The sequence below is a fragment of the Rhodanobacter sp. G1 genome (assembly GCF_055397855.1).
This window is the reverse complement of sequence record NZ_AP039674.1, coordinates 112527-170197: the sequence shown is the minus strand read 5'-3', so window position 1 is coordinate 170197 and position 57671 is coordinate 112527. Positions and strand designations below refer to the sequence as shown.

At 69.3% G+C, this 57671-nt stretch carries 37 protein-coding genes (2 of these 37 cut by a window edge); 23 read left to right on the top strand and 14 right to left on the bottom strand.

Features of this window, described 5'->3' with window-relative positions; all coding sequences use genetic code 11:
• The 5 genes from ACZ5Z2_RS00680 to ACZ5Z2_RS00660 form a co-directional block, all read right to left on the bottom strand.
• On the bottom strand, positions 1-1100 hold the 5' portion of the coding sequence (locus tag ACZ5Z2_RS00680) for a DNA cytosine methyltransferase (protein WP_464760061.1). 316 nt of this gene lie to the left of the window's left edge; 1100 of the gene's 1416 nt are visible here — the first part of the coding sequence; the start codon lies at positions 1098-1100; its stop codon lies beyond the left edge, outside the window.
• 75 nt (positions 1101-1175) lie between these two features.
• Positions 1176-2894: a sulfatase-like hydrolase/transferase gene (locus ACZ5Z2_RS00675; protein ID WP_464760060.1), complete on the bottom strand. Its 1719-nt coding sequence runs from the start codon at positions 2892-2894 to the stop codon at positions 1176-1178.
• 1010 nt (positions 2895-3904) lie between these two features.
• On the bottom strand, positions 3905-7042 hold the full coding sequence (locus ACZ5Z2_RS00670) for an efflux RND transporter permease subunit (protein WP_464760059.1): 3138 nt from the start codon (positions 7040-7042) through the stop codon (positions 3905-3907).
• Between the two features lie 117 nt (positions 7043-7159).
• Positions 7160-10402: an efflux RND transporter permease subunit gene (locus ACZ5Z2_RS00665; RefSeq protein WP_464760058.1), complete on the bottom strand. Its 3243-nt coding sequence runs from the start codon at positions 10400-10402 to the stop codon at positions 7160-7162.
• A gap of 113 nt (positions 10403-10515) precedes the next feature.
• A complete protein-coding gene (locus ACZ5Z2_RS00660) occupies positions 10516-11736 on the bottom strand; it encodes an efflux RND transporter periplasmic adaptor subunit (RefSeq protein ID WP_464760057.1) in 1221 nt (406 codons plus the stop codon).
• A gap of 431 nt (positions 11737-12167) precedes the next feature.
• On the opposite strand from ACZ5Z2_RS00660, the gene ACZ5Z2_RS00655 reads away from it, so the two are divergent.
• The 5 genes from ACZ5Z2_RS00655 (at position 12168) to ACZ5Z2_RS00635 (ending at position 16936) form a co-directional block, all read left to right on the top strand.
• The gene (locus tag ACZ5Z2_RS00655; protein ID WP_464760056.1) at positions 12168-12689 is read left to right on the top strand and encodes a c-type cytochrome; all 522 of its coding nucleotides are present in this window, start codon (positions 12168-12170) and stop codon (positions 12687-12689) included.
• A 143-nt stretch (positions 12690-12832) separates the two neighbouring features.
• The gene (locus ACZ5Z2_RS00650) at positions 12833-13495 is read left to right on the top strand and encodes an alpha/beta hydrolase (protein WP_464760055.1); all 663 of its coding nucleotides are present in this window, start codon (positions 12833-12835) and stop codon (positions 13493-13495) included.
• Positions 13496-13502: 7 nt separating this feature from the next.
• Positions 13503-14621: a cell division protein ZapE gene (zapE, locus tag ACZ5Z2_RS00645; protein ID WP_464760054.1), complete on the top strand. Its 1119-nt coding sequence runs from the start codon at positions 13503-13505 to the stop codon at positions 14619-14621.
• 66 nt (positions 14622-14687) lie between these two features.
• A complete protein-coding gene (locus ACZ5Z2_RS00640; protein ID WP_464760053.1) occupies positions 14688-16481 on the top strand; it encodes a sensor domain-containing phosphodiesterase in 1794 nt (597 codons plus the stop codon).
• 68 nt (positions 16482-16549) lie between these two features.
• Positions 16550-16936, top strand: a complete 387-nt coding sequence (locus tag ACZ5Z2_RS00635) for a peptidase C13 (RefSeq protein WP_464760052.1) — start codon at positions 16550-16552, stop codon at positions 16934-16936.
• Between the two features lie 737 nt (positions 16937-17673).
• Here ACZ5Z2_RS00635 and gpmA read toward each other — a convergent pair.
• Complete coding sequence (gene gpmA / locus ACZ5Z2_RS00630; protein ID WP_464760051.1) at positions 17674-18417, bottom strand: 2,3-diphosphoglycerate-dependent phosphoglycerate mutase; 744 nt, start codon at positions 18415-18417, stop codon at positions 17674-17676.
• Between the two features lie 116 nt (positions 18418-18533).
• On the opposite strand from gpmA, the gene ACZ5Z2_RS00625 reads away from it, so the two are divergent.
• The gene (locus ACZ5Z2_RS00625; protein ID WP_464760050.1) at positions 18534-19184 is read left to right on the top strand and encodes a DUF4097 family beta strand repeat-containing protein; all 651 of its coding nucleotides are present in this window, start codon (positions 18534-18536) and stop codon (positions 19182-19184) included.
• A 21-nt stretch (positions 19185-19205) separates the two neighbouring features.
• Here ACZ5Z2_RS00625 and hemF read toward each other — a convergent pair whose 3' ends face one another.
• Positions 19206-20108 (bottom strand): oxygen-dependent coproporphyrinogen oxidase, encoded by a 903-nt coding sequence (hemF, locus tag ACZ5Z2_RS00620; RefSeq protein ID WP_464760049.1) that lies wholly within the window; start codon positions 20106-20108, stop codon positions 19206-19208.
• Between the two features lie 174 nt (positions 20109-20282).
• On the opposite strand from hemF, the gene ACZ5Z2_RS00615 reads away from it, so the two are divergent.
• The 3 genes from ACZ5Z2_RS00615 to ACZ5Z2_RS00605 are packed head-to-tail and all read left to right on the top strand — an operon-like array spanning position 20283 to position 22998.
• Positions 20283-21467: a beta-ketoacyl-ACP synthase gene (locus ACZ5Z2_RS00615; RefSeq protein WP_464760048.1), complete on the top strand. Its 1185-nt coding sequence runs from the start codon at positions 20283-20285 to the stop codon at positions 21465-21467.
• Complete coding sequence (locus ACZ5Z2_RS00610; protein WP_464760047.1) at positions 21464-22255, top strand: beta-ketoacyl synthase chain length factor; 792 nt, start codon at positions 21464-21466, stop codon at positions 22253-22255. The genes ACZ5Z2_RS00615 and ACZ5Z2_RS00610 overlap by 4 nt, the downstream gene beginning before the upstream one ends.
• Before the next feature lie 5 nt (positions 22256-22260).
• The gene (locus tag ACZ5Z2_RS00605) at positions 22261-22998 is read left to right on the top strand and encodes a glycosyltransferase family 2 protein (RefSeq protein ID WP_464761633.1); all 738 of its coding nucleotides are present in this window, start codon (positions 22261-22263) and stop codon (positions 22996-22998) included.
• A gap of 229 nt (positions 22999-23227) precedes the next feature.
• On the opposite strand, the gene ACZ5Z2_RS00600 is transcribed toward ACZ5Z2_RS00605, so the two are convergent.
• Positions 23228-24844, bottom strand: a complete 1617-nt coding sequence (locus tag ACZ5Z2_RS00600; protein WP_464760046.1) for an alpha-glucosidase family protein — start codon at positions 24842-24844, stop codon at positions 23228-23230.
• A 432-nt stretch (positions 24845-25276) separates the two neighbouring features.
• Between ACZ5Z2_RS00600 and ACZ5Z2_RS00595 the strand changes: the two genes are divergently transcribed.
• From ACZ5Z2_RS00595 to ACZ5Z2_RS00565, 7 genes are all read left to right on the top strand, one after another.
• Complete coding sequence (locus ACZ5Z2_RS00595; protein ID WP_464760045.1) at positions 25277-28177, top strand: TonB-dependent receptor; 2901 nt, start codon at positions 25277-25279, stop codon at positions 28175-28177.
• A gap of 130 nt (positions 28178-28307) precedes the next feature.
• Positions 28308-29849: a tryptophan halogenase family protein gene (locus tag ACZ5Z2_RS00590; protein WP_464760044.1), complete on the top strand. Its 1542-nt coding sequence runs from the start codon at positions 28308-28310 to the stop codon at positions 29847-29849.
• A 41-nt stretch (positions 29850-29890) separates the two neighbouring features.
• Entirely contained in the window at positions 29891-31447 is a 1557-nt protein-coding gene (locus tag ACZ5Z2_RS00585) for an alpha-amylase family glycosyl hydrolase (protein WP_464760043.1), read from the top strand.
• Positions 31448-31715: 268 nt separating this feature from the next.
• Positions 31716-34073 carry a glycoside hydrolase family 31 protein gene (locus ACZ5Z2_RS00580; RefSeq protein ID WP_464760042.1) on the top strand — a complete coding sequence of 786 codons (2358 nt, stop codon included), beginning with the start codon at positions 31716-31718 and terminating at the stop codon, positions 34071-34073.
• Positions 34074-34221: 148 nt separating this feature from the next.
• The gene (locus tag ACZ5Z2_RS00575) at positions 34222-36258 is read left to right on the top strand and encodes a glycoside hydrolase family 13 protein (RefSeq protein ID WP_464760041.1); all 2037 of its coding nucleotides are present in this window, start codon (positions 34222-34224) and stop codon (positions 36256-36258) included.
• 266 nt (positions 36259-36524) lie between these two features.
• Positions 36525-38708 carry an alpha-L-rhamnosidase-related protein gene (locus ACZ5Z2_RS00570; protein WP_464760040.1) on the top strand — a complete coding sequence of 728 codons (2184 nt, stop codon included), beginning with the start codon at positions 36525-36527 and terminating at the stop codon, positions 38706-38708.
• A gap of 229 nt (positions 38709-38937) precedes the next feature.
• A complete protein-coding gene (locus tag ACZ5Z2_RS00565; protein ID WP_464760039.1) occupies positions 38938-40401 on the top strand; it encodes an MFS transporter in 1464 nt (487 codons plus the stop codon).
• A gap of 7 nt (positions 40402-40408) precedes the next feature.
• On the opposite strand, the gene ACZ5Z2_RS00560 is transcribed toward ACZ5Z2_RS00565, so the two are convergent.
• Together ACZ5Z2_RS00560 and ACZ5Z2_RS00555 are read right to left on the bottom strand one after the other, a co-directional pair.
• Positions 40409-43297 carry a sensor domain-containing protein gene (locus ACZ5Z2_RS00560; RefSeq protein WP_464760038.1) on the bottom strand — a complete coding sequence of 963 codons (2889 nt, stop codon included), beginning with the start codon at positions 43295-43297 and terminating at the stop codon, positions 40409-40411.
• Positions 43298-43399: 102 nt separating this feature from the next.
• The gene (locus ACZ5Z2_RS00555) at positions 43400-44431 is read right to left on the bottom strand and encodes a LacI family DNA-binding transcriptional regulator (protein ID WP_464760037.1); all 1032 of its coding nucleotides are present in this window, start codon (positions 44429-44431) and stop codon (positions 43400-43402) included.
• Between the two features lie 230 nt (positions 44432-44661).
• Here ACZ5Z2_RS00555 and ACZ5Z2_RS00550 point away from each other — a divergent pair, with 230 nt between their 5' ends.
• Positions 44662-46335, top strand: coding sequence for a M28 family metallopeptidase (locus ACZ5Z2_RS00550; RefSeq protein ID WP_464760036.1), 1674 nt, complete (start codon positions 44662-44664; stop codon positions 46333-46335).
• A gap of 21 nt (positions 46336-46356) precedes the next feature.
• On the opposite strand, the gene ACZ5Z2_RS00545 is transcribed toward ACZ5Z2_RS00550, so the two are convergent.
• On the bottom strand, positions 46357-46929 hold the full coding sequence (locus ACZ5Z2_RS00545; RefSeq protein ID WP_464760035.1) for a DNA-3-methyladenine glycosylase I: 573 nt from the start codon (positions 46927-46929) through the stop codon (positions 46357-46359).
• 89 nt (positions 46930-47018) lie between these two features.
• Here ACZ5Z2_RS00545 and ACZ5Z2_RS00540 point away from each other — a divergent pair, with 89 nt between their 5' ends.
• Both ACZ5Z2_RS00540 and ACZ5Z2_RS00535 read left to right on the top strand, forming a co-directional pair.
• Positions 47019-47900 (top strand): DMT family transporter, encoded by an 882-nt coding sequence (locus tag ACZ5Z2_RS00540; protein WP_464760034.1) that lies wholly within the window; start codon positions 47019-47021, stop codon positions 47898-47900.
• A gap of 87 nt (positions 47901-47987) precedes the next feature.
• Positions 47988-49112 (top strand): sterol desaturase family protein, encoded by a 1125-nt coding sequence (locus ACZ5Z2_RS00535; RefSeq protein WP_464761632.1) that lies wholly within the window; start codon positions 47988-47990, stop codon positions 49110-49112.
• A 6-nt stretch (positions 49113-49118) separates the two neighbouring features.
• Here ACZ5Z2_RS00535 and ACZ5Z2_RS00530 read toward each other — a convergent pair whose 3' ends face one another.
• Together ACZ5Z2_RS00530 and ACZ5Z2_RS00525 are read right to left on the bottom strand one after the other, a co-directional pair.
• Positions 49119-50066: a pyridoxal-phosphate dependent enzyme gene (locus tag ACZ5Z2_RS00530; RefSeq protein ID WP_464760033.1), complete on the bottom strand. Its 948-nt coding sequence runs from the start codon at positions 50064-50066 to the stop codon at positions 49119-49121.
• Positions 50063-51061 (bottom strand): aldose epimerase family protein, encoded by a 999-nt coding sequence (locus tag ACZ5Z2_RS00525; RefSeq protein WP_464760032.1) that lies wholly within the window; start codon positions 51059-51061, stop codon positions 50063-50065. The genes ACZ5Z2_RS00530 and ACZ5Z2_RS00525 overlap by 4 nt, the downstream gene beginning before the upstream one ends.
• A 75-nt stretch (positions 51062-51136) precedes the next feature.
• Here ACZ5Z2_RS00525 and pepN point away from each other — a divergent pair, with 75 nt between their 5' ends.
• On the top strand, positions 51137-53782 hold the full coding sequence (gene pepN / locus ACZ5Z2_RS00520; protein WP_464760031.1) for an aminopeptidase N: 2646 nt from the start codon (positions 51137-51139) through the stop codon (positions 53780-53782).
• A 142-nt stretch (positions 53783-53924) separates the two neighbouring features.
• Here pepN and ACZ5Z2_RS00515 read toward each other — a convergent pair whose 3' ends face one another.
• Complete coding sequence (locus ACZ5Z2_RS00515; protein ID WP_464760030.1) at positions 53925-54110, bottom strand: hypothetical protein; 186 nt, start codon at positions 54108-54110, stop codon at positions 53925-53927.
• Between the two features lie 599 nt (positions 54111-54709).
• Between ACZ5Z2_RS00515 and mnmG the strand changes: the two genes are divergently transcribed.
• From mnmG to ACZ5Z2_RS00500, 3 genes are all read left to right on the top strand, one after another.
• On the top strand, positions 54710-56584 hold the full coding sequence (gene mnmG / locus ACZ5Z2_RS00510) for a tRNA uridine-5-carboxymethylaminomethyl(34) synthesis enzyme MnmG (protein WP_464760029.1): 1875 nt from the start codon (positions 54710-54712) through the stop codon (positions 56582-56584).
• A 79-nt stretch (positions 56585-56663) separates the two neighbouring features.
• Positions 56664-57446: an RDD family protein gene (locus ACZ5Z2_RS00505; RefSeq protein ID WP_464760028.1), complete on the top strand. Its 783-nt coding sequence runs from the start codon at positions 56664-56666 to the stop codon at positions 57444-57446.
• Positions 57447-57616: 170 nt separating this feature from the next.
• Positions 57617-57671, top strand: partial view of a Tex family protein gene (locus ACZ5Z2_RS00500; RefSeq protein WP_464760027.1) — the start only. 2276 nt of this gene lie beyond the right edge of the window; only the first 55 of its 2331 coding nucleotides appear in the window; the start codon lies at positions 57617-57619; the stop codon falls past the right edge of the window.

The window sequence follows — 57671 nt, the reverse complement described above, 5'->3', positions numbered from 1 at the left end:
GCGGGCATCGCCGGATGGGTCACCAGCGTGGGCGCGGGCTTGTCCCAGGCGATGCGGCGCAGGAAGCCGGTCTTGCCGCCACCGGCGAAGTAGGACTTGCCCAGCGCCTCGCGCTGCAGTTTTTCCGGCAGGTCGCGCCAGTTCTGCCCTTCGTCGAGCATGCGGTAGTAGCGCAGGCGCTTTTCGGGGAACGTCAGGTGGTGGTGCTGCGCCAGGCCTTTCACGGCCTGGCGGAACGTGCGCCACTTCTTCAGGCCATGCTGGCCGCCTTCGGCATGCGTGGGTTCGAGGTAGGGCGGCTTGGCGCCGTCGCGCGCGCACACAATCACCACGCGCTCGCGCACCTGCGGCGTACCGAAATTGGCGGCGTTGTACAGGTTGAAGGCATAGGCGTAGCCAGCCTTCGCGATCACGCTGAGCACGAAGTTCAGGGCGCCGCCCGGCAACTCGTCCATGGCCAGCCCAGGGTAGTCCGCCCCGCGCAGATGATGCGGCCGATGATTCATCGGGCAGGACAGCAGGCCGCGCACGTTCTCGATCACGAGGTACTTCGGGCGCAGGTCGAACGCGATGTCGAGATAGGTGAGGAAGGCGTTGCCGCGGTCGTCGTTGAAGCCGTTGCGCTTGCCGGCGGTGCTGAACGCCTGGCACGGCGGGCCGCCCACGATCAGGTCGATATCGTCCGCGCGGGTGAGGCCGGCGTAGTCGAGGATTTCGTCGGAGCTGTAGGCGTTGATGTCGCCGATCAGCGCCATGTCCGGGCGGTTCAGCGCGATGGTCTGCCGGCAGTACTTGTCGATCTCGCAGGCCAGCCGGATGTCGAAGCCGGCGCGCTCGATGCCGAGGTCGAGGCCCATGGCGCCGGAAAAGAAGCTGAGCGCCACCGGCTTCTTCGGATGGCCACCCGCATGGGCGGGATGATCCTCCGCGACCTGATGCGCGGTGGCGAGCCCGTAGCGCGCCAGGCTGTCCGCCGCGATCAGCCAGGTGGCGCCCACCCTGCGCGCATCCAGCGCGCCCTGTCGGCACAGGCCGCGCACGCGCTGCACGCTGACGCCAAGCTGCGCAGCCGCTTCGGCAATGGTCTTTTCGGTACTCACGGGAGGTTTCCCCGGCGAAACTTTCGGCAAGTACCCTAGCGGCGCGCCGCCACGTCCGCAAGCCGCCGTCGCGCCTCACTCGTACACGTGCAGCCGCCGGAAGATCCATGCGTAGTAGGAGGCCAGCAGTGCCTTGTCCGGGCAATCGTCGAAGCGGCCCTGGCAGCGCTCGCGCAAGACGGTTGCGGCGGAGAAATACGGATCGGCTGGCAAGCCGGCGGCCTGCAGCACCATGGTCGGCAGGAAGGCGATGTCGAGCGCGGGATAGTTCGGCAGCGGCGGCCCGGCGAAGTTGCTCTTGATCATGTAGTAGGTGAGGAAGTCGCGCTCCGGCACCAGCGCGGGCGGCAGCGTGCGCGCCAGCGGACGGATCAGACCGTCGAAGGAGGGCTGGTGGTCGCCGAAGTGCACCAGCACGGTGGGCTGCGCGCGGTCGAGGAAGTCGCGCTCCAGGCCCTGCATCGCCACGTCGGAGTCGTGCAGGCGCCACAGGTAGGTGTCGAAATCCAGCGCGCGCTCGTCCTTGTTGCCCAGTCCCTGCACCATGTTGCGCCAGGGCGGCGGCAGCTTCGCCATCGGGTTGTCGTCGTGCGGGCCGTGCTGGTTGATCGTGAGGATCATCACGAACACCGGCTGGCCCGGCTTCTTCACCTTGTCGTAGACGCGCTTGGCCGCGGCGAACATCTGCGCGTCGGTCTCGTCCCATTCGTCCAGGCCCAGCTCGCCCGCGCCGTAGAGATGGTCGAAGCCGTAGGCGCGGTACGCGTCGCGGCCGTTGAGGAAGGCGCCGTTGGTGGGATAGATCGCGATGGTGAGGTAGCCCAGCCGGCGCAGCAGGCCGGGCAGCGTGTCGCGCACATGCGGCGCCAGCACGAAGGGCGCGTACATGCCGCCGGCGCCGAAGATGTCCTGCGGCAATCCGGTGTGCACGGCGAACTCGCTGACCCAGGTGCCGCCGCCCCAGGTATGCGTGCGCAGCAGGCCGGTGCCGCGCGTGCGCGCGTCGGGCTGGAACATCGCGAACTTGCAGCCCGGCACGTCGCAGGCGGCGTAGATCGAGGGATCGAAGGTGCTTTCCTCCAGCACCTGCACGATGTCCGGATACGGCGCCGGCCGCGCGCCGGGCCTGGCATCCGCGGTGGCGGCCCACTCGTGCTGCGCCGCCGCGTCGTCCGACATCGCCGGCATCGTCACGCCGCCGTCGTTGATGTTGATGAAGAAGTTGGTGAGCTGGGCGTCGTCGGAAAGCTTGTCCCACACGTCGCGGTTGTGCAGCCCGGCGAACGGCCCTTCCGGCAACAGGCACACTCGGAACGCCACCGCGCACAACAGCACGCCGCCGATGCGCCAGGCCGCCCCGCCCCAACCACGACCGCGCGCGGACAGCGGCCAATCCAGCCGCCACGCCAGCACCAGCAGCAGCGGCACCAGCAGCAGCACGCCCGCGGCCAGCAGGTACAGGTGCGGGTAGTGGCGCAGCGTGGCGAGCAGGCTGGAGCGCGCGTAGTAGACGAAGTCCGCCGGCATCAGCGCCGTTTCGAGATACGTCTCCTTGAGGTTGGAGATGAAGCGCAGCGCGAAGAACAGCCCGCCGCCCAGCAACAGCGAAAAGGCGAGGCGCAAGGTGGCACACAGCAGCGCGCCGGTGACGAGCAGCACCAGCGCCAGCACGAACAGCTTCTGCAGCGGCTGCGGCTCCGGCCACACGGTCGCCCAGGCGCACGCCACAAAGGCCAGCGCGGCGCACGCCCGCACCACGCCGCTGCGCGCAAAACGCGACGGAAACCGAACCATGCTGCATGCCCCCTGATGGCAATCCGGCGGACGCCGGATCGTCATCTTACGGGGAGTGGCACGGTTGTGTGCGGGGGCTATCGTCGACCGTTCAGGCGGATATTCGCATTGGCTCCGCGTGGCAGCGGTTTCGCGGGACAAGGTGGGGGTTCGTACTCGCGACGACCACCCTCTTTCGTAGCCTGGCTCGCCTGCGGCGGGCTTTCGGACGCCTGCCGGCGCCCGAGTCACTTCTCTTTGCTGGCCCACGCCACCGCAGGAGCGGTGGCGAACGGCGAAGCCGGCCCGAAGGGCGCAGGGCAGGAAGCCCGGAGTCAAGAGAAGTAACCCAGAGAAATGGCCTAGTTCAATCCGCCGACACTACAAGCAGGCTGTGCCGAGGAGGTTGGACTGACTCCCGCCGACAGGGGCTTCACAGCGGCCACACCGCACCGTATCTGGACACTGAGGGCTGAACTTTGCAGCGCCTCGCGTTGCTTCTTGCTCGTCATCCCGGCGCAGGCCGGGATCCAGTAGCGATCACGCTTGTCCTAGCCATACCGTCACTGGATTCCGGCCTGCGCCGGGATGACGAGCAGAGCTATCGGGCGCCTCGCTTCGCCTGGGTTTGGCTCTGCCCTGGCCGTGGCTTCTGCGCGCTGGGAGCGCGCTGCTCTTCCGGGGCCCCTGTGCGGCGGTGAGGCGTGGACGATCAGGCCGCGCAGCGGGCGTTGCCAGGGAAGGCAACACCTTTTCGACCGGGCAGGAAGCCCGGCCGAAAAGCCCGGCCATGACTCACGGACTTTCCGTCCATGGATGGACGGAAAGCGCCGCATCGGGGTGTCGTTTTCTCTTGGCTACTTCTCTTTTGGACAAGCAAAAGAGAAGTAGCTCGGCCGCCGGCAGGCGGACGAAACCGCTTTGTCACTGGCAACAACGCAAGAGCATAAAGTCAGCCAAAAGAAGGCCATCGCGAGCACCCGCCCCTCACCCCAACCCTCTCCCCGAAGGGGAGAGGGAGAAAGAGCGCGTCAACCCGCCGCGCGCACCGGCAATGCGCGTCGCGCCCGGCGCTTTTCGGCGCGGCGCACGCGCCACGCCTTGAAGCGCGCCCCCAGGCACGAGAACACCACGTACAGCGCCGGCGTGCTGAGCAGGGTGAGGCTCTGCGAGATCAGCAGGCCGCCGATCAGCGCGATGCCCAGCGGGCGGCGCAGCTCGCTGCCTTCGCCCAGGCCGATGGCCAGCGGCAGCGCGGCGAGGATCGCCACCATGGTGGTCATCATGATCGGGCGGAAGCGCACCAGGCAGGCCTCGTGCGCGGCTTCCAGCGGCGTCTTGCCGTGCTCGCGCTCGGCCACGAGGGCGAAGTCGATCATCATGATCGCGTTCTTCTTCACGATGCCGATCAGCAGTACCAGCGCGATCTGTGCCACCACCGACAGCTCGGTGTCGGTGATCCACAGCGCCATCAGCGCGCCCACGCCCGCCGCCGGCAGGGTGGACAGAATGGTCACCGGATGGATCAGATTCTCGTACAGCATGCCGAGCACGATGTAGACGGTGAGGATGGCCGCCAGCACCAGCAGCGACATGCCGCTCTGCACGTCGCGGAAGCGTCGGAAGTCGCCGCCGACGTTGAGCTTGATGTCGCCTGGCATGCGCATGTTGGCGACCGTGGCCTGCACGATCGCCATCGCCTCGCCCATGCTCACGCCCGGCGCGAGGTTGAAGCTGAGATCCATGGTGGTCTGCTGGTTCTCGTGCGTGATCGACGAGGGCGCCAGCCCCGGCACCTGCTTCGCCAGCGCGGTGATCGGCACCATGGCGCCCGAACTGGACTTCACGTAGATCCGGTTGAGCGCGTCCGGCGTGGCGGTCTGGTTGGGCAGCGCATTCACCACCACCTTGTACTGGTTGATGTCCGAGTAGATGGTGGACACCGAGCGCTGGCCGAAGGCGTCGTACAGCGCGCCGTCGATGGTGCCCAGCGACACGCCGAGCCGCGCGGCGGTGGCGCGGTCGACCACGATGTTCTGGCGCAGGCCCTGCTCGTCCACGTCGCTGCCGACGTCCTGCAGCTTGGGGTTCTTCTTCAGTTCGGCCACCAGCTTGGGCAGCCACGTCTGCAGCTCGGCCAGGTCGTCGCCCTGCAGGCCGATCTGGTACTGCGCGCCCTGGCTGGTGCCGCCGCCGCCGGCGCTGGGCAGATCCTGCAGCGGGCGCAGGCGCAGGTTGAGGTCGGGGTATTTGTCGGCCTTGGCGCTGAGCCGCGCCAGCACGGCGAAGGTGTCGTCCTTGCGGCCCTGTGCGCGGGTCTTCAGGTCGATGTTGAACGAGCCGCTGGTGCCCTGCCGGCTGCTGCCGAGGCGGGTGCCCACGCTGGCCACGTCGGGATCGGCCAGCATCATGTCGGTGAGGCGCTGCATGCGGTTCACGCTCTGCGCGAAGGATACGGTGGCGCTGGAGGTGGCGCGGCCCCAGATCAGGCCGGTGTCCTGCGGCGGGAACAGGCCGCTCTTCACCACCCCGAACAGGAAGAAGGTGAGCACGATCAGCACCAGCGGGGTCAGCGAGAACGCCAGTGTGTGGCGCAGCGAGAACGACAGCGCGCGGCTGTAGATGCCCTGCATGCCGGCATGGAAGCGATCCAGCGCATGGCCGATCCGCGACGGCTTTTCCTCGCGGCCATGGCCGTTGAGGAAACGCCCGCACAGCGCCGGCGTGAGCGTGAGCGACACCAGCGCCGACATCACGATGGCCGCCACCAGGGTCACCGCGAAGTCGTGCATGAACATGCCGGTATAGCCGCCGGCGAACAGCAGCGGAATGAACACCGCGATCAGCGAGGCGGTGATCGAGACGATGGTGAAACCGATCTCCTTCGCGCCCGCCAGCGTGGCCTCCATGCGCGTCATGCCGGCGTCGATGTGGCGGATGATGTTCTCGATCACCACGATGGCGTCGTCCACCACGAAGCCGATGGCGATCACCAGCGCGAGCAGGGTGAGGTTGTTGAGCGTGAAGCCGAGGATGTACATCACCGTGAAGCCGCCGGCCAGCGACAGCGGCACAGTGAGCGCGGCGATCAGGGTGGGCGCGAGCCGGCGCAGGAACAGCGCCATGGTGAGTATCACCATCGCCAGCGAGATCAGCAGCGTGACCTGCACCTCGTGCAGCGAGGCGCGGATGGTGGCCGTGTCGTCGAAGAACGGCGTCATCGTGGTGCCCGGCTGCAGGTAGTTGCGCAGCATCGGCAACTGCGCGCGCACCTCGTCCACCGTGGCGATCACGTTGGCGTCGGACTTCTTGAACACGTACATCAGGATCGCCGGCTTGCCCTGGAACGAGGCGGACTGGTAAGCGTCCTGCGTGCCCTGGTAGACGTGTGCCACGTCGGACAGCCGCACCGGCGTGTGGTTCTTCATCGCGATCACCAGGTTCGCGAAGTCATCCGCCGTATGCAGCTGCGCGGTGGAGCTGATCGCCATGGTGGTCTTGCCGTTGGAGAGGAAGCCCTCCGGCGAAGTGACGTTGGCGGCGGTGAGCGCGTTGCGCAGGTCGTCCGGCGACAGGCCCATCGCGTTCAGCGCGTGCAGGTTCACGTCCACCCGGATCGCCGGCGTGGCGGCGCCGGCGATGTCCACTTCGCTGACGCCCTTCAGCTGGCGCAGGCGCTGCGCCAGCAGGGTGTCGGCGACGTTGTAGAGATCGCCGGCCGACTGCGTCTCCGAAGTCAACGCGATGGCGATGATGGGGTCGTCGTTGGGGTTGGCCTTCTCGTAGCTGGGCGTGCCGCTCAGGCCGGTGGGCAGGTCGGGCATCGCCGCGTTGATCGCGGCCTGCACGTCGCGCGCGGCGGAATCCAGGTTCACGCCGGTGTTGAACATCATGAAGACGAAGGTGCCGCCCTCGGAGCTGTGCGAGTTCATCATCTCGATGCCGGGCACCTGGCCGAGATGACGCTCCAGCGGCGCGGCCACGGTGGAGGCCATGGTCGTGGCGTCCGCGCCGGCTTCGCTGGCCTGCACGAAGATCGCCGGGAACTGCATGTCCGGCAGCGCCGACACGCCCAGCAGCAGGTAGCAGATCAGGCCCGTCACGAACACGCCCGCCGCCAGCAGCGAGGTGCCGATGGGACGGCGGATGAAGATGCCGGAGATGTTCATGCCCGGCACCCGTGGCCCGATGTGGAATGGCTGTGGTTCATGTGTTGCACAACGTGCGCGCGGCGAAACGGTGGACGTTTCGCCGCGCGGAATGGCAATGCCGTCGTGCGGCGCCCGTCAATGCGCCGCGCCGCCGGCCTGCGCGTGGGCCAGCGCGCGACGCTCGCGGCGTTCGCGCAGCCAGTCCTGGAAACGCTCCATGTACAGGTAGATCACCGGCGTGGTGTACAGCGTCACCAGCTGCGACAGCAGCAGGCCGCCGACAATGGAGACGCCCAGCGGGCGGCGCAGTTCCGCGCCGATGCCGTTGCCCAGCGCCAGCGGCAGCGCGCCCAGCATGGCGGCGGCGGTGGTCATCATGATCGGGCGGAAGCGCAGCAGGCAGGCGCGGCGGATCGCCTCGCGCGCGCCCATGCCGGTGCGCTGCGCCTCGATCGCGAAGTCGATCATCATGATCGCGTTCTTCTTCACGATGCCGATCAAGAGCACGATGCCCACGATGCCGTCCACCGACAGATCCATGCCGAACAGGATCAGCGCCAGCAGCGCGCCCACACCGGCCGGCGGCAGGGTGGAGATGATTGTCAGCGGGTGGATGTAGCTCTCGTACAGCACGCCCAGCACGATGTAGATCACCACGATCGCGGCGAGCAGCAGCAGCACTTCGTCGCCCAGGCTGTTGGAGAACTCCGCCGCCTTGCCGATGAACTCGCCGCGCAGCGTGGGCGGGAATTTCAGCTGCGCCTCGACCGCATGGATCGCCGTCACCGCGTCGGACAGCGAGTAGCCCGGCGCCACGTTGAACGACAGCGTCACCGCCGGCAACTGCTGCTGGTGGCTGATCACCAGCGGCGCGCTGGTGGTCTGGGCGCTGACCAGCGAGGACAGCGGGATGCTGCCGCCCGCGCCGATGGTGAAGCCCACGTTGCCGCCGTTGCCGATGCCGGACGGCGTGGCCGAGTTGCTCGACGTGAGCTGGCCGAAGCTGGTGGCGTTGCTGCCGGTGAGCGCGCCGTTGCCGTTGCCGCGCACGGTGAGCTGATCGAGCAACCCGGTGGTGGTGCGGAACCTCGGCGCCACCTCCAGCACCACGCGGTACTGGTTGAGCTGGGTGAAGATGGTGGAGATCTGGCGCTGGCCGAACGCGTCGTACAGCGTGTCGTCGATGGTCTGCACCGGCACGCCGAGGCGGCTGGCCTTGTCGCGGTCGATGGTGAGCTTGAGCGAGTTGCCCTGGTCGGCGAGGTTGCTGCTCACCTCGGACAGCTCCGGCCGCTGGCGCAGCGCCTGGGTCATCGCGGTGGCGTACTTCGCCAGCTCCGACGATTCGGTGTCGGACAGCGCGTACTGGTACTCGGTGGCGGACACCGTGCTGTCCAGCGTCACGTCCTGCACCGGCTTGAGGTACAGCGCCACGCCGGGGATGCCGGCCACCGCGTTCTGCAGGCGCGGCAGGATCTTGTCCAGCCCGTCGCGCTGGCCGCGATCCTTCAGCACGATGGAGAGCTGGCCCTGGTTGAGCGTGGGGTTGATGGTGCCGGCGCCGATGAAGGCGGCCACGCCGGCCACGGCGGGATCCTTGCGCAGCGCGTTGGCCACCGCCTGGGTGCGCTGCTCCATCGCGGGGAACGCCACGTTCTGGTCGGCCTCCACCACGCCGGTGATCATGCCGGTGTCCTGCTCGGGCAGCAGGCCCTTGGGGATCGCGATGTAGAGGAACACGGTGACCGCCACCGTGGCCGCGGCCACCAGGATCATCAGTTTCTGGTGGTCGAACACCCAGTCCAGCGAACGCTCGTACACGCCCACGATGCGCGACCACATGGTGTGCCTGCCGGCGGCGAGGTGGCGCTCGTGCGCGTCCTCGCCCTCGGGCAGCTGGTCGGGGCGCAGCAGGTAGGCGCACATCATCGGCGTCAGGGTCAGCGACACCAGCATCGAGATCGCCACCGCGATGGTCAGCACCCAGGCGAACTCGTGGAACAGGCGGCCGGTGACGCCGGGCATCAGCAGCAGCGGCAGGAACACCGCGATCAGCGACACGGTCAGCGACAGCACGGTGAAGCCGATCTCCTTCGCGCCCAGCTCGGCCGCCTCCTTGCCGCTCTTGCCCTGCTCGATGTAGCGCACGATGTTCTCGATCATCACGATCGCGTCGTCCACCACGAAGCCGGTGGCCACGGTCAGCGCCATCAGCGAGAGGTTGTCCAGCGACATGCTGGTGAAGCTCATCACGCCGAACGTGCCGAGCAGCGACAGCGGCACCGCCACCGACGGGATCACCGTGGCCCACAGCCGGCGCAGGAACACGAAGATCACCGCCACCACCAGGAAGATGGTCAGCAGCAGGGTGAACTGCACGTCCTCCACCGAGGCGCGGATGGTGATGGTGCGGTCGGCGAACACCTTGAGATGCACGTCGGCCGGCAGCACCGCGCGCAGCTCGGGCAGGATCGTGCGGATCTGCTTCACCGTCTCCACGATGTTCGCGCCGGGCTGGCGGCGGATGTCCAGCAGCACCGCGGGCTTGCCGTTGGCCCACGCGGCGAGCTGGTCGTTCTCCACGCCGTCGACCACGTCGGCCACGTCGGAGAGCTTCACCGGCGCGTTGTTCTTGTAGCTGATGATGGTGTTCTTGTAGTCGGCGGCGTCGCTGAGCTGGTCGTTGGTACCGATCGAGTAGCTCTGCGTCTTGCCGTTCAGCGTGCCCTTGGGCGCGTTGACGTTGGCCTGGGTGAGCGCGCTGCGCACGTCTTCCAGCGTGAGGCCGAGGTTGGACAGCTGCGCCGGGTTCACCTGCACGCGCACCGCGGGGCGCACGTTGCCGGCGATCGAGACCAGGCCCACGCCCGGCACCTGCGACAGCTTCTGCGCGAGGATGGAGTCGGCCAGGTCGTTGACGTAGCGCAGCGGGCGGCTGTCCGACTGCAGCGACAGGGTGAGGATGGGCGCGTCGGCCGGGTTCACCCGGTTGTAGATCGGCGGGTACGGCAGGTTGCTGGGCAGCACGCCGCGCGCCTGGTTGATCGCGGACTGCACGTCCTGCGCGGCCACGTCGATGTCGCGGTTCATGGCGAACTGCAGCACGATGGTGGACAGCCCCGCGGAGGAGTCCGAGCTCATCATGGTGAGGCCGGAGATCTGCCCCAGCTGGCGTTCCAGCGGCGTGGTGACCAGCACCGCCATGGTGTTGGCGCTGGCGCCCGGATACTGCGTGGTCACCACCAGGCTGGGCGCCTCGATCTCGGGCAGCGCCGACACTGGCAGCTGGCGGTAGCCCAGGATGCCGAGCAGCAGGATCGCCACCATCAGCAGCGAGGTGGCGATCGGGCGGCGGATGAAGAGCGTCGAGAATCCCATGGGTGTCCGTGCTGCTGTCTGGGTGGCGTCCTGATTCGCGGGGACGCGCGGTCGCCGCGAAGCCATGATCTGTATCGCCCGCCGCCGCGGCGGCGGGCTTCAGTTGTCGGATATCAACGGCCGTGGCGACCGCCGCCCTTGTTGCCTGCCTTCTTGGCCTTCTGCAATTCCGCGTCGCTGGGCGCCGGCGGCACCTCGCCCGGCTTGAGCGGGTTGACCTTGCTGCCGGGCTTCAGGCGGAACTGGCCTTCGGTGACCACCTGGTCGCCCACCTTGAGGCCGCTGCCGATCATCACGTGGCTGTCGCCCACCTCGCCGGCCACGACCACCGGCTGCATCTTGACCGTGTCGTCGCCCTGCACCTGGTAGACGTAGTCGCCGTCGGGGCCGCGCTGCACCGCCTCGGACGGGATCACCAGCGCGCCGTCGTCGGTGCGCACCTGCAGGCGCACGTTGACGAACTGGCCCGGCCACAGCGCGTTGTCCGCGTTCGCGAACTCCGACTTCAGGCGGAACGTGCCGGTGGAGGAATCGATCTGGTTGTCGATCACCTTGAGCACGCCGCCGTTGGCCACCGGATGCGCGTCGGTGCGGTCGAGCGCGGCCACCTGCAGCGGCGCGGCCTGCTGCGCCTTGCGCACCATGTCCAGGTTCTGCTCGGGCAGGTTGAACATCACGTTGATCGGGTGCAGCTGGGTCAGCGTGACGATGTTGCTGCTGGTGGTCACCACGTTGCCGGGATCCACGCCGCGGATGCCGGCCACGCCGTCGATCGGCGAGATGACCTTGGTGTAGTCGAGCTGCACCTTGGCGTCGCGGATCGCGGCATCGTCCGCCGCCACCGCCGCCTCGTACTGCACCACGGTGTTGTGCTGGGTGATCAGGTCGATCTTCGCGACGTACTGGCTGTACTTCGGATCCTTCGAGCGCTCGTAGTTGCTGCGCGCGGTGGCCAGCAGCGACTCGTCCTGGTTGCGCTTGCTCACCGCCTGGTCGTAGCTGGCCTGGTAGGTGCGCGGATCGATCTCGGCGAGCACCTGGCCCTTCTTCACCTGGTCGCCCTCGATGAAGTCGAGCTTGACCAGCTGGCCGCCCACCTGCGGGCTCACCGTGATGGTGTTGAGCGCCTGCACCGTGCCCAGCGCGGTGAGGTAGACCGGCACGTTCTGCTTCGCCACCGGCACCACGGTGACCGGCACCGGCGCCTTGTCCTTGTCCCCGCCCATCCCGCCGGGCCCGCCCGCGCCGGCCGGCTTGTGCAACAGGCGCACGGCGACGATGGCCAGCACGACCACCGCGACGACGATCAGCGCGATCTTCCAAAAACGCGACATGCAGAAACTCCCGAAGTGGATGCGGTGCTGCCGGAGCGGGGTGGGGAACCGGCCAATGGTGACCAAGCATAGGAGCAGCGCAGCGCACTGCAACAATGCCGATTGTCAGGGGTGGGGCATGACCGATGGCACGTGGTTACTGTAAAGGTGTGTAAAGGGGTTGCAGCCGCCTTGCAGATGTCGCCCGCCATGGATCGGCACGGGGCTCCGATCGAAAGACGGCGCCGCCCCCTCTTTAGTTCCGGCGCGACGGAACGCCGCTTCCGCCCACCGGAATCTTGCCGGCGGCTTCGTCTATACTCCGGGCCTTGCAGTCGCCCGCCGCATCGCGGTCGCGGCGGCTGCGGGTGCACGGCTGCCACGGGCTGGCCGGGCGCCACAGGGGCCTTCCGCACGATCCACCGACCTGGAGTACCTACGTGAGCGGTTCCATGAACGATTCCGACCGGAGCTTCCTGCACCAGTTCGCCAAGCTGATCAGCGGGCTGCTGGTGCTGACCGTGGTGTTGATCCTGACCGCCCTGGCGATCTACAACCACGAACCCAAGGACGCCGATCCGAACGCGCAGGCGCAGGTCGCCGCGCGGCTCGCGCCCGCCGGCGCGGTGTACGCCGGCAACACCGGCCGCGCCGCCATGCAGGCCGCCGCCGACGCCGCCGCCAAGGCCGCCGCCTCGCAGGTCGCCTACGGCGGCACCACCGACGGCAAGACCATCTTCGACAACCTGTGCACCAGCTGCCACACCGCCGGCGTCGCCGGCGCGCCCAAGGTCGGCGACAAGGCCATGTGGGCGCCGCGCATCGCCGAAGGCCTGGACACCCTGATCAAGCACGCCACCGACGGCTACCACGGCCCCGACGGCAACTTCATGCCGCCCAAGGGCGGCAACCCGGCGCTCACCGATGCGCAGGTGAAGGCCGCGGTGACCTGGATCGTCAACCAGGCCAAGTAAGCAGCGCTTCAAATCAAGTCAAAGCAAACGCCGCCCCGGAAGGGGCGGCGTTTTCGTTCGCTCCCTCTCCCCTCCGGGGAGAGGGTTGGGGTGAGGGGCCACCTTGCGAAAGCCCCCCAAACACCTTCGCTACACTAAGCCCCATGAATCCCGCCTCCTTCCCCGCCGAACCCACCGCCTTCACCCTCGCCGGCCCGGCCGGCGCGCTGGAATGCGCCAGCGACGTCGCCGTGCCCGCCGAGGCACGCCGCGGCGTGGCCGTGATCTGCCATCCCAACCCCGTGCAGGGCGGCACCATGCACAACAAGGTGGTGACGATGGTGGAGCGTGCGCTGCGCGAGTCGGGGCTGGACACCGTGCGCTTCAACTTCCGCGGCACCGGCGCGTCGGAAGGCAGCTACGACGACGGCATCGGCGAAAGCGACGACCTCGCCGCCGTGGTGGCGTGGCTGCGCGACGTGCGACCGCACGATGCGCTGTGGCTGGCCGGCTTCTCCTTCGGCAGCTACGTCACCATCCGCAGCGCGGTGAAGCTGCAGGCCGATGCGCTGGTCAGCATCGCGCCGCCGGTGGGCCGCTGGACGATGGACGACGCCCTGCCCGCCTGCCCGTGGCTGGTGGTGATGGGCGAGGCCGACGAGGTGGTGGAGCCGCAGGCGGTGTTCGACTGGATCGCCGCGATGGACAAGCCGCCGGAGCTGATCCGCATGCCCGAGACGGGCCACTTCTTCCATCGCCGGCTGATGGATCTGCGCGGCGCGGTGAAGCACGCCGTCGCCGACTGGCTGCCGCCGCCGCGCGGTTGATTCCCCCATGAGCGAAACCCTCTCGCCCGCACCCAGCGTGCGCTACCAGGAAGGCGCGGCCGCGCACCGCTGGGAGGCCGATCCCGCCCAGCTCGCGGTGCTGCCCGAGTTCGACCGCCTGCACGCCGCGCTGTGCGCCGCCGCGCCGCGCGACAACGGCCTGTTCGGCCGCCTGAAGTCGCTGCTCGCCAGCGAGCCCGTGCCTGCGCCGCAGGGCCTGTACCTGTGGGGCACGGTCGGGCGCGGCAAGACCTTCCTGATGGATCTGTTCGCCGCCAGCCTGCCACGCGGCACGGTGCTGCGCCGGCATTTCCACCGCTTCATGCAGGAGGTGCACGAGCGCCTGCGCGAGCTGGGTGAGCGGCAGGATCCGCTGGCCGAGGTGGCCGCCGGCCTCGCCGCGCGCTGCCGCGTGCTGTGCCTGGACGAGTTCCTGGTCAGCGACATCGGCGACGCGATGATCCTCGCGCGGCTGCTGGAATGCCTGTTCGAACGCAACGTGGCGCTGGTCACCACCTCCAACACCGCGCCGGAAAATCTCTACCGGGACGGCCTGCAGCGCGCGCGCTTCCTGCCCGCCATCGCCTTGCTGGAACGGCATTGCCGCGTGGTCGAGATGGCCTCCTCGCGCGACTGGCGCCTGCGCGCGCTCACCCAGGCGGCGGTGTACTACACGCCGCCCGGCATGGAGGCGCAGCGCGCGATGGAGCGCCTGTTCCGCGACCACGCCCAGGGCGAAACCGTCGAGGGCGGCACGCTGGAGGTGAACGGCCGCGCCATCCCGCTGCGCAAGCGCGCCGACAACATCCTGTGGTTCGACTTTGCCGCGCTGTGCGAAGGCCCGCGCGCGGTGGCCGACTACATCGCACTGGCCAAGGCCGGCCCCGCGGTGATCGTTTCCGACGTGCCGCAGTTCAACGCCTATAGCGAGGACGCCGCCAAGCGCTTCGTGCAGCTGGTCGACGAGTTCTACGACCGCCACGTCAAGCTGATCCTCTCCGCCGCCGCGCCGATCACCGAGCTGTACGACGGCGAGCGCCACCGCGCCGAATTCGGCCGCACCGAATCGCGCCTGATCGAGATGCAGAGCGAGGCCTACCTGGCGCTGCCGCATCGCGTCGATTGATCGGCACCCCGCCGCGGCAGTAGCCTGCGGGGCGGGCACCATGCGGCCACGCAGGGGGACGCGACGATGGGTGATTCGAAGGGCTCGCCCCCAGGCGGGCAAGCCGGCGACGGGCGGGCAGCGGCCAATGCGGAAGCGGCCGAACACCATGCCCTGCCCGGCTTCGAGGCCGTGGCGCGGCTGGCGGCGCACGCCCTGGGCGTGCCGCTGGTGGCCCTGCTGCTGAGCGACGGCAGCGCGTTCTGGTACGCGCCGCCCGGCCTGCCCGACGCGCTGCCGCTGGACGACACCCTGCTCTCCACCTGCCGCGACATAGCGCGCCACGGCATGGCCGAAGTGGTGAACGACGCCCGCGCGGACGTCCGTTTCCTGCCCGCCGGCGCCGACCCCGCGCATGCCACGGTCGGCTTCTTCGCCTGCGAGCCGGTGTTCGGCCTGGACGGCCAGAAGCTGGGCACCCTGTTCACCATCGACCGCAAGCCGCGCCTCGCCCTGGACGCCGGCGAGCAGGCCGCGCTGCGCGACGCCGCGGCGCTGGCCGGCACCGGCGCGGCGCTGCGCAGCTACCTCAACCGCATCGACCCGCTGACGCAGCTGCCCCATCGCAACGCGTTCTTCGCCGACCTCGCCGCGCAACTGGCGCACGGCACCGGCACCGCCTGGCTGGCGGCGATAGAGATCGCGCCGGTGGCGCGCTTCAGCGCCTTCATCCGCGCGATGGGCCATGCCTACGCCGACGCGCTGGTGCGCGCCACGGCCGAGCGCGTGCAGGCATGGGCGACGCCGGGCATGCAGCTCTACATGGTGGCGCCGAGCCGGCTGGCGGTGCTGATGCCGGACGGCCACGGCGTGCCGTCGCCGGCGCAACTGGACGCGCTGGTCGCCGCGCTGCGCGAGCCCGTGCACTGCCTCGGCATCGAGCTTTGCCTGCAACCCGGCGTGGGCCTGCTGGAGGTCGAGGCGCACGAGCTGCGCGGCGGCGACCCGTTGCGGCGGGTGATGAGCGCCTCGTGGATCGCCATGGGCACGCCCAGCGGCTGGGCCGTGTACAACCGCAGCGACGACGAGCGCCAGCGGCAGGAATTCTTCCTGGTCACCGAGCTGGCGACCGCGTTGTCCGAGCGCACCGAGCTGGAGCTGTACTACCAGCCGCGCGTGGAACTGCACAGCGGCCAGTGCGCGACGCTGGAAGCGCTGGCGCGCTGGCACCACCCCACGCTGGGCGCGATCTCGCCCGCCACCTTCGTGCCGCTGGCCGAGCAGGCCGGCCTGATGCGCACGCTGACCGACTGGGTGTTCGACCACGGCCTGGCGCAGCTGGCCGAGTGGCGGCGCGACGGGCTGGACGTGCGGCTGTCGCTCAACGTCTCCAGCATCGACCTCGACAACCTGCTGCAGCCGCGCCTCGCCGCAGCGGCGCAGCGCCACGGCGTGCCGCTCAACCGGCTGGAACTGGAGTTCACCGAGAACAGCGCGATCCACCACAACGAGCTCACCCGCGACGCGCTGGTCGGGCTGCGCGAAGCCGGCGTGGGCATCGCCATCGACGACTTCGGCGTCGGCTACAGCAACCTCGAAGCGCTGCGCCGCATGCCGGCCAACTGCCTGAAGATCGACCAGTCGCTGGTGCGCGGCATCGACGCCCGCTGGTACGACGCCGCGCTGGTGCGCGCCATGGTGGCGCTGGGCCACGACCTCGGCTTCCGCGTGGTGATGGAAGGCGTGGAAACCGAAGGCGTGCTCGCCACCGTGCGCGACATGGATTGCGACGAGGTGCAGGGCTACCACATCGCCGCGCCGCTGCCGGCCGCGCAGGTCGCCGAGTGGCTGCGCCGGCACGCCGCCGGCGCCGGCCTCTGAACCTGCGCGCCGCCACGATCCGTGCCGGACATGGAACAATGTTCCGGCACCCCGCCCTGGAGCCACGCATGTCCGCTGTACTAGCTCTCGCCCTGCTGCTGGGCGCCGCCCCGGCCACCGCCGGCAACGGCGATTTCGACGCGCGCGTGCATGCGGCGAAGATGGCCGAGGCCGCCGCCACCGGGCCGGCCTACCAGAAGAAATTGTGGGGACAGATCGACGGTTCCACCGCAGCTGCCTACAAGGGTTGTCTGGCCATTTCCAGGAACGACAAGTCGCCGTTCACCCTGGTGCTGGACGTGGACGCGCACGGCAAGCCGCAGCGCATTGCGGCGCAGCCGGACACGGCGGTGGCCAGTTGCATGGCCGCACATTTCGCCGGCCTGACCCTGCCGGCGCCGCCGGCCGCGCCGGCACCGTACCCGCTGGAGATCGACTTCAGCGTGGCGCCTTGAAGGAACAAGGCAGGTTTCGTACACCTGCCGGCGCCCGAGCCACTTCATCTTTGCTGGCTCACGCCATCGCAGGGGCGGTGGCGCGGCCCGAAGAACAAAGAGGAGGACGTTGGAACTACTTCCGGCAACGAACTTCGCAGCGGCCACTCCGCACCGTATCTGGACATTGAGGATTGAACCTGTAACGCCTCGCGCTACTTTTTGCCCGTCATCCCGGCGCAGGCCGGGATCCAGTAGCGATCATGCTTGTACGAGCCGTACCGTCACTGGATTCCGGCCTTCGCCGGAATGACGAGCAGAGCTATTTGGCGCCTCGCCTCGCTTGGGTTTGGCTTTGCTCTGGCCGTGGCTTCTGCGTGCTGGGAGCGCGCTGCTTTACCGGGGCCCCTCGGTGGCGGTGAGGCGTGGCCGGGCTTTTCGACCGGACAGGAGTCCGGCCGAAAAGCCCGGCCACGCCTCACGGACTCGCAGGGCAGGAGGCCCGGAGAGCGCCTCCGCGGGGTGCCCTTTCTCTTTGATTCCTTTCTCTTTGGGCACGCAAAGAGAAAGGAACTCGGCCACCGGCAGGTGGACGAAACCGCCTTGTCACTGGCAACAGCGCAAGAGCAACAGAGTCAGCCAAAAGAAAACCATCGCAAGCACCCGCCTCTCGCCCCAAAGGGGAGAGGGAGGAGCTCCGCCGCGCACCACAGCGGCGCAGGCATCGCACATGGCACCCGCCATGCGCGTCGAAGGATTTACTTCGCCTTGCCCTGGTTCGCCACGGCGGCCATCTTCGCCTCGATCGCCGCGGCATCGCCCAGGTAGTAGCGCTTCAGCGGCTTGAGGTCGGCGTCGAACTCGTACACCAGCGGCACGCCGTTGGGGATGTTCATCTCCACGATGTCGGCGTCGGAGATGCCGTCGAGGTATTTCACCAGCGCGCGCAGCGAGTTGCCGTGCGCGGCCACCACCACGCGCCGGCCGGCCTTGATCGCCGGCGCCAGCACCTCGTGCCAGTACGGCAGCACACGCGCCACGGTGTCCTTCAGGCATTCGGTGTCGGGGATCTGGTCGGGCTTCAGCGCGGCATAGCGCGGGTCGTGCACCGCCTCGTTCTCGCCGCGCTCCAGCGGCGGCGGCGGGATGTCGTAGCTGCGGCGCCACACCTTCACCTGCTCGTCGCCGTACTTCGCCGCCGTCTCGGCCTTGTTGAGGCCGGTGAGCGCGCCGTAGTGGCGCTCGTTGAGGCGCCAGTCGGTGTGCACCGGCAGCCAGCTCATCTCCATCGCGTCGAGCACGCCCCACAGCGTGTGCACCGCGCGCCGGAGCACCGAGGTGTGCGCCACGTCGAACGCGTAGCCCTCGCGCTTCAGCAGCTCGCCCGCCTCGCGCGCCTCCTGCTCGCCCAGCGCGGTGAGATCCACGTCGGCCCAGCCGCTGAAACGGTTGTCGAGGTTCCACTGCGATTGGCCGTGGCGGATCAGGACGAGCTTGTGCATGGCGTCGGGCACTCGATGGGGAAGTCCGGCATGGTGCCACCATGCCGAAGGTCACGCCAACCATTCGCGCGCCGGATGCATCCCAGTGCTGTCATCCCACGAACGGAGTACCTCCCATGCGCCGCATCCTCATTTCACTCGTCCTGCTGCTGCCGCTGGCGGCCGCCGCCACGGACGGCGACATCAGCAAGGTCAACGGCAGCGTGACCGTGGACGCCGGCCAGCATGCCGGCGACGTCAGCTCGGTGAACGGCGACGTGCGCGTCGGCGACCGCGCCGTGGTGCAGGAAGCCAGCACGGTCAACGGCACGGTGGATCTCGGCGCGCAGGCCCATGCCGGCAAGCTGGGCACGGTCAACGGCAGCATCCGGCTCGCCGCCGGCAGCCAGGTCGACGGCAAGGTCGAGGCGGTGAACGGCGCCATCAGCCTGGCCCAGGGCGCGCAGGTGGAAGGCCATCTCTCCAACGTCAACGGCGCCATCGAGCTCGACGCCGCCCACGTCGCCGGCGGCCTCGAAACCGTGGCCGGCGACATCACCGTGGGCGCCGGCTCGCACGTCGAGGGCGGCATCCTGGTCGACAAGCCGAACAACGGCTGGTTCCACTTCGGCAGCGACCACAAGCCGACGATCGTGATCGGCCCGCACGCCGTGGTGCAGGGCACGCTGGAATTCCGCCGCGAGGTGGTGCTCAAGGTCAGCGACAGCGCGCAGATCGGCCCGGTGAAGGGCGCCACGGTGGAGAAGTTCGGCGGCGCCGCGCCGTAACCCGCACCGCTAGCCGCGCGGCTACACCCAGTCGCGCGGCCTGAGGTAGTCGGCCAGCCGCGCCTCGGGCGAACCGGGCTCCGGCTGGTAGGCGTACTCGAAGCGCACGCGCGGCGGCAGGCTCATCAGGATGGATTCGGTGCGCCCGCCGGATTGCAGGCCGAACAGCGTGCCGCGGTCGTAGACCAGGTTGAATTCCACGTAGCGACCGCGGCGGTAGAGCTGGAATTCGCGCTCGCGCTCGCCGTACGGCGTGTCGCGGCGGCGCGCGGCGATCGGCAGGTAGGCGTCGAGGAAACCCTGGCCCACGGCGCGGGTGAAATCGAGGCAGCGCTCGAAGCCGCCCTCGTTGAGGTCGTCGTAGAACAGGCCACCCACGCCGCGCGTCTCGCCGCGGTGCTTGAGCGTGAAGTACTCGTCGCACCACTGCTTGAAGCGCGGATAGACGTCCATGCCGAACGGTGCGCACAGCTCGCGCGCCACCGTGTGCCAGTGCGCCACGTCCTCGTCGAAGGGATAGAACGGCGTGAGGTCGAAGCCGCCGCCGAACCACCACACCGGTTCCACGCCCGGCTTGCTGGCCTCGAAGTAGCGCACGTTGGCGTGCGTGGTGGGCACGTAGGGGTTGTTCGGATGCAGCACCAGCGACACGCCGGTGGCGACGAAGCTGCCGCCGGCGAGCTCCGGCCGGTGCGCGGTGGCGCTGGGCGGCAACTGGTTGCCGCTGACGCGCGAGAAGTTCACGCCGGCCTGCTCGAACAGCGCGCCGCCCTGCAGCACGCGGGTGCGCCCGCCGCCGCCCGCGGCGCGCGTCCAGGCGTCCTCGACGAAACGCGCGGAGCCGTCCAGTTGTTCGAGCGCGTCACAGATGCGGTTCTGCAAGTCGCGCAGGAAGGTTTCGGCGCGGTCGGCTTGTTCGCTCATCGCGGGGACTCCGTGGATATCGGTGCGAGCTTAGCAAGAGCGGACTTCGCCGCCGCTGCGGCGCGGCGTCGCGCGATCCTGCACTGGATCAGGCAGGCTCCAGCTGAACGCACGCCCTCGCGCGTGCTAGGCAGGGCGCAGGCCGCTCGCTAGGCTGGAGCGATGACGACACCGATGACCCCGCTCGCGGTCAGCGCCTGCACCGTCACTTCCGCGCTCGGCCGCGGGCTGGCGGCGCAGCGCGACGCGCTGGCGCACGAGCGCAGCGGGCTGCGCCCGAACGATTTCGGCAACGCGCCCCGACTGGGCTGGATCGGCCGCGTCGACGGCGTGGAATCCGTCGCCCTGCCCGCCGCGCTGGCCGACTGGGACTGCCGCAACAACCGCCTCGCCTGGCTGGGCCTGCAGCAGGACGGTTTCCTCGACCGCGTGCGCGCCGCGCGCGAACGCTACGGCGCGCGCCGCGTGGCGCTGCTGCTGGGCACTTCCACCGCCAGCATCGGCGCCACCGAGGAGGCGTATCGCCGCCTCGACGATGCAGGCCGCTTCCCCGCCGACCTGCGCCGGCCCGCGCTGCACACGCCGGATTCGCTGGGCGCCTTCGCCGCCGCCGCGCTGGCGCTGGAAGGGCCGTGCCTCACGGTCTCCACCGCCTGCTCGTCCAGTGCCAAGGTGTTCGCCAGCGCCGCGCGCCTGCTCGCGCTGGGGCTGGCCGACGCGGCGGTGGTCGGCGGCGTGGACAGCCTGTGCAACAACGTGCTGTTCGGCTTCAACGCGCTGGAGCTGATCTCGCCCGCCGCCTGCCGCCCGTTCGACGCCGATCGCGACGGCATCTCGATCGGCGAGGCCGCCGGCTTCGCGCTGCTGGAACGCATCGACGCCGCGCCGCGCGCACCGCGCCTGCTCGGCTACGGCGAGGCCAGCGACGCCTGGCACATGTCCTCGCCGCACCCCGACGGCCACGGCGCGGAGCTGGCGCTGGATGCCGCACTGGCGCGTGCCGGCATTGGCGCGGCACAAGTCGATTACGTGAACCTGCACGGCACCGCCAGCCGCGCGAACGACGCGATGGAGGCCGCGCTGGTGGCGCGCCGCTTCCCCGCGACCGCGCGCGCAAGTTCCACCAAGGGCAGCACCGGCCACACGCTGGGCGCGGCGGGCATCGTGGAGGCGGCCATCGCATTGCAGGCGATCGAGCACGGCTTCGTGCCCGGCAACGTCGGCGCCGCCGCGCCCGATCCCGCCTGCGGCGCACAGTTCGCGTGGCACGGCGAGGAGCGCCGCGTGGACGTGGCGCTGAGCAACTCCTTCGGCTTCGGCGGCAACAACGCCTGCCTGGTGTTCGGACGCGCGCCATGACGACGCTGGATCTGCACGTCGAAGGCACCGGCCTGTGGTCGCCGCAGCTCGGCGACTTCGCCGCGCTGCGCGCCCTGCTCGCCGGCGCAGCGCCCACCGCCGCCGCCATGCCCGCCGCCGCGCTGCTGCCCGCGAACGAACGCCGCCGCGCCCCGGAAAGCGTGCGTCTCGCGGTGGAAGTGGCGGGCCAGGCGCTGGCCATGGGCGGCTACGACCCGACCACGCTGGCCTGCGTGTTCGCCTCCGCCTACGGCGATCAGGCGATCACCGACGCCATCTGCGCCACGCTGGCGCGCGCGCCCACCGAGCTGTCGCCCACGCGTTTCCATCACTCGGTGCACAACGCGCCGGCCGGCTACTGGACCATCGCCACCGGCTGCCGCGCGCCGTCCAGCGCGGTGTGCGCGGGCGCGCACACCTTCGGCGCCGCCTTGCTGGAAGCGGCGACGCAAGCGCTGGCCGAGCAGCGCCCGGTGCTGCTGGCGTGCAGCGACATCGCCGGCCGCGGGCCGCTGGCGGAGATGACGCGCTGCGACCGCGCCTTCGGCAGCGCGCTGCTGCTGGCGCCCGCCGCCGGCGCGAACACGCTGGCGCGGTTGCGGCTGCGCGTGGCGGACGACCGTGCCGCGCCGACGCCGGCACCCGCCGCGCTCGCCGGCGAAACCATCGGCAACCCGAGCGCCGCCGCACTGCCCCTGCTCGCGCTGCTCGCCGCGCGCGGTGGCGAGTGCCGCATCGGCTGCGCCGCCGCGACGGATCTGCGCGTGGCCGTCGAGCCGGCCGCTTGAACGCGATGCTGCCGCGCTGGTGCGTGCTGATTCCCTGCCTCGACGAGGAAGCGGCGATCCGCGGCGTGGTCGAATCCGTGCTCGCACTGGGCGCGCCGGTGATCGCGGTGGACGACGGCTCGACCGACCGCACGCCGGAGATCCTCGCCGCGCTGCCGGTCACCCTGCTGCGTCACGACCGCCGCCGCGGCAAGGGCCAGGCGCTGCGTGACGGCTTCCGCGAAGCGCTGCGCCAGGGCTACGAAGCGGTGCTGACGATGGACGGCGACGGCCAGCACCTCGCCGCCGATATCCCGCGCATCGTGGCCGCCGCCGCCGCGCATCCCGGCGAGCTGGTGATCGCCGCGCGCCTGCTCGACAAGGCGCAGCAGCCGAAAGGCCGGCGACGCGCCAACGCCGTCGCCGACTGGGGCATCTCGTGGGGCTGCGGCCAGCCGGTGGCCGACACGCAGAGCGGGCAGCGCTGGTATCCGCGCGCCGCGCTGGATCTGGTCGAGCTGCCCGCACAGGATTTCGTGTTCGAGGCGGCCATCCTCATCGCCGCCTCGCGCGAGCTGGGCATGGGCGTGGTCTCGGTGCCGATCGCCTCGCGCTATCCGCCGAACGCGCGCCCCAGCCACCTGCGTCCGGTGCTCGACGTCACCCGCATCACGCTCTACACCATCGCCCGCGTACTGCATTACGGGCGCGTGACGGAGAGCTACCGGCGTTCGCACGGCAAGGCTCGGGTATTCCAGGGATAGACGGGATCAGGCCACGCACGCCACGCCGCTTTCGCTCGTCACTCCGGCGCAGGCCGGAGTCCAGTGACGATCATCCACATTCAGGCCACACCGTCACTGGATCCCGGCCTTCGCCGGGATGACGAGCAAAGCATCAAGCCACGCACATTCCCCAGCCTGCGCCGGGATGACGAGCAGAGCATCAGGCTACGTACATTCTCCGGCCTGCGCCGGGATGACGGGCGAAGCATCAAGCCAGGCGCGCGAACAAACTGCCGTGGCCCGGCAGGCGCAGGCGCCCGCCCTCCAGCGTGCCGGACGCGAGGCCGTGGCCCTGCAATAGCTGCGGGTCGCCGACGGCCGGCAGCGCGCATTCCACCGCCTCGTCGGAAAGATTGAACGCCGCCAGCACGCGTTCGCCGTCCAGTTCGCGCACGAAGGCCAGCACCGGTTCGGGCGTGTCGAGGAAGCGGATGCTGCCGCGACACAGCGCGGGCTGGTCGCGGCGCCAGTGCATGAAGCGGCGGTAGCCGTTGAGCGCGGAGGCGGGGTCGGCCTGCTGGGCCGCCACGTTCAAGGCGCGATGCTCGGGCGGCACCGGCAGCCACGGCGTGGCGGCGCCGAAGCCGGCGTGCTCGCCATCCGTCCACGGCATCGGCGTGCGGCAGCCGTCGCGGCCCTTGAACTCCGGCCAGAACGCGATGCCGTAGGGATCGCGCAGCGCCTCGTAGGGCAGTTCGGCCTCGGTGAGGCCGAGTTCCTCGCCCTGGTAGACGCACACCGAACCGCGCAGCGAGCAGACCATCGCGGTGAGCTGGTTCGCCATCGCGGCGGAAGCGCGGCCTTTGCCCCAGCGGCTGAGCACGCGCTCCACGTCGTGGTTGGAGATCGCCCAGCACGGCCAGCCTTCGGTCATCTTCGCTTCCAGCGCGCGCACCGTTTCGCGGATGTAGGCGGCGCTGAAATCGCTGGTGAGCAGCTCGAAGCTGTAGCCCATGTGCAGGCGCCGGCCGCTGGTGTACTCGGCCATCGTCGCCAGCGAATCCTCGGAGGAGATTTCGCCCAGCGTGGCGATGCCGGGGTAGCGATCCATCAACGCGCGCAGGTCTTCGAGGAACGCGAGGTTCTCCGGCTGCGTGTTGTTGTGGAAGTGGTACTGGAACGCGTAGGGGTTGTCCGCGCTGAAGCCGCGGCCGGTGCGCATCGCCTTCGGCTTGGCCGGGTTGTCGCGCAGCTGCGCGTCGTGGAAGCAGAAGTTGATGGAATCGAGGCGGAAGCCGTCCACGCCGCGATCCAGCCAGAAGCGCAGGTTGTCCAGCACCGCGGCGCGCACGTCCGCGTTGTGGAAGTTGAGGTCGGGCTGGCTGGCGAGGAAGTTGTGCAGGTAGTACTGGCCGCGCCGCGGCTCCCACTGCCACGCGCCGCCGCCGAAGATCGACAGCCAGTTGTTCGGCGGCGTGCCGTCCTCGTTGGCGTCGGCCCACACGTACCAGTCGGCCTTGGCGTTGTCGCGGCCCTGCTTGCTTTCCTTGAACCACGCGTGCTCGTCCGAGGTGTGGCTGAGCACCTGGTCGATCATCACCTTGAGCCCGCGCGCGTGCGCTTCGCGCAGCAGGCGGTCGAAATCCGCGAGCGTGCCGAACAGCGGGTCGACGTCGCAGGAATCTGCGATGTCGTAGCCGAAATCCGCCATCGGCGAGCGGAAGAACGGCGCGACCCAGATCGCGTCCACGCCGAGGCCGGCCACGTAGTCGAGGCGCTCGATGATGCCGGGCAGGTCGCCCACGCCGTCGCCGTTGGTGTCGAGGAAGCTGCGCGGGTAGATCTGGTAGATGACGGCGCCGCGCCACCAGGGTGTGTTGGTCATTGGCTGTGCCCCATGACGCGGAGCTGGCCACTCCGTCCGTCGAATGGCGATCAGCTTAGTGGCAGGCCGTGCGCACCCCGCACAGTGCTGCATACGTATTCATGGATGCTGCGCCTGCGTCATGCGCGCAAATCAAATGGACGTCCAAACGATTTTCGCGAAGCGGCGATGGAGCGCGCAAACGCAGTCGTGGCGCGCTCTCCGCCGCCTCGCCGCGCCTTCGCGGCAACGGGATGCTGCGTCGCGACAAGCGCGTTTTCGTCACGCCATGAATACGTATGCAGGGATCGCGCGGGCCGAAAATGCAGCCCTACCATGCAATTCACGCGACGAGGGGCACAGGCATACGCCGGCTACCGACGATCGCCGGCCACGGATGCGCCGGACGGTTCGCGCGACAACCACAACAACCATCTCGAGGGGAGACGAAACATGTTGATGAAGCACAAGCTGCTGGCCTTGGCGATCGCGTCCGCGTGCTTCGGCACCAGCGCCGTGGCCTATGCCGCGACCGCGCCTGCCGCGCAACCGCAGGACACGCAGGCGACTGCACAGACCAACACGGCCGACGGCACCACCGACGCCAACGGCAAGAAGGAAAAGCGCGGCGACGCCAAGCAGATGCAGGCCGTGCAGGTGAACGGCTTCGTCAGCAGCATCGAGAACTCCACCGCGCTGAAGCGCAACGCCAGCACCATCGTCGAAGCCGTGTCGGCCGAACAGGTCGGCAAGCTGCCCGGCGCCTCCATCGCCGACGCGCTGGGCCGCCTGCCCGGCCTCGCCGTGCAGACCGTGGACGGCCGCCCGCAGGTGCTGAGCATCCACGGCCTCGGCCCCGATTTCTCCACCGCGCTGATCAACGGCGGCCAGCAGGTCTCCACCTCCAACAACCGCGACGTGCAGTTCGACCAGTATCCCTCCAGCTGGTTCGACAACGTGGTGGTGCACCTCAGCCCCGAAGCCGACCTGGTCGGCCAGGGCCTGGCCGGCACGGTGGACATGCACACCATCCGACCGCTGGACAAGAGCGGCCCCGAATCGGCGGTGAACGCCAAGTACATCTGGAACGGCATGGATCAGCTGTCCCAGGGCTCGGGCGTGAGCAACAAGGGCTACAACGTCAACGGCGTGTGGGTGAACCAGTTCGCCAACCACACCCTCGGCGTGACGCTGGGCGTGGATCTGGAGAACAACCCCTCGCAGGTCGAGCACCAGGCGCCGTGGGGCTACCCCAACGACGCCAACGGCGACTACGTGGTGGGCGGCTCGAAGAACTACGGCATCACCGATTCCATGAAGCGCAACGGCGTGCTGGCCACGGTGGAATGGCAGCCGAACGAGTTCTACACCGGCACGGTCGACATGACGTACGACAACTTCAAGGAAGTGCAGTGGGCCAAGGGCATGGAGCTGCCGCTGTTCTGGGGCAGCAACGTCACGCTGGCCCCGGGCGCGGTCAGCAACGGCTTCGTCGAGAACGGCACCTACAGCGGCGTGAAGCCGATCATCCGCAACGACTACAACAGCAATACCGCGCGCGTCTACAACTTCAACTGGGACAACAAGTTCCACATCAACGAAAACTGGTCGGCCGACCTCGACGCGAACTACTCGCGCGCCACCAGCCGCCAGGTGCAGTTGGAGAGCTATTCCGGCACTGGCTACAACGGTACCGGCGCGCTCGACACCATCGGCTTCAGCGAGCTGGCCAACGGCCTGCTGTACGTCGATCCCTCGCTCAACTACGGCAGCGGCACCGTGCTGACCGACCCGGACGGCTGGGGCGCGGGCAACGACGTGGTGCAGGCCGGCTTCATCAACGCGCCGCGCACGGTGGACTACCTGGCCGACCTGCGCCTGAGCGTGGAGCGCGACTTCGCCAGCGGCCCGTTCTCCAGCATGGAGTTCGGCATCTCGGACAGCACCCGCAACAAGACCTACAACGTCGACCAGAACTTCCTGACCCTGGGCGGCGGCTTCATCAGCGGCGGCAACGCGGTCAAGTCGGCGGCCTTCAGCGGCACCGGCTGCGACCCGCTGTCGTGGATGGGCATCGGCGCGATGACCTGCTACAACCCGTTCGCCATGATCGCCAACGGCACGCTGACTGAAGTGCCGGTGTTCATGTCCTCGCTGCCGATCCCGCCGAACTGGAAGGTGCGCGAGCGCGACCTGACCCCCTACCTGCAGTTCAACCTCGACACCAACCTGGGCAGCATCAGCCTGCGCGGCAACTTCGGCATCCAGGCCGACCGCACCCACCAGACCTCGACCGGCGAGCGCGTGGCGCCGGGCAGCTCGGTCACCGGCGGCGGCACCGTGCTGATCCCGGTCACCGGCGGCACCACCTACAAGCGCTACCTGCCCAGCGCCAACCTGATCTTCGGCCTGAGCGACAACGACGACCTGCGCGTGAGCGCGGCCCGCACCATGGCGCAGCCGCGCATGGATCAGATGAACGCCAGCCAGGCGGTGAGCGGCGACCTCACCCACCTGTCGTCCACCGATCCGAACCAGGCCTTCTTCAGCTCCAACGGCGGCAACGCCAAGCTGCTGCCGACCATGTCGGACAACTACAACATCAGCTACGAGCACTATTTCTCCGGCCCGGTCACCGGCTACCAGTGCAGCGCCGCCGACTCGAAGACGTCGGACATCTGCCGCAACGGCGGCGGCGGCTACATCTCGGTGTCGGGCTATTTCCTCAAGCTGAGCGACTACATCGACCCGAAAGCGGCCTACCTGTACGACTTCAGCGCCTTCATCCCGTCGTACCTGAACGCTGCCGAGCAGGCGCAGTTGGGCACGCCCTACGGCATCGTCACCGGCCCGACCAACGACGGCCACGGCTACGTGAAGGGCGCCCAGGTCACCTTGAACCTGCCGTTCGGCCTGTTCACCCCGGTGCTCGACGGCTTCGGCGTGAACCTCACCGGCAACCGCACCAAGAGCTCGCTGGTGTACGGCGACAACCCGACGCCGATCACCGTGCCGGGCCTGTCGAAGTGGGTGGCCAACGGCACGCTGTACTACCAGCACGACGGCTTCGAGGCCCGTGTCAGCGACAGCTACCGTTCGGACTTCCTGGGCGAGGTGTCGGGCATCAGTTCCTCGCGCATCGAGCAGGATCTCCGTGGCGGCAGCAGCTACGACGCGCAGGTGAGCTACACCTTCGACCACGGCACGTTCAACGGCCTGACCCTGATCGCGACGGGCTCCAACCTGTCGAACAAGATCTTCTCCACCTACCAGAACAACGATCCGCGCCAGGTGCTGATCTGGGAACGCTACGGCCGCACCTACTCGCTGGGCGTGTCGTACAAGTTCCAGTAAGCGCAGTAACGCGTTTCAGCGTAACTCCCCGGTGCCCCGTTGCGTAAAAACCAGCGGGGCCTTTTTTTCGCATCGCGGGCACGCCAAAGCGGGGAAGATGGCGATGGCCGCAACGGCACGAGGCAAAGACATGGGCGACTCCCGCATCCGGCAGGTGGTCATCGTGGGCGGCGGCACCGCCGGCTGGATGGCGGCGGCGCTGCTGGCGCAGGCGTTCGGCCCCGAGCTCTCGATCCGCCTGATCGAATCGGACGCCATCGGCATCGTCGGCGTGGGCGAGGCCACCATCCCGCAGATCCGCCACGTCGGCCGCTTCCTCGGCATCGACGAGGACGCGCTGCTGCGCGAGTGCCGCGGCACGATCAAGCTGGCGGTGGAGTTCAACGACTGGGCGCGGCCAGGCGACCGCTACCTGCACGCCTTCAGCGACGTCGGCCTGCCGCTGGGCCTGCTGCCGTTCCAGCACTACTGGCTGCGCAGCCGGCGCGAGAACCCCGCCGCGCCCGGCCTGTGGGCGTATTCGATCAACGCGGGCGCCGCCGACGCCAACCGCTTCGCGCGGATGGACAAGGTCGGCAACAGCCCGCTCACCGGCATCCGCTACGCCTACCACTTCGACGCCGCCCGCTTCGGCCAGCTGCTGCGCCGGCATGCCGAGCAGCGCGGCGTGCTGCGCACCGAGGGCAAGGTGGTGGACGTCGCGCTGCGCGGCGAGGACGGCTTCATCGAGTCGGTGAAGCTGGACAGCGGCGAAGTGGTGGCCGGCGAACTGTTCCTCGACTGCTCCGGCTTCCGCGGCCTGCTCACCGAGGGCGCGCTGAAGACCGGCTACGAAAGCTGGAAACACTGGCTGCCGTGCGACAGCGCGGTGGTGGTGCCCAGCGAGCACGGCGACGCGATCCGCCCGTACACCCAGGCCAGCGCGCAGCGCGCGGGCTGGCAGTGGCGCATCCCGCTGCAGCACCTGGCCAGCAACGGCCACGTGTACAGCAGCAGCCACATGGGCGACGACGAGGCCGCCGCCGTCCTCCACCGCAACCTGGAGGGCAAGGCCCTGGGCGAACCGCGCCAGCTGCGCTTCCACTCCGGCATCCGCAGGCGGATCTGGAACCGCAACTGCATCGCGATGGGCCTGGCCAGCGGCTTCGTCGAGCCGCTGGAATCGACCAGCATCCACCTGATGCAGTCGGCGGTGGCGCGCCTGCTGACGATGTTCCCGGATCGCTCGTTCGACCCGGCGCTGATCGACGAGTACAACCGCAAGACCCGCGCCGAATACGAGCAGACGCGCGATTTCATCGTGCTGCACTACCACGCCAACGAGCGCGACGACGGCCCGCTGTGGCGCGACTGCGCCACGATGGCGCTGCCGGACGGCCTGGCCCAGCGCATCGAGCTGTTCCGCCAGAACGCGCACATCTTCCGCGAAGGCGAGGAGCTGTTCACCGAGATGGGCTGGCTGCAGGTGCTGCTCGGCCAGCGCGTGCTGCCGCGGCGCTACCACCCGCTCGCCGACGCGCTGCCGCAGGGCCAACTCGACGAATTCCTCGGCAACATCCGCACCATCGTCGAACGCGCCGTGGCCACCCTGCCCGGCCACGCCGACTACATCGCCAAACACTTCGGCGCCCAGCACTTCGGCACCGAACATCTCGACGCGGCAGGCGCATGAACCATGCCCGCCCGCCGTGCCACCGTCCAACGGGAACGCCCATGATCCGATGTCGCCTCGCCACCGCATTGCTCGCGTCGCTGCTCGCCGTCGGCGGCATGCGCGCGCCGCGCGCCGCCGACGCGCCCGCCGCCACGGCGCAAGCGCCCTCCGACACCTACTACGAGATCTTCGTGCGCAGTTGGTACGACACCAACGGCGATGGCGTGGGCGATCTCAACGGCGTCACCGCCAAGCTCGACTACTTGAAGTCGCTGGGCGTGGACGGCATCTGGCTGATGCCGATCAACCCCTCGCCCAGCTACCACGGCTACGACATCACCGACTACGAGGCGATCAACCCGCAGTACGGCACGATGGCCGACTTCGAGCGGCTGCTGCGCGAGGCGCACAAGCGCGGCATCAAGGTGGTGATGGACATGGTCATCAACCACAGCAGCGACCAGTCGCCGTGGTTCAAGGCCGCGCAGGATCCGCGCAGCCCGTACCACGGCTGGTACACCTGGGCCACGCCCGCCACCGACCTCAAGCAGATCAGCGCCACCGGCGGCCGGCTCTGGCATGCGGCGGCAAACGGCGGCCACTACCTCGGCGTGTTCACCGCCGAGATGCCCGACCTCGACTACGACAACCCCGCCGTACGCGCCGAGATGGTGAAGGTGGGCCGCTTCTGGCTGGACAAGGGCGTGGACGGCTTCCGCCTCGACGCCGCGCAGCACATCTACGACGACAGCGAAAGCGACGTGGACAGCCCGGTCGCGCTGAAGAAGAACCTCGCGTGGTGGCGCGAGTTCCACCAGGGCATCGATGCCTCCAACCCGCACGCCTGGCTGGTGGGCGAAGTGGCGCGGCAGAACCCCGACGACCTGCCGCCGTGGATGGCCTCGCTGGACGCGGTGTTCAACTTTCCGCTGGCAACGCGCCTGATCGACAGCGCCATGCAGGAGCGCGACCGCGACATCGGCGCCACGCTGCAGCGCCAGTACGACGCCTACCGCGCCGCCGCGCACGGCCGCTTCGACGACGCGCCGTTCCTGTCGAACCACGACCAGGAACGCGTGATGAGCCAGCTGGCCGGCAACCCCGAGCACATGCGCACCGCCGCCGCGATGCTGCTCGCCCTGCCCGGCCATCCCTTCGTCTACTACGGCGAGGAACTGGGCATGCGCGGCGAGAAGCCCGACCCGCACCTGCGCGAACCGATGCGCTGGTACCGCACCGGCAAGGGCCCGGGCGAGACGACCTGGGAAGGCTGGAGCGCGGGCGACGGCGCCGCCGTGTCGGTGCAGGCCGAGCAGGCCGACCCGCATTCGCTGCTCAACTGGTACCGCATGCTGATCCAGTGGCGCCGCGACATCCCCGCGCTGCGCGAAGGCACGCTGCGCAACTGGCGCGACGCCGGCGAGCAGGTCGCCGCGTGGGAGCTGGACGACGCGCACGGCGACGTGCTGGTGCTGCACAACCTGTCAGGTGATCCGCAGACGGTGGCGCTGCCTGCGCAGCGCTTCCGCAACCTGCTCAAGCACAGCCTGCCCGATACCCGCATCGCCGACGGCAAGTTGCAACTGCCCGCCTACGGCAGCGCGGTGCTGCATTGAAGGTGCATCCCGCTCTTCTCCCCTCTCCCTCCGGGAGAGGGGTTGGGGGTGAGGGTTCGGACTTGCCACAACGCTTCGCTTCGCCCGAACCCTCACCCGGCTGTCGCCACCCTCTCCCGAAGGGAGAAGGACTCACTAGCCATGCTCTCGCAAAATCGGGCAGCCTGCTCCATTGGTCAACGCGAGAGCTTGCAAGACACCAGATTCCAACTTGCGCCGGAATGACGACAAGGCATCGACCATTCACGACATCTCATGGAGCCGCCCGATGACAACACCGAAACTGCACACGCTCGCACTCACCATGCTGCTTGGCTTGGGCCTCGCGCCCACCGCATTCGCCGCGACCGCCACCTCGGCAAAGGTGCAAAGCGTCGGCAGCGACGGCCTGACGCTCGCGCTGGGCGACGGCAGCGTCACGCTGCAACTGATCGCGCCCGGCGTGCTGCACGTGCATTACCTGCCGAAGGGCGGCGCCACGCCCGCGAGCCTGGTGATGGATCCGCATCCGGCAAGCACGCCCGCCTTCCAGCCGCAGATGCAGCAGGACGGCGACACGGTGACGCTGCGCTCCGACCGCCTCGTCGCCACGTTCGACAAGCGCAGCGGCAAGCTGGCCGTGAGCGACGCGCAAGGCCACCCGCTGCTGCAACAGGCCGACCTCGCCGCGCTCGCGCACGGCCGCATCGTGCTGGCCCACGCCCCCGGCGACGCGCTGTACGGCATCGGCGGCTACGACGCGTTCGAGAAGGACACCCGCGCCGGCATCCTGCGCACCGGCAAGCAGGTGGCCAAGGCGGGCGAGCAGGGCCATCCCGGCGCGCCCTTCGTGTGGAGCACCGCCGGCTACGGCGTGCTGGTGGATTGCGACGGCGCGGACTTCGACCTCGCGCAGGGCCGCATCGCCATCGGCAAGTTCGCGCGGCCCGACGCCGACTACTACATCCTCGCCGGCACGCCCGCCGAACTGTTCGGCGAACTGGCCGACCTCAGCGGCCATCCGCAACTGTTCCCGAAATGGGCCAACGGCTTCATCAACAGCCAGTGGGGCATCGACGAGAAGGAGTTCCGCGACATCGTCGCCACCTACCGCGCCAAGCACATCCCGCTGGACGCCTTCACCTTCGACTTCGACTGGAAGGACTGGGGCAAGGACTGGGGCGAGTACCGCTGGAACGCCGCGAAATTCCCCGACGGCCCCACCGGCAAGCTGAAGGCCGACATGGATGCGCTGGGCGTGCACATGACCGGCATCATGAAGCCGCGCATGCACGTGGACACGCCGGAAGGCCGCTACGCCACCGCGCACGACCTGTGGCTGCCCGGCGAGAAGGCCAGCCCCGACTACTTCTCGCACCTGCCGGTGAAAGACATCGACTTCGACAAGCCGGCGGCGCGCGCGTGGTGGTTCAACGACCACCTCAAGCACAGCCTCGACACCGGCATCGTGGGCTGGTGGAACGACGAGGCCGACACCACCAAGAGCAACACGCAGTTCCTCAACATGCAGCGCGCCACCTACGACGGCCAGCGCGCCTACTCGAAATTGCGCGTGTGGTCGATCAACCGCGACTTCTGGCTGGGTGCGCAGCGCTACGCCTACGGCCTGTGGTCAGGTGACATCGCCACCGGCTGGGCCAGCATGGCCGGCCAGCGCGAACGCATGCTCAGCGCCATCGACGTGGGCGTGACGCAATGGGGCATGGACGGCGGCGGCTTCCATGGCCATCCCACCGATGAGAACTACGCGCGCTGGATCGAGTTCGGCGCGTTCACGCCGATCTTCCGCGTGCACGGCGAGTTCGACGAGAAGCGCCAGCCGTGGCGCTACGGCCCGGTGGCCGAAGCCGCGGCCGCCAAGGCGATCCGCCTGCGCTACGCGCTGCTGCCCTACATCTACGCCTACCAGCATCGCGCGAGCAGCGCGGGCGTGGGCCTGGTGCAGCCGCTCGCCTTCGTGTGGCCGGACGACGCGAAGCTGCGCAACGATGTGGACGCGTGGCTGTTCGGCAACTGGCTGCTGGTGTCGCCGGTGGTCGCGCAGGGCCAGGCCAGCAAGTCCATGTACCTGCCCGCGGGCACGTGGACGGACTGGTTCAACGGCAAGACGTACCAGGGCGGCCAGACCGTCACCATCGCGACGGACGCCAAGACCTGGGACGACATCCCGCTGTTCATCCGCGCGGGCGCGATCATCCCCACCCAGCCCGTGATGGACTGGACGGGCGAGCATCCGGTGACCACCGTGGACGTTGACGTGTTCCCGTCCGCGCAGGCCACGCACTTCGACTATTACGACGACGACGGCGACAGCTACGACTACGCGCAGGGCGCGTACTTCCTGCAGCGCCTCGCCACGCAGCGGATGGGCGACACGGTGGACTTCAGCACCGCCGCCGCCGAAGGCAGCTACCGCCCCGCGCTGCGCCACTACCGCGTGCGCGTGCACGGCCTCGCCGCCGCCGCGGTCGGCGGCCTCCAGCACTACGCCACGCCCGCCGCGCTCGATGCCGCCGACGGCGAAGGCTGGAGCACGGGCAGCGACCGCTACGGCGCGTTCACCGTGCTCAGGCTCGATGCGGGCGCGGCGCGCACGCTGACGCTGCGCGCCGGCGCCGCGCGCTGATCCGCAACTGGCGCCGCGCAGGACTCCGTGCGGCGCAGGGGGAATCCATGGCCAGGCATGGCCTCAACCGCCATCGCGCGAGGGGAAACCGGAACTGGGCTCCGGCAGGCGCGACGGCATTCGCCCAGTCCGTTATGGAGGGGTTTCGATGAAGCATCCGACGAAGCGCGTTCGCCACGGCCTGCACCGGCTGCCGCTGGCCTTGTGCCTGTCGCTGGCCTTGTCCGGCGCGTCGCTGTGGAGCGGCGCCGCGCGCGCCGCCAGCAACGACAACAACGTGGAATGGGCCGGCCTGTTCCACGACCAGGGCATGCTGTTCGACAGCGCTCCCGAGCCCACCGCCAGCACGGCGGTGACGCTGACGCTGCGCACCTACAAGGGCGACATCACCAGCGCCAACATCAAGTACTACGACAGCGCCGACAGCCAGTTCCACTGGGTGGCGATGCACTGGACGGCCAACGACGCCACCGGCACCTACGACCTCTGGCAGGGCACCATTCCGGCCAGCGCATCGGAGAAGTACTACCGCTTCCAGATCAACGACGGCTCCGCCACCGCCTGGTACAACGCGGCCGGCATCACCGCCAGCGAGCCCTCGTCGGGCGACTTCTTCGTCGTGCCGGGCTTCAAGACGCCGGACTGGATGAAGAACGGCGTGATGTACCAGATCTTTCCCGACCGCTTCTACAACGGCAACACCGGCAACGACGTCACCAACGGCCAGTACACCTACGCCGGCTGCGCCACCGAGCAGCACGCCTGGGGCACCGGCGTCACCGCCAACGTCAGCGGCTGCAACAGCGAGGTGTTCTTCGGCGGCGACCTCGCCGGCGTCGACCAGAAGCTGGGCTACATCAAGAACACGCTGGGCGCCGACATCGTCTACCTCAACCCGATCTTCCGCTCGCCCACCAACCACAAGTACGACACCCAGGACTACTACACGGTCGACCCCGCCTTCGGCAACAACGCCACGCTGGAGCAGCTGATAACCGACGTGCACAGCAGCGGCAACGGGCCGCGCGGCTACCTCGTGCTCGACGGCGTGTTCAACCACAGCGGCGACAGCAGCTGCTGGTTCCGCGCGCAAAGCTACGGCGGGATCTCCTGCCCGCAGCAGGGCGCCTACCAGTCGCAATCCAGCCCGTACTACGGCTACTACACGTTCCAGACCTGGCCGGGCAGCTACTCCACCTTCTTCGGCATCCCCAGCATGCCCAAGCTGGACTACGGCGCCAGCGGCTCGGCCACGCGCAACCAGATCTACGGCAACTCGGGCTCGGTGATGCAGACCTACCTGGAGCCACCCTACGGCATCGACGGCTGGCGGCTGGACGCGGCGCAATACCTCGATGCCGGCGGCAACGGCGGCAGCGACGCCACCAACCACCAGATCATGCAGGAGATGCGCACGGCCGTGCTGTCGGCGAACCCGAACGCCGAGATCCTCGGCGAATACTGGGGCGATGCCTCGGCCTGGCTGGACGACGGCGCCGAGTGGGACGGCGCGATGAACTACAACGGCTTCACCCAGCCGGCGTCGGAATGGATCTGCGGCGTGGACGAAAGCGGCAACAGCGCCTCGCTCACGCCCAGCCAGCTCGACAGCTGGCTGCACGGCACGCGCGCCGACCTGCCCACCGACGTGCAGCAGACCATGAGCAACTTCCTGGGCAGCCACGACACCTCGCGCTTCGCCACGCGCTGCGGCGGCGACATCTGGAAGACCTACCTGGGCCTGTTCTTCCAGATGACCTACGTTGGCACGCCCAACATCTACTACGGCGACGAATACGGCATGCAGGGCGGCGCCGACCCGGACAACCGCCGCACCTTCGACTGGAGCCAGGCCACCACCGGCAACGCCGCGGTGGCGCTGACCCAGAAGCTGATCCGCATCCGCAACACATACCCCGCGCTGCGTACCGGCTCGTTCATGACCCTGCTCACCGACGACACCCACGGCATCTACGCGTTCGGCCGCCTCGACCCGAACAACCGCATCGCGGTGGTGCTGAACGGCACCGGCAACACCGAGACGGTGACGGTGCCGGTGTACGAGGAGAGCATGACCAACGGCAGCCAGGTCACCGACCTCATCACCGGCAGCAAGTACACGGTGAGCGGCGGCAACGTCACGGTGAGCGTGCAAGGCCACTACGGCGCGATCCTGGCGCAATGAACCTCTCACTTCCGGCCCGTGGCGGAAGGATTGATGACACATGCGCGGATACATCTGCGTACACTGGCCCCCGGGTTGCCGCATGGACGGAGATGCGGCAACCCGGCCACGGGGGGCCGCCGACACGCAGGCGGCGGGCGAGCGCATGAAGCCGCTGCCCGCCGACCGGATCGAGGGAAAACCAGCATGAGCAAGACCGCCACGCACGCCGCCGTGCGCCACGCCCACCGCGCAACCGCGCCCGCCGCCCGGCGGAGGAACGCCGCATGAGCCTCTTCGGCAGCCTGATGATCGCGCTGACCGCCGGCGCGCACGGCCCGCTGTGGCACGACAACCTGCAATGGCGCGGCCAGCAGGCCAGCATCGAGATGCAGCCCGGCGGCGGCTTCCTGCTGCATCCGGCGCACGGCAGGCGGCTGATCCCCGCGCCGCCGTATGCGGTGCAGACCGCCAGCCCGCTGTTCGACGGCCTGTACGCGATGGCGCAGGACGACCTGAAGCAGGATTCCGTCGCCGCGATCCGCGACGGCGCCTACGACCACGACCAGCCCATTCCGTGCACCTGCTTCGCCACCGGCGAGAAGTGGCCCTACGTGTGGACGCGCGACCTCTCGTTCTCGGTGGATCTGGGCCTGTGGCGCTACGACGCCACGCGCTCGCGCAACGGCCTGCGCTTCAAGCTCTCCGGCAGCCGCGTGCCCGGCACGCCACAGGGCCCGCTCGTGATGCAGGACACCGGCTCGGGCGGCAGCTGGCCGATCAGCACGGATCGCGTGGCGTGGTTCACCGCCGCGCGCCACCTGCTGGACGACAAGGCGTTCGCCGACGACACCTGGCAGGCGCTCACCGACACGCTGGCGCAGGATCGCCAGTACGCGTTCGACGCCGGCATGGGCCTGTACCGCGGCGAGACCTCCTTCCTCGACTGGCGCGAGCAGAGCTACCCCGCGTGGACGGCGAACGACGTCGTCTTCATCGCGCAGTCGTTCGCGCTGTCCACCAACGTGCTGCACTACCAGGCACTGCAGTTAGCCGCCCAGATGGCCGGCGAGCGCCACGACGCGCGCGCGGCGGACTACCAGGCGCAGGCCGACGCGCTGAAGGCCGCGATCAACGCACACTTCTGGCGCGCCGACCGCGGCATGTACATGAGCTACATCGGCGGCGACGGCGCGCCCTTCGACACCTACGACCTGCTCGGCATCGCGCTGGCCATCGACAGCGGCGTGGCCGACGGCGAACGCGCGCGGCAGGCGCTGGCCAACTACCCGGCGTGGCCCGCCGGCAGCCCGGTGATCTGGCCCGAGCGCACCGACCAGCCGATCTACCATAACCGCGCGATCTGGCCGTTCGTGAGCGCCTACGCGCTGCGCGCCGCGCGCAAGCTCAACGACCCCGTGCACATCGCGTTCGAGATCGCCTCGGTGATGCGCGGCGCCGCGCTGGCCGGCTCCAACATGGAGAACTACGAGCTCACCACCGAGGCAACGCACGTGGACGACGGCAAGCTCAGCGGCCCGGTGGTGGATTCGCCGCGCCAGCTGTGGTCGGTGGCCGCCTACCTCTCGGTGGTGGGCGAAGGCGTGTTCGGCCTCGGCAACGACGGCAGCATCCAGCCCAAGCTGCCGGTGTCGCTGGTGCCGATGCTGTTCGGCAAGAAGGAGTCGATCAGCCTGCAGCTGCCCGGCAAGCGCATCACCCTGAAGCTGCCGAAAAAGCTGGCCGGCAACCTGCTGATCGCCGACAACATCACGCAGCGCGGCGACGAGAGCGTGGTGCAGCTGATGGCGATCAAGGTGCCCGAGCTGGGCGTGCGCAGCACGGTGCCGCCGTTCGCGCCTTCCGCGCCCGCCGCGCCGCAGGTGACGCGCGACGGCGCGCACTGGAACGTGCGCAGCGCCGCGCCCGGCGTGCTCTACCTCAACAGCCGGCGCGTGGGCGCCATCGACGGCATGCTCGCGGTGCCCGCCGCGAACGCGCTGCAATGCTTCAGCCTCACGCAGACCGGCGCGGGCGGGCTGGAATCGCTGCACAGCCCGCAGCAGTGCGAAGGCCCGTTCGCCAGCGTGGGCGGCACATGGCCGCGCGCATGGGTCGCGCCCGCTGCCGGCAGCTACCAGGTGGCGCTGAGCTACCGCAACGACCACGGCCCGATCAACACCGGTATCACCGCCGCGGTGAAGATGCTGGCCATCCGCTGCGACGGCGAGGCGGAGCAGCGCGTGCCGCTGGTGATGCCGCACAGCGTGGGCGAGGAGCTTTCCACCACCGCGAAGTTCGCCGCCACGGCGGGCGCGCACTGCAGCTTCGCGCTAGCCGACGGTTTCAACATGAGCTACCTCGCGCACAACGCGCACTACACCGGCGGCGCGGGCGGCGACCACCCGCTGAACGACGCCACCGTCGGCGCGCTGCGCATCGTGCCCCTGCCCGCGGCAACCGCCCCGTGATGCGCACCGCACCGCTCCCCTCTCCCGCTTGCGGGAGAGGGTGCCCGAAGGGCGGGAGAGGGTACGGGCGGAGCGCTGTGTCGCGCTGCGCCGGGCGCGCCCTCTCCCCCGGCCCCTCTCCCGCAAGCGGGAGAGGGGAGTTGGAACGGGAAGCATCCACCAGACCACCTCACGCGAATCGCATACACCCATTCCAGCTTTCCGCCGCCCAACGCACGGGAGCCGCCCCATGACCCGCAAGCCCGAGCTGTCGTTCTGGCAGATCTGGAACATGTGCTTCGGCTTCCTCGGCATCCAGTTCGGCTTCGCGCTGCAGAACGCCAACGTCAGCCGCATCTTCCAGACGCTGGGCGCGAACGTGGATCAGATCCCGGTGCTGTGGATCGCCGCGCCGCTCACCGGGCTGATCGTGCAGCCGCTGATCGGCTACTGCTCCGACCGCACCTGGAACCGCTTCGGCCGCCGCCGTCCGTATTTCTTCGCCGGCGCGGTGCTCGCCACGCTGGCGCTGCTGGCGATGCCGAACTCGCCCGTGCTGTGGGTGGCGGCGGGCCTGCTGTGGATCATGGACGCCTCGTTCAACGTGGCGATGGAACCGTTCCGCGCCTTCGTGGGCGACCAGCTGCCGCCGCGCCAGCGCCCGCTGGGCTATGCGATGCAGAGCGTGTTCATCGGCGTGGGCGCGGTGGTGGCCTCGTTCCTGCCGTGGCTGCTCACCCGCTGCGGCGTGGCCAACACGGCGCCCGCCGGCACGGTGCCGCATTCGGTGATGTACGCCTTCTACGCTGGCGCGGCGGTGCTGCTGGGCGCGATGCTGTGGACGATCTGCACCACGCGCGAATATCCGCCGGAACAACTGGAAGCCTTCGCCGACAGCCACGCCGCGACGGAAACCACGGACGCGCACGGCGCGTGGAAGGCCGGCGCGCTGTTCCTGCTGCTCGGCGCCGTGGTACTTGCGCTGATCCTGCGCTTTCGCCTCGCGCAGGAGCTGTACCTGCTGGCCGGCGGACTGCTCGCCGCCGGCGCGCTGTTCGTCTGGCTGAGCCAGACCGCCAGCGGCGGCATGCTGCGCCAGATCATGGGCGACCTGTACGCGATGCCGCCGCAGATGCGTCGGCTGAACTGGGTGCAGTTCTTCTCGTGGTTCGCGATGTTCGCGATGTGGATCAACACCACGCCCGCCGTCGCCGGCCACTTCTACGGCAGCAGCGACACCGCCTCCGCCGCGTACAACGAAGGCGCGAACTGGGCCGGCGTGCTGATGGGCACCTACAACGGCGTGGGCGTGCTGGCCGCCATCGCGATCCCGCTGCTGGTGCGCGCGTGCGGCCTGCGCTGGAGCCACCTGGTCAACCTGTGGCTGGGCGGGCTGGGCCTGCTGTCGTTCCTGTTCGTGCGCGATCCGCACTGGCTGATCGCGTCGATGGTGGGCGTGGGCTTCGCCTGGGCCTCGATCCTGTCGCTGCCCTACGCGATGCTGTCGGACAACCTGCCCGCGGCGAAGATGGGCATCTACATGGGCATCTTCAATTTCTTCATCGTGATCCCGCAGCTGATGGCCGCCAGCGTGCTGGGCGTGCTGCTGAAGTGGTTCTTCCACGACCAGCCGGTATGGGCGCTGGGGCTGGGCGGCATCAGCCTGCTGATCGCCGGCCTGTGCACCCTGCGCGTGCGCGAACCCGGCGCGTGACGCCCGCTCAGGCGGAGAACGAATCGCGCACGTCCACGAAGTAGCGCTCGGCCTCCGCCACCGGCTGCGGCATGCCCAGGCCGTAGCCCTGCAGCTCGTCGCAGCCCAGGCTGGCAAGGAAGATCGCCTGGGCCGGCGTTTCCACGCCTTCGGCGGACACCTGCATGCCGAGCTGGTGGCCGAGTTCGATGATGGTCTGCACGATGGCGCCGCTGTCGGCGTCGTCGGGCAGGTCGCGCACGAAGCTCTGGTCGATCTTCAGCTTGTCGATGGGGAATTGCTTGAGGTAGGCGAGGCTGGAATAGCCGGTGCCGAAATCGTCCAGCGACAGCTGCACGCCCAGCGATTTCAGGCCGGCCAGGGTGCGGCGCACGCGCCCCACGTTTTCCATCAGCGCGCTTTCGGTCATCTCGATGTCGAGCATGGCCGCGGGCACGGCATGGCGCTGCAGCGCCTCGGTCACCTGCTCGACCAGGTGCGGATGCAGCACCTGCTGGGCGGAGACGTTCACCGCCATGGTGAAGCCGCGGTGGCCGCGATCCAGCCATTCGCGCAGCTGCCGCGCGGCCCGCTCGAACACCCAGTTGCCGATTTCCGGCATCAGGCCCAGCGCCTCGGCCACCGGGATGAAGCGCGCGGGCGAAACCTTGCCCAGCGAGCCGTTGTTCCAGCGCAGCAGCGCCTCGAAGCCGGTGAGCGCGTGATCGAGCGCGCGGTACTGCGGCTGGTAGTAGAGCTCGAACTCGTCGCGGCGCAGCGCGACGGGCAGGCGGCTGCCGAGCTGCACGCGTTCGTCCAGCGCGCGCTGCTGCCCCACGCTGAACTCGCCGATGCGGTCGCGGCCGTTGCGCTTGGCGTGATGCAACGCTGCCTCGGCGCCGCGCAGCAGCGCCGCCGCGGTGTCGCCGTGCACCGGCGAGTGGCTGATGCCGGCGCTGGCAGTGAGCAGCAGGCGGTAGTCCTGCCCCTCGATGGGGCGCGCCACCACGGCGCGCAGGCGTTCGACCAGCGCCAGCGCGGCCTCGCGATCCACGCCGTCCAGCGCCACCGCGAACTTGTCGCCGGCCACGCGGGCGAGCAGCCACCGCGTGTCCAGCGCCGCGCGCAGGCGGCCGGCCACGCGGCGCAGCACGTCGTCGCCGATCATGTGGCCCATGGATTCGTTGACCACCTGGAAACGGTCGAGGCCGATCACCGCCACCCAGACCTCGCTCCACGGCGTGCGCAGCATGCCGGCGATGGCTTCCTCCAGGAGGGTGCGGCGCGGCAGCTCGGTGATCGAATCGTGGTTGGCCGCGTGGATCAGCTTCTGCTCCGCCTGGTGGCGCGCGGTGACGTCGCGCGCCACGGCGTAGAGCAGGCCGTCCGAGGCGGCGAACGCTGTCCATTCCAGCAGGCGTTCGCTGCCGTCCTTGGCCACGCAGCGATTGACGAATTCGTGCGTGGCGCCGGCTTCGGCTTGGGCCGGGATGGCTTCCGGCGATTCGGCGCCGCGCAGCGGCGCCAGGAACCCGCGGTAGTCCAGCGTCTTCAACTCATGGGCGGCGTAGCCGGTGAGGCGCTGCAGGAAGGCATTGAATTGCACCAGGCGCCCGCTGCGCGTGTCGAGTATGCAGAACACCTCCTGCGACATCTCGAAGAAGCGGTCGCGCTCGTGCAGGCGGCCGAGCAGGCGCGCGCTTTCGATGGCGATGCCGGCCAGCGGCAGCATGCGGTCGATGCAGGCCAGCTCCTCCGGCCGCGGCTCGCGCGGCTCGCGGTAATACACCGCGAAGGTGCCCAGCACCTCGCCGTGGCTGCCGGGTATCGGCGTGGACCAACAGGCGCGCAGCCCGCATGCCCGCGCCAGCTGGCGGATATCCTCCGGCCAGTACGGATGCGTGGCGATGTCCCCAGCCACCACGCGCCGGCCGCTCCACGCGGCCGTGCCGCAACAGCCGCGCGCCTCGCCGATCTCCACGCCGTGCACGGCCTCGTTCCAGGCTTGCGGCAGGCTGGGCGCGGCGCCGTGCAGCAGGCGGCCGCCGTCGAGCAGCAACAGCGAGCACAGCGCGCCCGGGATCAGCACCTCGTGCAGCCGGGCGATGCCGGCGAGGGTTTCCGCCAGCGGCCGCTGCGCGGCGATGTCGAGCAGGATCTCGTGCTGGCAGGCGGCCATGCGCTCGTCGCGCTTGCGCGCGGTGATGTCCTGGCAGGCGCCGAGCAGGCGCAGCACGCGGCCGTCGGCGCCGGTTTCCACCATGCCGCGGCTGTACAGCACGCGCTCCTCGCCGCCGGGCCGCAGGATGCGCTCCTCGAACTCGAACTCGCCGCCGTCGTGCAGCGCCCGTTCGACGATGCCGCGCACCCGGGCGCGGTCGTCCGCGTGCACCAGCGCGAGGTAGGCGTCGAACGTGGCGGCGTGCCGCGCGGGATCGATGCCGTAGATGCGGTACAGCTCATCCGACCAGGCGACATGGTTGCTGGCCACGTCCCAGCTCCAGTTGCCCACCTGCGCCAGCTGCTGGGCCTGCTCCATCAAGCGCTGCTGCGACTGCAGCCGCAATTCCTCGCGCTTGCGCCGGTCGATGTCCTGGAAATGGACGGTGAGCCCGTCGGGCGCGGGGTACACGGTGCTTGCGAACCAGCGCCCCAGGGGTGCGAACCACGCTTCCACGGTGCGCGGCGCCTGCTCAGCCATCGCCCGTTCGCAGGCCTCGCGGAACGAACCGGTGGTTTCGTCCGGGAACGCCGCCCAGACCGTCTTGCCAAGCAGCTCGTCGGCGCTGCGGCCGAGGAAGGCGGCGGCGGTCGCATTGACGTAGGTGTAGCGCCAGTCCGCGTCCAGCGCCACGTACGCCTCGGCGATGCGCTCGAAGGCACGGCTGGATGCCGATTCGTGTTCGCTACGCCCCATGAACCCATCCTTCCATTGCGCGATGCAGCGGAAGATCAGGTTATGCCAGAGACCCGGTCACTACAACGTGAGAACGCCCGGCGCCGCCAGGTATTGCGGCGGTCAGGCTTCCGGCCGCAGGCTGGAACGGCGCACCTTCAGTTGCGCCGGCAGCATGGCGCTTTCCACGCTTTCGCCGTCGATCATCCGCACCAGCTGCTCCACCAGCACCTCGCCGGCCTTGCCGGTGTCCTGCCGCACGGTGGTCAGCGAGGGATAGATGAAGCTGGCCACGGGGATGTCGTCGAAGCCGGCCACCGCCACGTCGCCAGGCACGGCCAGGCCGCGTTCGACCAGGGCGCGCAGGGCGCCGATGGCGATCAGGTCGCTGGCGCCGAACACCGCGTCGAACTTCTGGCCGCGCTCCAGCAGCAACTCGGCGGCCTCGTAGCCGGCCTGCTCGGTGGTTTCGGCGTCGGCCTGCAGCCCTTCCTCCACCTTGAGGCCGGCCTCGCGCAACGCCGCCGCGTAGCCGCGGTAGCGTTCGTGGAACTCGGGATAGTGCGGCGTGGCGTCGCCGAGGAAGGCGATGCGCCGGCAGCCCTGCTCGATCAGGTGCGCGGTGGCCAGCCGGCCGCCCTCGAAATTGTCGCAGCCGATGGAGACGCCCGGCTGGCCCGGCAGCACCGCCCCCCAGCGCACGAAGCGCGTGCCCTGCGCCACCAGTTTCTCCAGCTTGTCGCGGTGCGACTGGTAGTCGCCGTAGCCGAGCAGGATCAGGCCGTCGGCCTTCTGGCTGCTGGAGAAATCCGCGTGCCAGTCGCGCGAGAACTGCTGGAACGAGATCAGCAGGTCGTAGCCCCGCTGCGCGCTGGCGCGGGTGATCGAGCCCAGCATCGACAGGAAGAACGGGTTGATGTGCGAGTCGTCCGCGGTGGGATCCTCGAACAGCAACAACGCCAGCGTGCCGGTGTGCTGACGGCGCAGATTGGATGCGTTCTTGTCCACTTTGTAATTCAGCGTATCCGCCGCCGTCTGGATGCGCAATCGCGTCTCCTCGCTCACCAGCGGGCTGCCGCGCAACGCGCGCGACACCGTGGACTGGGACACCCCGGCGAGATGGGCAATGTCGAACGATGTGGCCTTTCCCTTCATCCGCGCGACTCGATGATGCGTGACGTCCATGCATCGTAGCAGGGGCGGGATGGCGCGATTAATCGAGCCCGCAGCCACAGACGATGGTACCCGCGAGCCTGCCAGCGGCGGCCTACGGCGAACTGCCCGCAATGCCGTAGAACAGCCGCTTCACCCTAGCTACCCTCGGCTAGTGCAAACCACATCAGCGATCTAGACTGGCGCGTCGTAGCCACAGGAGGAAGCCATCCATGCATCGCACAGTCCTCTTCGCCTTGCTCTCCGCTCTCGCTGCCGTACCGGCCTGGGCCAGCAACCCGGCCACCACCAACCCCGCCGCAATTCTGTCCGCCCCAGCGATCACGCCTGCCCGCTTCGCCGCCTACGAGAAGGCGATCTCCTCGGATTCCATGGATGGCCGCAAGCCCGGCACGGCCGGCGGGCAGCGCGCCGTCGACTACATCGTGGCGCAGTTCATGAAACTGGGCCTAGAGCCCGGCAACCATGGCTCCTGGTTCCAGGATGTGCCCTACGTATCCACCCTGCTGGACAACAAGGACGTGACGCTGGACGTGACCGAGGGTGGCGGCACGCAGCATTTCGCCAATCGCACCGAGATGCTGGCCAACACCCTGCAGGCGAAGCCGCAAGTGGCGCTGAAGGACTCGAACATCGTCTTCGTGGGCTATGGCATCAACGCGCCGGCCTGGCAGTGGAACGACTACGCGGGCCTCGACGTGAAGGGCAAGACGGTGATCGTGCTGGTCAACGATCCCGGCTATGCCACCAACGACCCCAAGCTGTTCAGGGGCCGCGCGATGACCTACTACGGCCGCTGGACCTACAAGTACGAGGAGGCGGCGCGCGAGGGCGCCGCCGCCTGTTTCATCGTCCACGACACCGGTGCGGCCGGCTACCCATGGACGGTGCTGGTGAACAGCGGCGAAGGCCCGCAACTCAGCCTGCCGGCCATCGAGGATCCCGCGCCGCGCCTGCCGGTGGCAGGCTGGCTCACCACCGACTCCGCGCGCCGGCTGTTCGCCAAGGCGGGGCTCGACTTCGACAAGCTGAAGGCCGCGGCGTCGCAACGCGGCTTCAAGCCGGTGACGCTGCCGGCCAAGGCCTCGATCACGTTGGACAGCACGATCAGCCACGGCGTCACCCGCAACGTGCTGGGCCTGCTCAAGGGCAGTACACGACCGGACGAGGCCGTGGTCTACAGCGCGCACTGGGATCACTTCGGCCGTGACCCCAAGCTCAAGGGCCACCAGATCTACAACGGCGCGATCGACAACGGCACCGGCATCGCCGGCCTGCTCAGCATCGCGGATGCGTTCACCGCGCAGCAGCCAAAGCCCCGACGCTCGGTGCTGTTCGCCGCGGTGACGCTGGAAGAGGCCGGCCTGCTCGGCTCGCAGTACTACGTGACGCATCCGGTCTTCCCGCTGGACAAGACCGTGGCCGACATAAACATGGATGCGCTGAACATCATCGGCCCAACGAAGAACATGATCGTGGTGGGTTATGGCCAGTCGCAGCTGGAAGACATCCTCAAAGGCGTGCTGGCGACGCAGGGTCGCGTAGCCACGCCGGAAACCACACCCGAGAACGGCTTCTACTTCCGATCCGACCATTTCAGCTTCGCCAAGGCCGGCGTGCCTGCCATGGATACGCTCACTGGCAACGACCTGGTGCACGGCGGCACCTCGGCTGGCAACGCGGCGCTGGCCGACTACACCGCGCACCGCTACCACACCACCAAGGACGTGTACGACCCACACTGGGACTTCCGCGGCGTGGCCGAGGATCTGCAGGCGCTGTACGGCGTGGGCAGGCAGCTCGCCGACGGCGATGCCTGGCCGCAATGGTCGAAAGACAGCGAGTTCCGTGCGCGCCGCGAACAGATGATGGCCAGTGGAAAATGAACCGCCAGCGCGGGCCGATCCTCAACGCTGATCCGCGCCAGCCTTGTGCCGGAAGCATCCCACGAGGTGGTCGTTGATCATGCCGGTGGCCTGCATCAGCGAGTAGCAGATGGTGGTGCCGACGAAACGGAAGCCACACTTCTTCAGCTCCTTGCTCATGCGGTCGGACAGCGGCGTGCTGGCCGGCACCTCGCCCTTGTCCTTCCAGCGATTGAGCAACGGCTTGCCGTCCACGAACGACCAAAGGAAGGCGTCGAGGCTGCCGAACTCGCCGATGACTTTTTGCGCGGCGATGGCGTTGTCGCGCGCCGCCGTCACCTTGAGCCGGTTGCGGATGATGCCGGGGTCGAGCAGCAGCTTCTCCAGCTCGCGACCCTTCATCGCCGCCACGCGGGCGATGTCGAAACCGTGGAAGGCCTTGCGGTAGTTGTCGCGCTTGGCCAGCACGGTGCGCCACGACAGCCCGGCCTGCGCGCCTTCCAGGCACAGGAACTCGAACAGCGCGTCGTCGTCGTGCAGCGGCACGCCCCATTCGGTGTCGTGGTAGGCGCACATCAGCGCGTCGTCGGCAGGGGCCCAGTGGCAACGTTGCATGCGGCGGTTCCGGCGGGAGGGAGCGCACAGTGAACGCCTGCCGGCGCGGGGAGGCAATACACTCGCGCCTTTCCCGCACAACCTCGCCCATGCCCGATCGACCCGCTTCGCCACGCGGCGCCCAGCTGGCGCTGCTCGCCACCATCCTGCTGTGGGCCTACAGCTGGGTGGTGATGAAACAGGTGCTGGCGTTCGCTGGGCCGTTCGATTTCGCGGCGCTGCGCTACCTGCTGGGCGCGGCGGTGCTGTTCGCCGCGCTGGCGTTGAGCCGCCAGCCGCTGAAGCCGCCGCCGCTGCTGCCCACCGTGCTGATCGGCCTGTGCCAGACCGCGGCGTTCCAGGGCCTGGAGCAGTGGGCGCTGGTGAGCGGCGGCGCGGGCCACGTGGCGCTGCTGGCCTACACCATGCCGTTCTGGGCGGTGCTGCTGGCGTGGGCGATCCTGCACGAGCGGCCCACGAGGCGGCACTGGCTGGGCGTGGCGCTGGCCGCACTGGGCCTCGTCTGCATCATCGAGCCGTGGCGCGGCCTCGGCAACGCGGCGAGCACGGCGTTGGCCATCGCGGGCGGCGTGGCCTGGGCCGCGGGCACGGTGCTGAGCAAATGGCTGTTCCGGCGGCACGCGGTGTCCGCGCTCAACCTCACGGCGTGGCAGATGCTGGCCGGCGGCGTGGCGCTGGGCATCGTGGCGCTGCTGGTGCCGCAACGGGACATCGAATGGAGCGGCGCCTTCGTCGCCGGCCTGGCCTACAGCGTGCTGATGGCCTCCAGCCTCGCGTGGTGGCTGTGGTCGATCGTGCTGCGCCGGCTGCCCACCACGCTGGCCAGCGTGGGCAGCCTGGGCGTGCCCATCGTGGGCGTGCTGCTGGCGTGGGCGATCCTGCGCGAGGAACCCAGGCCGATGGAGTGGCTGGGCATCGCCTTCGTGCTGCTGGGCCTGTGCGCGGTGAGCGGGGTGCGGCTTCGGCGCTGAGCGCGTCGCAAGTTCGCGCGGCGGCGTTCAGCGCCACGCCGAAACCGCGGCGGTATCATGCGCGCTGCCGTTTTCCCGGATTCGCCGATGTACTCGCTGCCCGAATTGTGGTCACACCTGGTCGACTGGCTGAGCAGCCATGCGGTGGCGCCGGCGCTCGGCCTGCTGCACCTGGGCAAGCTCTCCGGCGACCCGCGCGACATCGCCGCCTCGCTGCTGATCGCGGCGCTGCAGATATGCATCATCGGCCTGCTGTTCCGGCCGCTGGAAACCTTCTTCCCCGCGGAGCGGTGGGCCAACCGCAAGCTCACCCTGGTCGACCGCAACTACACGGTGATGATGCTGGTGGGCATCTTCCCGCTGTTCACCTACCTGATCCTGATGCCCTTCAGCAATTTGCTGGGCGGCGGCGGCGCGGACACCGCCAGCGCCGGCTCGCCGCTGGCGCTGACCACCTTGGTGCCGTGGTTCAACGGCCATCCCTACGTGCTGTTCGGCGCGTACTACGTGGTGTACGACTTCGTGTACTACTGGATGCACCGCACCCAGCACGCGCTGCCGTGGTGGTGGGCGCTGCACAGCATGCACCACAGCACGCGGCAGATGAGCTGCTGGACGAACGACCGCGGCAACCTGATCGACGGCTTCATCCAGTCGATGATCCTCGCCGTGGTGGGCCTGGCGATGGGCGTGGATCCCGACGAGTTCGCCTGGCTGATGCTGCTGGGCGAGCTGGTGCAGAACCTGTCGCACACCAACACGCGGCTGGGGTTTGGACGGCTGTTCGAGCGGCTGTTCGTCGATCCGAAGTTCCACCGCCTGCACCACATGCTGGTGGATCCCGAGCGGCCGAAGCTGCACAACTGCAACTTCGGCCAGGTGTTCTCGATCTGGGACGTGTTGTTCGGCACCGCGCTGTACGGCGAGCCGCTGCGGCCCACCGGCGTGGGCGATCCGGTGGTGGACGCGGACAACGACCACGGCCTGCTCGGCCTGCACTGGGCCTCGACCAAGCGCTTCCTGTGCACGGTGTTCAGCCGCGAGGGCTGGAAGCCGGGCGAGGTGGCGTTCGATCCGGTCACCCTGCGCCCGGTACCGGTCGATCAGCTCGACCTGCATGCGCTGGCGCATCACCTTCCCGGCGGCGCCGCCGCGCCGGTTACCGAGATGGCGGCGAACGACGCCGTCACCGCGGAATCCGCGACGGCCTGAGCGGATTCACCACGGCAACGCGTCGAGATCGACGTTGCCGCCGGTGAGCACCAGGCCCACGCGCCGGCCGGCGAAGCGTTGCGGCTGCTTGAGGATGGCCGCCAGCACGGTGGCGCTGGAGACTTCCACCACCTGCTTCAGCTCGCTCCACAGCAGGCGCATCGCGGCGACGGTTTCCGCGTCGCTCACCGTGACGACTTCCACGCGATGCGCGCGCAGGGCGTCGAAATTCGGCTCGCCCACCAGTGCGCGCAGGCCGTCGCACACCGTATCCGGCTGGAAGCCCGCGATACGCGCGCCAGCGGCCAGCGAACGCGCCGCGTCGTCGGCGCCGGCCGGCTCGGCGCCGTACAGCGCCAGTTCCGGCCTGAGCGCATGCGCGGCAATGGCGACGCCCGCGGCCAAGCCGCCGCCGCCGACGGGCGTGATCAAGGCATCGAGCTGCGGCGCCTGCCGCAGCAGTTCCAGCGCAAGGGTGCCCTGCCCCGCCATCACCCGCGCGTCGGCATAGGGATGCACCAGCGCGGCGCCGGTCTGCGCCTGCACGTCGGCGCACATCGCCTCGCGCGCGGCCTGCGTGGGCGCGCAGCGGTGCAGTGTGCCGCCAGCGCGCACGATGGCGTCGAGCTTGGCCTGCACCGCGCCTTCGGGCACCACCACGTGCGCCGCGATGCCGCGCGTGGCGGCGGCCAGCGCCAGCGCGTTGCCGTGGTTGCCGGAGGAATGCGTGACCACGCCGCGCGCGGCTTCTTCGTCCGTCAGCGACCACACCGCGTTGCACGCGCCGCGGAACTTGAACGCGCCGCCGCGCTGCAGGTTCTCGCACTTGAAGTGGAGTTCGGCGCCGGCCAGCGCATCCAGCGCCGCGCTGCACAGCACCGGCGTGATCACGGCATGGGGCGCGATGCGCGCGGTGGCGTCGCGGATGGCGTCGATGTCGGGCAAGGCGTTCATGCCGTCGCGATCTCCACGCCGCAACGGTAGCGCCGTTCCGCGCCGGGTTCCAGCCGGATCGCGTCCGCGCATTCGGGCCGGTTGAACGCGTTGGCCATGCACTCCATCGGCTCCAGCGCGATGGCGCGGCGCACGCCGCGGCTGATCGTGTCGGCGGTGAAGGCGTGCATCAGGCCACGCTCCTGCCATACCGCCAGCGCGCGGCCGCTGGCCGGGTCGCGCAGGTGCGTGCGGATGCGGCCGTCGGCGCCGGGCTGCAGGTCGGTGTAGCCCTGGTCGATGATGTGGTCGTCGATCGCGCGCGGCTCGCGGAAGTCCAGCGCGGGCGCATCGTCCAGCGCCACGTAGGCGGCCGCGCCCGGCAGCGCGATCAGGTCGGCGCCGGTGCGCACCAGCGTCTCGGCGGGGATCGCCAGCTCCCAGCCGTCCACGAGGGCATCGGCCACGCGGAAGTACGGATGCCAGCCGAAGAAGCACGGCGCCGCGCTGTCGCCCACATTGCGCATGACGGCTTCCAGCGTGAGGCCGGCGGCGTCCAGCGTGAAGGTCACGGCCAGGTCGATCGCGTGCGGATAGCCCGGCTGCGGACGGATCGCCTCGGTGGCCAGCGTGACCTGCGCCTTCTCCTCGTCGGCGCTGAGCCCGGCGAGCTCGAACGTGGCGCCGCGCACGAAGCCGTGGCGGCTGGCGCGCGCGTCGCCCGTCACGCCGGGTTGCAAGTCCTGCGGCTGGCCGTCGAAGCGGTAGCGCGCGTCGGCGATGCGGCCGGCGAACGGCACCATGATCGCGAAACGCGAGCCGGCGCGCGCGACGATCTCCGCGTCGTCGCGGTAGCCGTCGGCGTAGTCGAACCACGCGCCGCCCTCGTTCGCCTCGAAGTTCAGCAGCGCCGCGCCCAGCCGCGCGATGCGCACGCGGCGGCCGCCTTCGGCATCCTCCAGCTGCACCACGGGCTGCGCGCCCAGCATGGCTTCGGCGGCGAGAAAACGCTTCATCGACGGGCTCCGTTGAAGGTGGCGGAAAGACGTCGCATGTTAGCCTGATCCACCCCCCAGCCCGATTGTCTTCGCATGAACGCACGACCCGACGCCGCCAACCTGCCGATCCGCCTCGCCGACTACCGGGCGCCCGCGTGGCGGGTGGAGCGGGTGGAGCTGGATTTCGAGCTGGGCATCGACGATGCCGAGGTGGCCGCGAAGCTGCTGTTGCGCCGCGATCTCGCGCAGGACGAGCCGCTGCGCCTCGACGGCGAAAACCTCGAACTGCTCTCCATCGTGCTGGACGGCCAGCCGCTGGCGGCAGATGCGTACCGCTTCATCGACGGCGGCATCGAGGTGGACGGCGCGCGCGACGGCAGCGTGCTGGAAACGCGCGTGCGCGTGCATCCCGCCGCGAACACCGCGCTGGAAGGCCTGTACCTGTCCGGCCCGCGCGAGACCGGCTTCCTGCTCACCCAGTGCGAGGCGCAGGGCTTCCGCCACATCACGTATTTCCCCGACCGTCCCGATGTGCAGTCCAGCTACACCGTGACCCTGCGCGCCGACCGTGCGCGCTTCCCGGTGCTGCTGGCCGGCGGCAATCCGGACGGCGCGGGCGAGCTGGAAGGCGGCCGCCACTGGGCGCGCTTCGTCGACCCCCATCCCAAGCCCGCCTATCTGTTCGCCCTGGTCGCCGGCCGGCTGGAGAAGATCGAACAGGACTACCGCACCGCCGACGGCCGCGACGTGCAGCTGAAGATCTGGGCCGAGACCGACGCCATCGGCAGCTGCCATTACGCGATGGACGCACTGGTGCGCTCGATGCGCTGGGACGAGCAGGCCTACGGCCGCAACTACGACCTCGACGTGTTCCACGTCGTCGCCACCCACGACTTCAACATGGGCGCGATGGAGAACAAGGGCCTCAACATCTTCAACACCAAGTGCCTGCTGGCCGACGCCGACTCCAGCACCGACGACGAATACCGCCGCGTGGAAGCGGTGGTCGCGCACGAGTACTTCCACAACTGGAGCGGCAACCGCGTCACCTGCCGCGACTGGTTCCAGCTGAGCCTGAAGGAAGGCTTCACCGTGTACCGCGAGCAGTGCTTCTCGGCCGACATGAACTCCGCGCCGCTGAAGCGCATCGAGGACGTGGCCCTGCTGCGCCGCGCGCAGTTCCCCGAGGACGCCGGCCCGCTGGCGCACCCGGTGCGCCCCGCCGAATACCGCGAGATCAACAACTTCTACACCGCCACCGTATACGAGAAAGGCGCCGAGCTGGTGCGCATGCTGGCCGGCAAGCTGGGCGCGGAAGGCTTCCGCCGCGGCAGCGACCTGTACTTCGGCCGCAACGACGGCCGCGCCGCCACCATCGAGGATTTCCTCGCCGCGCTGGGCGAAGCCAACGGCACCGACCTCTCGCCCTACCTCGCGTGGTATGGCCAGTCCGGCACGCCGCGGCTGAAGGCGCGCGGCGACTATGACGCCGCGCGCCGCGAATACACGCTCACGCTGTCGCAGCACACGCCGTCCAGCCACCAGCAGCCGCACAAGCAGCCGTTGCCGATCCCGGTGAAGCTGGCGCTGTTCGGCCCCGACGGCCGCATGCTGCCGCTGCACCTGGACGGCCATGCGGGCGGCGCCGAAGCCGTGGTGGTGCTGGCCGAAACCGAGCAGCGCTTCGTGTTCCGCGACGTGGCGCAGCGCCCCGTGCCCTCGCTGCTGCGCGGCTTCTCCGCGCCGGCGATCCTGGAATGCGACTACACGCCGGCCGAACTCGCCCTGCTGCTGGGCCACGACCCCGACGGCTTCAACCGCTGGGAAGCCGGCCAACAACTCGCGTTGCGCGCCTGCGATGCCCTGCGCGACGGCGCCAGCACGGACGCCGCGGACGCGTGGTGCGACGCGCTGGCCGCCCTGTTCGACGATGCGCGGCTCGACCCCGCCCTGCTCGCCGACCTGCTCACCCCGCCGGGCGAAGTCGAGCTGGCGGAACGCGAAAACATGGTCGATCCGGCGCACATCCACGCGCTGCGCCAGCAATTGCAGCGGCGCCTTGCCGCGCGCATCGGCCTGGGCCAATTGGACGCGCGCTACCGCGCTCTCGCCGCGCGATCCACAGTGGCCATCGACGCCGCCAGCCAGGCCGGCCGCAGCCTCAAGCAGCGCGTGCTGCAGTTGCTGGCGCTGCTCGATCCCGCCGCCGCGTGCGACCACGCCATCGCGCAATACCAAAACGCACCGAGCATGACCGACCGCCTCGCCGCACTCGCCGTGCTGGCGCGCCACGACGCCGCGCGCAGCGCCGGGCCGCTGGCGCACTACCGCGAGCGCTACGCAAGCGATCCGCTGGCGCTGGACAAGTGGTTTGCGTTGCAGGCGCAGCTGCCCGGCGAAGACGCACTGGCGCGCGTGCAGGCGCTGGAGGCCGATCCCGCCTTTACCCTGAAGAACCCGAACCGCGCCCGCGCCCTGCTGAGCACCTGGGCCAACGGCAACCCCAGCGGCTTCCATCGCGCGGATGGCGCGGGCTACCGGCTGTACGCGGAACGCCTGCTGGCGCTGGACGCGCTGAACCCGCAGACCGCCGCCCGCCTCGCCACCGCGTTCAACGGCTGGCATCGGCTGGAGCCGCGGCGCCGCGAGGCGGCCCATGCCGTGCTGGCCATGCTGGCGGCCCACGACAGGCTCTCGCGCAACCTCGCCGAGATCGTGGGCAACATGCTGAAAGGCTGAAACGGCAAGCGGCGGCCAAGGGCCGCCGCTTCTCGTGTCGATGGTGCGCACCTTGTGCGCGATGACTCTGGTGTTGCGGTCAGTTCAAAGCCATCGCGCCCAAGGTACGCATATCAGATATCGCCGCACATGCTGGCAGGCCTCATACCGGCAGGCTGTTCAATGCGGTACGCAGGCGCACCATGCGCGACTCCAGGCGCGGCTGCAGCATCGCACGCTCGTTCTCGGCGCGATCGTGCAGGGTTTCCATCGCCATCTCGATGCGACCGATCTCGATCAGCAGATCGTGGTGCGGAAAGAACTTCTCGAATTCGATGTTCATGCCCATGGCGGCTCTCCGGTGGTTGGTTGCCAGAGACAATGCATCGCCCATGCCAAAGTGTGATGCCAATCACACTATGTGTTTGGGCGTCTATTCGAGACTGACGCAGCACGTCAACTCCTGTCATGCTTCGGCAGAAATTTGCGTTCCAGTCACCGCTGGTTCACCTGTTCGCGGCGAAGATCGATCCACGTTCTGGCGGCAAGGCAGCCAGCCAAACAGCTCCGAGTTTCAAGGTTTCTGGCGCCCGGCACCACGGTCATCCTGGATTCCCCCTGTTCCTGAGACCACCGGGCGCCAGATCTCAACGACGAAACCCCGCACCTGTGCGGGGTTTCGCTTTTTGCGGCCAGCATTCATCGCCGGTGCGATGCAGGAAGCGCCCCGGCGACTTCGCCTGGCGCGCAAAAAACGACGGCGCCCCGAAGGGCGCCGTCCCGCTTCCTTCCGTGACGCGCGATCAGGCCCCTGTCCGCCCGATCCCGGCGCGCGTGGTCGCGCAGCCGGTGCCCATGAAAGTGCAAGCTACATCAAGCAGGTTGCATGCCAAACCTCATGCGGGTTAGCGCGGTACCATAACCACCCGTTTCAGCCCCGTGGCCGCGATGCTCCACCCCTCCCACTACGACGTCATCGTGATCGGCGGCGGCCACGCCGGCACCGAGGCCGCGCTGGCATCCGCGCGCACCGGCGCGCGCACTCTGCTGCTGACCCACAGCATCGAAACCGTGGGCGCGATGAGCTGCAACCCGGCCATCGGCGGCATCGGCAAGGGTCATCTGGTGAAGGAGATCGACGCGCTGGGCGGCGCGATGGCGCATGCGGCCGATCTGGCCGGCATCCAGTGGCGCACGCTGAACGCCTCCAAGGGCCCGGCGGTGCGCGCCACCCGCTGCCAGGCCGACCGCGCCCTGTACCGTGCCGCGATACGTCACATTGTGGAAAACCAGGTCAATCTCGACCTGTTTCAGCAGGCGGTGGACGACCTGGTCGTGGAAGGCGGCCGCGCCGTGGGCGTAGTGACGCAAATGGGCGTTTCCTTCCGCGCCAGGTCGATTGTGCTCACGGCGGGCACTTTCCTGGCCGGCAAGATCCACGTCGGCCCCGCCCAGTACGCCGGCGGCCGGGCGGGCGACCCGCCGGCCAGCACGCTGGCGGCGCGGCTGCGCGAGCTGCCGCTGGCGGCGGATCGCCTCAAGACCGGCACCCCGCCGCGCATCGACCGCCGCAGCATCGACTTCACCGGACTGGAAGAGCAGCGCGGCGACGATCCGGCGCCGGTGTTCTCCTACCTCGGCGCGCGCGACCAGCATCCGCGCCAGGTGAGCTGCTGGATCACCCATACCAGCGAGCGCACCCACGCGCTGATCCGCGGCGCGCTGGATCGCTCGCCGCTGTACACCGGCCAGATCGAGGGCGTGGGCCCGCGCTACTGCCCGTCCATCGAGGACAAGGTGGTGCGCTTCGCCGAGAAGAGTTCGCACCAGATCTTCATCGAGCCGGAAGGGCTGGACACGTTCGAGATCTACCCCAACGGCATCTCCACCTCGCTGCCGTTCGACGTGCAGCTGGCACTGGTGCAGTCGATCAAGGGTTTCGAGCACGCGCACATCACCCGCCCCGGCTACGCCATCGAATACGACTACTTCGATCCGCGCGGGCTCAACCCATGGCTGGAGACCAAGGCGATCCCGGGCCTGTACTTCGCCGGCCAGATCAACGGCACCACCGGCTACGAGGAGGCCGGCGCGCAGGGCCTGGTCGCCGGGCTCAATGCCGCCCTGTCCACACAGGGCAAGGCGCCGTGGTACCCGCGCCGCGACGAGGCCTACATCGGCGTGCTGATCGACGACCTCACCAGCAACGGCACCATCGAGCCCTACCGCATGTTCACCTCGCGCGCCGAATACCGGCTGCACCTGCGCGAGGACAACGCCGATCTGCGCCTGACCGAACAGGGCCATGCGCTGGGCGTGGTGCCGCAGGCGCGCTTCGACGCGCTGCGCGCCAAGCGCGAGGCGGTGGAGCGCGAGACGCAGCGCCTCGGTGCGCTGTGGGCGGCCCCGACCAACGCCCTGGGCGCCGCGATCGAGCGCCAGCTCGGCATCGCGCTGAGCCGCGAAACGAACGCGCTGGATCTGCTGCGCCGCCCGGAACTGGACTACGCGGGAATCGCCGCCGTCGCCGGACTCGGCCCCGCGGTGGAGCGCGAGGACGTGGCCGCCCAGGTCGAGGTGCAGGCCAAGTACGCCGGCTACCTGGAGCGCCAGCGCGAGGAGATCGAGCGCCAGCGCCGCCACGAGCAGACCGCGATCCCCGCCGGCTTCGACTATGGCGCCGTGCGCGGCCTCTCCGCCGAGGTGCTGCTCAAGCTCAGGCGCGCGCAGCCCGCCACCCTCGGCCAGGCTGCGCGCATCAGCGGCGTCACCCCCGCGGCGATCTCGCTGCTGCTGGTGCACCTGAGACGGCACGCGGCCTGAGTTTTCGCGTGCCCGGGCGCCCCTGCGCGCCGCGCGGCATGGCATCATCCCCGCATCCATCACACGGGGAGTGCATGCAATGGAAATCTGGATCGGCCGCAACGGCGAGCGCCATGGCCCGTACAAGGAAGAGGACGTGCGCGCCTGGCTGCGCAGCGGGCAGGTCAGCGGCAGCGACCTCGCCTGGCGTGAGGGCCTCGCCGACTGGCAGCCGCTGTCGGTGCTGTTCCCCGACGTGACGCGCGACGCCGCCCCGGCCGCGGACAATCCGTATTCGGCGCCCGCCGCGCCCATGCAGCACCTGCCGCAGACCACCGCCGCCTCGCTGGAGGACTACGCGGGTTTCTGGAAGCGCGTGGCCGCCTACATCCTCGATGCCATCGTGCTGTGGATCCCGCAGAAGCTGATCGAAGTGGTCACCGGTGCCGGCGCCGCCAAGGACGCCATGAGCGAGGCCGTCAAGGGCGCCGCCGGCGACATGCAGGTCGTCCATGCCGCGCAGATGCATTACCTCGCCGCCGCGTGGCCGTCCATGCTGCTGGGCTTCGTGGTCGGCGTGCTGTATTTCGCCATCTGCGAAAGCTCGGCGTGGCAGGCCACCCTGGGCAAGCTGGCGCTGGGCATCCGCGTCACCGACATGGAGGGCCGGCGCATAAGCTTCGGCCGCGCCATCGGACGTTACCTCGCCAAGATTCTCAGCTTCCTCATCCTGTTCATCGGCGTGATCATGGTCGCGTTCACCCGGCACAAGCAGGGCCTGCACGACATCATGTGCGGCACCCTGGTGCTGAACGGTCGCGCCAGCGAATTCAAGGACGCGTCCGCGAAGTCCGCCGGCCCCGGCGGCTCGTTCAACGCCTGATTCGCCGTTCCGCAAGCACGGCGCCGGGGTTCGCCCCGGCGCCGTTTTCTTTGGCGGCCAGCCTCGTGGACGCGATGCGAAGCGCTCCGGGCGATTCTGCCGGGGCGGGCCGGCTGCACCTGCTTGCTATCATCGACGACCCGTTCCACACGAAGGACACGCTCCACTCCATGCTCAGCATCGAACAACGCATCGCCCAGGACATCGCCGCCAAGACCGAACAGG

What these genes read in the sequence shown, in the direction of transcription:
- ACZ5Z2_RS00675 (WP_464760060.1), bottom strand. Translation starts at nt 2,894, where the DNA reads ATGGTTCGGTTTCCGTCGCGTTTTGCGCGCAGCGGCGTGGTGCGGGCG.
- ACZ5Z2_RS00670 (WP_464760059.1), bottom strand. Translation starts at nt 7,042, where the DNA reads ATGAACATCTCCGGCATCTTCATCCGCCGTCCCATCGGCACCTCGCTG.
- ACZ5Z2_RS00665 (WP_464760058.1), bottom strand. Translation starts at nt 10,402, where the DNA reads ATGGGATTCTCGACGCTCTTCATCCGCCGCCCGATCGCCACCTCGCTG.
- ACZ5Z2_RS00660 (WP_464760057.1), bottom strand. Translation starts at nt 11,736, where the DNA reads ATGTCGCGTTTTTGGAAGATCGCGCTGATCGTCGTCGCGGTGGTCGTG.
- ACZ5Z2_RS00655 (WP_464760056.1), top strand. Translation starts at nt 12,168, where the DNA reads ATGAACGATTCCGACCGGAGCTTCCTGCACCAGTTCGCCAAGCTGATC.
- ACZ5Z2_RS00650 (WP_464760055.1), top strand. Translation starts at nt 12,833, where the DNA reads ATGAATCCCGCCTCCTTCCCCGCCGAACCCACCGCCTTCACCCTCGCC.
- zapE (WP_464760054.1), top strand. Translation starts at nt 13,503, where the DNA reads ATGAGCGAAACCCTCTCGCCCGCACCCAGCGTGCGCTACCAGGAAGGC.
- ACZ5Z2_RS00640 (WP_464760053.1), top strand. Translation starts at nt 14,688, where the DNA reads ATGGGTGATTCGAAGGGCTCGCCCCCAGGCGGGCAAGCCGGCGACGGG.
- ACZ5Z2_RS00635 (WP_464760052.1), top strand. Translation starts at nt 16,550, where the DNA reads ATGTCCGCTGTACTAGCTCTCGCCCTGCTGCTGGGCGCCGCCCCGGCC.
- gpmA (WP_464760051.1), bottom strand. Translation starts at nt 18,417, where the DNA reads ATGCACAAGCTCGTCCTGATCCGCCACGGCCAATCGCAGTGGAACCTC.
- ACZ5Z2_RS00625 (WP_464760050.1), top strand. Translation starts at nt 18,534, where the DNA reads ATGCGCCGCATCCTCATTTCACTCGTCCTGCTGCTGCCGCTGGCGGCC.
- hemF (WP_464760049.1), bottom strand. Translation starts at nt 20,108, where the DNA reads ATGAGCGAACAAGCCGACCGCGCCGAAACCTTCCTGCGCGACTTGCAG.
- ACZ5Z2_RS00615 (WP_464760048.1), top strand. Translation starts at nt 20,283, where the DNA reads ATGACCCCGCTCGCGGTCAGCGCCTGCACCGTCACTTCCGCGCTCGGC.
- ACZ5Z2_RS00610 (WP_464760047.1), top strand. Translation starts at nt 21,464, where the DNA reads ATGACGACGCTGGATCTGCACGTCGAAGGCACCGGCCTGTGGTCGCCG.
- ACZ5Z2_RS00605 (WP_464761633.1), top strand. Translation starts at nt 22,261, where the DNA reads ATGCTGCCGCGCTGGTGCGTGCTGATTCCCTGCCTCGACGAGGAAGCG.
- ACZ5Z2_RS00600 (WP_464760046.1), bottom strand. Translation starts at nt 24,844, where the DNA reads ATGACCAACACACCCTGGTGGCGCGGCGCCGTCATCTACCAGATCTAC.
- ACZ5Z2_RS00595 (WP_464760045.1), top strand. Translation starts at nt 25,277, where the DNA reads ATGTTGATGAAGCACAAGCTGCTGGCCTTGGCGATCGCGTCCGCGTGC.
- ACZ5Z2_RS00590 (WP_464760044.1), top strand. Translation starts at nt 28,308, where the DNA reads ATGGGCGACTCCCGCATCCGGCAGGTGGTCATCGTGGGCGGCGGCACC.
- ACZ5Z2_RS00585 (WP_464760043.1), top strand. Translation starts at nt 29,891, where the DNA reads ATGATCCGATGTCGCCTCGCCACCGCATTGCTCGCGTCGCTGCTCGCC.
- ACZ5Z2_RS00580 (WP_464760042.1), top strand. Translation starts at nt 31,716, where the DNA reads ATGACAACACCGAAACTGCACACGCTCGCACTCACCATGCTGCTTGGC.
- ACZ5Z2_RS00575 (WP_464760041.1), top strand. Translation starts at nt 34,222, where the DNA reads ATGAAGCATCCGACGAAGCGCGTTCGCCACGGCCTGCACCGGCTGCCG.
- ACZ5Z2_RS00570 (WP_464760040.1), top strand. Translation starts at nt 36,525, where the DNA reads ATGAGCCTCTTCGGCAGCCTGATGATCGCGCTGACCGCCGGCGCGCAC.
- ACZ5Z2_RS00565 (WP_464760039.1), top strand. Translation starts at nt 38,938, where the DNA reads ATGACCCGCAAGCCCGAGCTGTCGTTCTGGCAGATCTGGAACATGTGC.
- ACZ5Z2_RS00560 (WP_464760038.1), bottom strand. Translation starts at nt 43,297, where the DNA reads ATGGGGCGTAGCGAACACGAATCGGCATCCAGCCGTGCCTTCGAGCGC.
- ACZ5Z2_RS00555 (WP_464760037.1), bottom strand. Translation starts at nt 44,431, where the DNA reads ATGAAGGGAAAGGCCACATCGTTCGACATTGCCCATCTCGCCGGGGTG.
- ACZ5Z2_RS00550 (WP_464760036.1), top strand. Translation starts at nt 44,662, where the DNA reads ATGCATCGCACAGTCCTCTTCGCCTTGCTCTCCGCTCTCGCTGCCGTA.
- ACZ5Z2_RS00545 (WP_464760035.1), bottom strand. Translation starts at nt 46,929, where the DNA reads ATGCAACGTTGCCACTGGGCCCCTGCCGACGACGCGCTGATGTGCGCC.
- ACZ5Z2_RS00540 (WP_464760034.1), top strand. Translation starts at nt 47,019, where the DNA reads ATGCCCGATCGACCCGCTTCGCCACGCGGCGCCCAGCTGGCGCTGCTC.
- ACZ5Z2_RS00535 (WP_464761632.1), top strand. Translation starts at nt 47,988, where the DNA reads ATGTACTCGCTGCCCGAATTGTGGTCACACCTGGTCGACTGGCTGAGC.
- ACZ5Z2_RS00530 (WP_464760033.1), bottom strand. Translation starts at nt 50,066, where the DNA reads ATGAACGCCTTGCCCGACATCGACGCCATCCGCGACGCCACCGCGCGC.
- ACZ5Z2_RS00525 (WP_464760032.1), bottom strand. Translation starts at nt 51,061, where the DNA reads ATGAAGCGTTTTCTCGCCGCCGAAGCCATGCTGGGCGCGCAGCCCGTG.
- pepN (WP_464760031.1), top strand. Translation starts at nt 51,137, where the DNA reads ATGAACGCACGACCCGACGCCGCCAACCTGCCGATCCGCCTCGCCGAC.
- ACZ5Z2_RS00515 (WP_464760030.1), bottom strand. Translation starts at nt 54,110, where the DNA reads ATGGGCATGAACATCGAATTCGAGAAGTTCTTTCCGCACCACGATCTG.
- mnmG (WP_464760029.1), top strand. Translation starts at nt 54,710, where the DNA reads ATGCTCCACCCCTCCCACTACGACGTCATCGTGATCGGCGGCGGCCAC.
- ACZ5Z2_RS00505 (WP_464760028.1), top strand. Translation starts at nt 56,664, where the DNA reads ATGGAAATCTGGATCGGCCGCAACGGCGAGCGCCATGGCCCGTACAAG.